Source organism: Streptomyces sp. NRRL F-6676 (genome assembly GCF_000725625.1).
Classification (GTDB): Bacteria; Actinomycetota; Actinomycetes; order Streptomycetales; family Streptomycetaceae; genus Streptomyces.
This window is the reverse complement of sequence record NZ_JOHS01000038.1, coordinates 1-56662: the sequence shown is the minus strand read 5'-3', so window position 1 is coordinate 56662 and position 56662 is coordinate 1. Positions and strand designations below refer to the sequence as shown.

Below are 56662 nucleotides of genomic sequence, written 5' to 3'. Positions count from 1 at the left end.
TTCGCTCGACCAGGAGCCGGAGCTGCTGGCGCGGCTCGACGTGGTCGTCGTGTCCGTCCACTCCAAGCTGCGGATGGAGGCGCGGGCGATGACCCGGCGGATGGTGGCGGCCGTCCGCAATCCGCACGCGGACGTGCTCGGGCACTGTACGGGGCGGCTGGTGACCGGGAAGAGGCGGCCGGAGTCCGCGTTCGACGCGGAGGAGGTGTTCGCGGCGTGTGCGGAGGCCGGGACGGCGGTGGAGATCAACAGCCGGCCGGAGCGGCTGGATCCGCCGCGGCGGTTGGTGCGGCGGGCGGTGGAGGCGGGGGCGCTGTTCGCGGTGGACACGGACGCGCATGCGCCGGGGCAGCTGGACTGGCAGGGGTACGGCTGCGCCCGGGCCGAGGAATGCGGCGTTCCGCCGGACCGCGTGATCACGACGTGGGGCGTGGACCGGTTGCTGCGGTGGACGGGCGCGGGTACGTAGCTTCCTTCGCCCCCGCCGCCCCTACCCATTCCCGTCCCCCGGGGGCTGCGCCCCCGGACCCCCGAAAAGATTGCGCAGTTCCCCGCGCCCCTATCAGGGGCGCGCGGAAACTTGCCGTACCCGCCCCCGGCGTGATCCGCCACCCCACGTGGTACCCGTCCTCCACGCCACACAGAAGGAGCACCGATGGAGCGCGCCGCCGTGTTCGACGTCGACGGAACCCTCGTCGACACCAACCACCTGCACGTCACCACCTGGTGGGAGGCCTTCCGCCAGGCCGGCCACCCCGTGTCCATGCACGCCATCCACCGCTCCGTCGGCCTGGGCTCCACCGACCTGATCACCCACCTCCTCGGCGACAACCTGGAGGACGACGAGGTGGAGGCACTCAGCGCCGCCCACAAGGCGCTGTACGGCACGTACTTCGACCGCCTCCCCGCCTTCGAGGACGCCGGCCGCCTCCTGAAGGCCCTGGACGCGGCCGGCTGGACCGTCGTACTGGCCACCTCCGCCGGCGGCGCGGAACTCTCCGCCCTGCGCAGGGCGATCGACGCCGACGACGCGATCCGCGCGACGGCGAGCGCCGACGACGTCGAGGCGGGCAAACCCGCCCCGGAACCCGTCCGGCACGCGCTCGACCTCGTCGGCATCCCGCCCGAGCGGGCCGTCTTCGTCGGCGACACGGTGTGGGACATGCGGGCCGGCACCCGTGCCGGGGTGACGTGCGTGGGCGTCCTGTGCGGCGGCATCCCGCGCGCGTCGCTGGAGGACGCGGGGGCGGACACGGTCTACCGGGACCCGGTGCACCTGCTCACCTCGCTGGAGGAGGGCAACGGCCCGCTCGGGCGGAAGCGGGCGGAGCCGACGGGGTGACGCCCGCCGCGCCCGCGCTTGACTTCGAGCGCTCTCCAATCCGTAGCGTGCTCGCATGACCACAGCACAGCACGGCATCGGATCCGGTTTCGGCGCGACGAGCACAGCGGACGACGTCCTGCGCGGCATCGACCTGACGGGAAAGCTGGCCCTCGTGACCGGCGGCTACTCCGGGCTCGGCCTGGAGACCACCCGGGCGCTGGCGAAGGCGGGCGCCCGGGTGGTCGTGCCGGCCCGGCGGCCGGCCGCCGCCGCCGAGGCGCTCACCGGGATCGACGGCGTCGAGGTCGACGCGCTCGACCTCGGCGACCTGGACAGCGTGCGCGGCTTCGCCGAGCGGTTCCTCGCCACCGGCCGCACCCTCGACCTCGTCATCGACAGCGCCGCCGTGATGGCCTGCCCCGAGACCCGGGTCGGCCCGGGCTGGGAGGCGCAGTTCGCCACCAACCACCTGGGCCACTTCGCCCTCGTCAACCGGCTGTGGCCGGCGCTGGAGCCGGGCGGGGCGCGGGTCGTCTCCGTCTCCTCGACCGGCCACCACGCCTCCCCGATCCGCTGGGAGGACCCGCACTGGCGCACCGGTTACGACAAGTGGCAGGCGTACGGCCAGGCGAAGACCGCGAACGCGCTGTTCGCCGTCCACCTCGACCGGCTCGGCCGGGACAGCGGCGTACGGGCGTACTCGCTGCACCCGGGCGGCATCCTCACCCCGTTGCAGCGGCATCTGCCGAAGGAGGAGATGGTCGAGCGCGGCTGGATCGACGCGGAGGGCAGGCCGCTGAACCCGGCCGGGTTCAAGACCCCGGAGCAGGGTGCGGCCACCCAGGTGTGGGCCGCGACCTCGCCGCTGCTCGCCGACCGGGGCGGGGTGTACCTGGAGGACTGCGACATCGCCGAGCCCGCCCCGGCGGACGGCGCCCGCAGGGGCGTGAAGGAGTGGGCGAGCGACCCGGAGCAGGCGGCCCGGCTGTGGGAGCTGTCGGCGGAGCTGACGGGCGTGGACGCGTTCGGGGGGCGTAGCACCGTCTGAACGGTCCGGACGGTACGGGTGCCGTCCGCCGGGTACCCGGGCGGCCGGTCCTGGCCGCACCGAGAGGAGCCGACGGTGAGCAGCGCAGTGGGCAGCAGGGTCGTCGTCACGGGCGCCACCGGCAATGTGGGCACGAGTGTGATGCGCCTCCTCGCCGAGGACCCGGACATCGCGTCGGTCACCGGCCTCGCGCGCCGGCTCCCCGCGGAGCGGCCGCCGGGGACGCGGTGGTCCGCGGTGGACCTCGCCTCCGAACAGACCGATCTCGTACGGGAGTTCCAGGGCGCGGACGCGGTCGTGCATCTGGCGTGGGCGTTCCAGCCGACGCACGACCCGGCGACCACCTGGCGGACCAACGTGCTGGGCAGCATCCGGGTCTTCGAGGCGGTGGCGGCGGCCGGGGTGCCGGCCCTGGTGCACGCCTCGTCCGTCGGCGCGTACTCGCCGGGGCCGAAGGACCGGGCGGTGGACGAGTCCTGGCCCACGCACGGCTGGCCGGACGCCGCGTACACCCGGGAGAAGGCGTATCTGGAGCGGACGCTGGACGCGTTCGAGTACCGGCACCCGGAGGTGCGGGTGGTGCGGATGCGGCCGGCGTTCCTGTTCAAGCGGGAGTCGGCGAGCGAGCAGCGGCGGATCTTCGGCGGGAAGTTCCTGCCGGGGCCGCTGGCGAGGCCGGAGGTGCTGCCGTTCCTGCCGGACGTGCCGGGGCTGCGGGTGCAGGCGCTGCACACGGACGACGCGGCGGCGGCGTACCGGCTGGCGGTGCGGGGGGACGTACGGGGGGCGTTCAATCTCGCGGCGGAGCCGGCGGTGGACGCGGAGGTGCTCGGGGAGATGCTGGGGGTGCGGCGGCAGGTGCGGTTGCCGCGGACGGCGGCGCGGACGGCGGTGGCCGCGGCGTGGGGGCTGCGGCTGCTGCCGGCGTCGCCGCATCTGTTCGACGCGGTGCTGAGGCTGCCGCTGATGGACTGCGCCCGGGCACACGAAGTCCTGGGCTGGCGCCCGACGAAGCCGGCGACGGAGGTCCTGGAGGAGTTCCTCCAGGGCTTCCGCGAGGGCGCCGGCGCGCCGACGGAACCCCTGCGGGGGCGCAAGGTGGGGTGACGCGCGCGGGGGGCGATTTTCCTTCGCCCCCGCCGCCCCTACCCGTCCCGTCCCTTGACCCGGGGGGATGGGGAAGCAGGGGCTGGGTGGGGAGGAGCGCGGGAGAACTCGGGTGGACGGGGTGCGTGGGCGGGTGCGGGCGGGTGGGGACTTCTCGCGCAGTTCCCCGCGCCCCTGACGGGGCGCGGCCCCTGCTTTTGGGGGCGCGGGGAACTGCGCGATCAGCCACATCGCACCCGCACTCCCCACACGACCCCACCCACCCGAGCTCTCCGGGGTCCAAGGGGCGGAGCCCCTTGAAGGGACGGGACGGGTAGGGGCGGCGGGGGCGAGGGAAATGGCCGTTCAGCCCTCCGCCCCGGCCGCCAGCCGCTCCCGCTGCGGCACCACCGTGTACTTCGGGTCCTCCGCGGACGCCGTCCCCGCCGCGAAGACGCCGAACCGGGTGCACGCGGAGCCGGCGAGCAGCGCCGCGCCCGCCGCCACCGCGGCGACCCGCGACCGGCGGCCGAGCACGGCCGCCGTGACCGCCCCGCCCACCGTCAACGCCTTCGCCGTCTTCAGCAGCACCCCCGCCCGCCCCTCCCGCCACGTCTCCGCGACCATGCCCAGCCGCCGCTCCGCGGCCTGCGAGACGCCCACGTCGGCAAGGGCCGCGACCCCCGCCGCCCACCGCGCCGGCGCGTTCTCCCGCACGGGCCCGACGACAAGGGCCATCCCCGCCGACGCGGCCGTCGCCGACGCCGCGAACAGGTACGGCAGCTCCCGGTACGCGCCGTGCCACGCCGGCACGGCCGTGTCGGCGGCGAGCACCCCGGTGTACGAGGCGACGGCGGGCCCGAGCAGCGCGGCGGCGCCGGTCGCGGCGGCGCCCACCCCCGGCAGTACCCCGGTCACCGCACTCGCCGCGGCCGCCCCCGCCGCCGGTCCGTACGCCGCCAGCAGCCAGGACCCCACGCTCATCGGGGACGTCGGCTTGGCGACGCGCAGCATGTTGTAGAAGCGGCTCGGCACGCCCAGGTCGTGCACGAGGGCCGCCGCCGACAGCGAGACGGCGGCGAGCGAGGAGACCTTCAGGGCCCTGGCCGTGGTCGTCCGCCCGGTGAGGTGGGCCCCCGCGGCGAGCACCGAGCCGCCCCCGGCGAGCCCGCCGAGGAAGAAGTACCCGGCGATGTCGCGCGCCTCCCAGGAGGGCGCCTTGATGACGGGGCGGCCGTAGTACGACTCGAACTCGGCCTTCGGCACCATGAGCTGCTCGCCCCTGCGGCGTCCGCCGCGCCGGTGCCTGCCGTGCCGTCCGCCGTCCTCCGCCCGCTTGGGCAGGGAGCTGTCCGCGCTGGTCATCGTCGTCCCTTCCCGAGCTTTCCGGTCACCGCGGACGCCGCGAAGGCCGCGCCGCACGCGCCCAGCAGGGACAGCGCCGCCGCCCCCGCGTGCTTCCACATCGCCGGCAGGTCCCGCGTGGTGACGACGGGGTCCGGCGGCAGCCCGTACACCTCGGGCTCGTCGAGGAGCAGGAAGAAGGCGCCGTCGCCGCCGACCCCGTCGTCCGGGTCCTCGCCGTAGAGCCGGGCCTCGGTGACGCCGGCCTCGTGCAGCTGGTCGACGCGGAGCGCGGCCCTCTGCCGCAGTTCGTCGAGCGGGCCGAACTGGATGGAGTCGGTGGGGCAGGCCTTGGCGCAGGCGGGTTCCTGGCCGGCGCCGAGGCGGTCGTAGCACAGGGTGCACTTGAACGCCCGCCCGTCGTCCGGGCGTTGCTCGATGACGCCGTACGGGCAGGCGGGCACGCAGTAGCCGCAGCCGTTGCAGACGTCCTCCTGGACGACGACGGTGCCGAACTCGGTGCGGAACAGCGCGCCGGTGGGGCAGACGTCGAGGCAGGCGGCGTGGGTGCAGTGCTTGCACACGTCGGAGGACATCAGCCAGCGGATGTCGCCGCCGCTGCCGCCCTCCACGGTCTCCTGCGCGGTGGCGCCCCCGGGGACGCCCGCGCCTTGCGGCTGGGTGTCCCCCGACTGCCCGTCGACCAGCGGCAGTTGGGTGCGTCCCTCGGGTGCGGGCCGGGTCTGTTCGACGAAGGCCACGTGGCGCCAGGTGGAGGCGCCGAGGGCGCCGGTGTTGTCGTACGACATGCCGGTGAGGGTCATGCCGTCCTCGGGGATGGCGTTCCACTCCTTGCACGCCACCTCGCACGCCTTGCAGCCGATGCACACGGAGGTGTCGGTGAAGAAGCCGACGCGTTCCTGCCCGGAGTCCGGGTCCATGCCGTCCGGCACCCCGCGTCCCCCGCTCGCGAGGGTGCTCGGGGTGCCCACCGGCTCGCTCACGTCCGTCATTTCCTGACCTCCGTCCCGGTCCGCTCGGTGATGCCCGCGCGCCGCCGGTACTCGGCGACCAGTTTCGGCAGGTCGGGGCCGCGCGGCCGGCGGCCCGGGCGGATGTCGGCGGTGAGCGCCTTGTCCTCCTGGATGTGGGCGTTGGGGTCGAGGGAGATGGCGACCAGTTCGTTGGCCGCGTCGCCGGTCGCCACGCCGTTGGGTCCCCAGTGGAAGGGCAGTCCGATCTGGTGGACGGTACGGCCCTGCACGCGCAGCGGGCGCATCCGCTCGGTGACCATCACCCTGGCCTCGACGGCGTTGCGGGCGGTGATGAGGGTGGCCCAGCCGCCGTGTTCGAGGCCGCGTTCGGCGGCGAGCTGCGGGGAGATCTCGCAGAAGAACTCCGGCTGGAGTTCGGAGAGATACTCCGACCAGCGGCTCATGCCGCCCGCCGTGAAGTGCTCGGTGAGCCGGTGGGTGGTGACGACGTACGGGAAGACGTCGGCGCCCGGATCGTCGCCGCTCGGGTGGTAGCGGTTGCCCTCGCGGGCGAGCACCTGGCGGACGGGCGAACGAGGGGTGGAGGGGTACAGGGCGTTGGGGAAGGGCGAGTCCTGCGGCTCGTAGTGGGTGGGCAGCGGCCCGTCCTCCAGTCCGGCCGGGGTGAACAGCCAGCCCTTGCCGTCGGCCTGCATGATGAACGGGTCGTCGCCGCGCAGGGCCGCCACGCCCTCGGCGTCGTCGTCGGGGACGCGGTCCGGGGCGAGGTCGGGGACGAAGTCGGGCACGTCGTGGCCGGTCCACCTGCCGGCCTCGGCGTCCCACCACACATAGCTCTTGCGCGCGCTCCAGGGCGTGCCGTCGGGGGCGGCGGAGGCGCGGTTGTAGAGGATGCGGCGGTTGGCGGGCCAGGCCCAGGCCCACTCGGCGGCCACCCAGTCCTGTTCGGTGTGGGGTTTCTTGCGGGCGGCCTGGTTGACGCCGTCCGCGTAGACGCCGCAGTAGATCCAGCAGCCGCAGCGGGTGGAGCCGTCGTCCTTGAGCTCGGTGTACGCGCTCAGCGGGCTTCCGTCCGGGCCGTGGCCGTTGATCTCGGCGAGGACCGCGTCGGCGACGGGTTCGTCGAGCGGGCCGGTGACCGGGTAGTCCCAGGCCAGGTCGAGGACGGGGCGGTCCATCGGGTCGGTGGAGCCGGCCAGCTTCTCGCGGATGCGGCGGCCCAGGTGGTACATGAACCACAGGTCGCTGCGCGCGTCGCCCTCGGGTTCGACGGCGGCGTAGTGCCACTGCACCCAGCGGTTGGTGTTGGTGAAGGAGCCGGACTTCTCGGTGTGCGAGGCGGCGGGGAAGAAGAACACCTCGGTGCCGATGTCCTCGGTGCGCAGTTCGCCGGTCTCGATCTCGGGGCCGTCCTTCCACCAGGTGGCGGACTCGATGAGGGAGAAGTCGCGGACGACGAGCCACTCCAGGTTGGCCATGCCGAGCCGTTGCAGCCGGGTGTTGGCGGAGCCGACGGCCGGGTTCTCGCCCATCAGGAAGTAGCCCTTGCAGGTGCCGTCGAGCTGGGCGGCGACCGTCTGGTACGTCGAGTGGTCGCCGGTCAGGCGGGGCAGGTGGTCGAAGCAGAAGTCGTTCTCGGGGGTGGCCGCGTCGCCGTAGTACGACTTGAGCAGGCTGACGAAGTACGACCGCATCTCCGCCCAGAAGCCCTTCTTGGTGCGGCTGGCCGTGATGAAGTCGTCGAGGGTCTCGTGGGCGTGCGCGTGCGGCATCGGCAGATAGCCGGGGAGCAGGTTGTACAGCGTGGGGATGTCGCTGGAGCCCTGGATGCTGGCGTGGCCGCGCAGTGCCTGGATGCCGCCGCCGGGGCGGCCGATGTTGCCGAGCAGCAGCTGGAGGACGCTCGCGGCGCGGATGTACTGGGAGCCGACGGTGTGCTGGGTCCAGCCGACGGCGTAGCAGAACGCGCTGGTGCGGTCGGGGCCGGAGTTGGCGGTGAGCGCCTCGCAGACCTCCAGGAAGGTCTCCTTGGGGACGCCGCAGATCTCCTCGACGAGTTCGGGGGTGTAGCGGGCGTAGTGCCGCTTGAGCACCTGGTAGACGCAGCGCGGGTGTCGCAGGGTGCGGTCGGCGGGGGCGTCGGGGCCGGTCCTGGCGCCGCCGGAGCCGTGGGTCTCGGAGCCGCCGAAGCCGCCCACCCGCTCGTCGTACTGCTCGTCGGGGTCGCCGGTGGGCTGCTGGACCTCGGTGCCCTCGTAACTCCAGCTGTGCGGGTCGTAGGTGTGGCCGTCCTCGTCGAGCCCGGAGAAGACGCCGTCGAGGTCCTCGGTGTCGCGGAAGTCCTCACTGACGAGGGTGGCCGCGTTGGTGTAGTTGAGGACGTACTCCCGGAAGTCCTTCTCCTCGGTGAGGACGTGGTTGATGATCCCGCCGAGGAAGGCGATGTCGGTGCCGGCGCGCAGCGGGACGTGCAGGTCGGCGAGCGCGCTGGTGCGGGTGTAGCGGGGGTCGACGTGGATGATCCGGGCGCCGCGCGCCTTGGCCTCCATCACCCACTGGAAGCCGACGGGGTGGGCCTCGGCGTAGTTGGAGCCCTGGATGACGATGCAGTCGGAGTGCTGGAGGTCCTGCATGAAGGTGGTGGCGCCGCCGCGCCCGAAGGAGGTGCCGAGGCCGGCGACGGTGGCGCTGTGGCAGACGCGGGCCTGGTTCTCCACCTGGACGACGCCGAGTCCGGTCAGCAGCTTCTTGATGAGGTAGTTCTCCTCGTTGTCCAGCGTCGCGCCGCCGAGGCTGGCGATGCCCATCGTGCGGGCGGTGCGCGCGCCGTCCTTCTCCCACTCCCAGGTCTCGCGGCGGGTGTTGACGACCCGTTCGGCGACCATGTCCATCGCGGTGTCCAGGTCGAGGGTCTCCCAGTCGGTGCCGTGCGGGCGGCGGTAGAGGACCTGGTGCTCGCGGGCGGGGCCGGTGGTGAGCTGGAGGGTGGCGGAGCCCTTGGGGCAGAGCCGGCCGCGGCTGACGGGCGAGTCGGGGTCGCCCTCGATCTGGACGACCTTCCCGTCCTTGACGTACACCTCCTGGCCGCAGCCGACGGCGCAGTACGGGCAGATCGACTTCACCACGCGTTCGGCGGTGTCGGTGCGGGGGCGGAGGTGCGCGGTGGGGGCGGACTTGGCGGCGCCGCCGCGACCCGAGCGGTCGCCGGCGGCGCCGGTGAGCTGACGGTAGACGGGCCAGTCGCGGAGCCGGTCCGGTATGCGCATGAAGGATCTCCCGCTTCTCCGCTCGGCGTCAGGCGGTGGGCTCGTCGGGGGTGGGCTCGTCCTCGGGGCCGGTGGTGTCGTCGGGGGCGGTGTCGTCGGTGCCGGTGTCGTCGGTGCCGTCCGTCTCCTCCGTCTCCTCCGCCTTGCGGCGGGCGGTCGCGGGGGCGGCCTCCCAGGGGTCCTCGCCCTCGCCGGCCTGCTGGTCGGGCAGGTCGCGCGGGACGGGATCGCCGTTCTCTCCGGGCCCTTCGAGGCGGTGCTCGGTCACGTCGTCGTCCTCCCTTTCCCTCCCGCGGGCGCGGCGGCCCGAAGGAGCGACGCGCAAGTACCCGGGCGGCCCCGGCCGAAACGCGCGGGGAACGGTGCGCCGCCCGGGCGGGCGCCCACCCTGTCGGGGAGCCGGGGCGTCGGACCGTCTTCCGGCACACGCGGCTTTGCGTCCTCTTTACAACTGACGTCGCCGCGGTCTCGTCTCTCCAGCCGGGCTCAGGACAACGCCGATCGCCGCGTCGACGAGTTCCCGTGCCGGGCCGCCGGGCCCACCGCCCTCCGGCCCGGCCCTCGCTCTCCCGCCCCCGACCCTCCCGGAGGACTCGCACCGATGCACCCGATCAGCACACCGGCCCGCCGTTCGGCCGGCCGTCGCACTTTGGCCCGCCGCCACGCGGTGACCGCGGTCCTCGGCCTGTGCGCCACCCTCGTGGCCGCTCCGGCCGCCGCGGCCGCGCCCGCCGCGGACCTCGCCCCTCCCGTCGTCACCGCGGACCAGGTCATGCCGCACCTCACCGCCCTCCAGGGGATCGCGGACCACGCGGGAGGCAACCGCGCCCACGGCACCCGGGGTTACCGCGACTCCGTCACCTATGTGAAGGCCGCGCTGGACAAGGCCGGATTCCGCACCACCCTGCACCGCTTCACCCACGACGGCGCCACCGGCTACAACCTGATCGCGGACTGGCCCGGCGGCGACCCCGGGCACATCGTCTTCGCCGGAGCACACCTCGACAGCACGGAGAACGGCCCCGGCATCAACGACAACGGCTCCGGCTCCGCGGCCCTGCTCACCACCGCCCTCGAAGTGTCCAGGTCGGGGCTGAAGCCCGACCGTCATCTGCGGTTCGCCTGGTGGGGCGCCGAAGAGGCCGGAATGGTGGGATCCAGCGCCTATGTGAAGGATCTGTCCGCCGCCGAACGCGACCGGATCGACGTCTACCTGAACGTGGACATGGCCGGCACCAAGGACAACCGGTCCTGGCTCGTCGTCGAGGACGACCCCGCGGCGGCCCAGGCGTTCAAGAGCTACTTCGCGGCCCGGAACCTGCCCACGACCGCCATCGGCATCGGCGGCAGCGACCATGTGTCGTTCGGCGACGCGGGTATCCCGGTGGGCGGTTTCGCCACGGGAATCGACGACTGCACGCACGAGGCGTGCGACCGCGTGGAGAACGTGGACCCGGGGGTCGAGACCACCAGCACCAACGCCCTTCTCACCACGGTCTGGCAGCTCGCCGCACACCGCTGAGGCCGGGACGGCCTTCCGGCACCTCCGCCGAACACTTCGCGCGCACTTCGCCCGCATCCCGAATGAAGGAGCAGACGCATGCCTGTCCACCGGCATCGCCGCCGCGCCACCGCCCTGGCCACGACCGTGGCCGCCGGAATCGTGTTCACCGCAGTCCCCGCCGCCGGCGCCTCCGGCACGGGCGGCGCCGGTGACCCCTACTTCCCCGACGACGGGAACTCCGGCTACGACGTCTCGCGGTACGACGTCCACGTCACCTACGACCCGGCCCGCCCCCATTACCTGGAGGGCGACACCACCGTGGAGGCCGTCGCGACCGAGGATCTGGACCGGCTGCACCTCGATCTGGAGGGCTTCACGGTCACCGATGTCACCGTGGACGGCACACCCGCCCGCGCCGTCTCCCGGGAGGGCGCGCACGAACTCGTCATCACCCCGGCCCGGCCGCTCACGAAGAACACACGGTTCTCCGTACGCGTCCGCTACGCGGGCGAACCGGTCGGCGAGGGCTGGCACGCCCTCGCCGACGGCGGCGTGGACGTGTCGGGGGAGCCGCACTCCGCCACCGCCTGGTACCCGGCCGACGACCACCCCTCGGACAAGGCCGCCTTCCGGCTCACGGCCACGGTCCCCACCGGCTGGACGGTGGTCGGCAACGGACGGCCGGGCGCCACCACCACCGGCCCGGGCACGACCACGTTCCGCTGGTACGAGGACCGGCCGATGGCCACGTACCTCAGCACATTCGCCGTCGACAAGTTCACGATGCGCACCTCGAAGCTCTCCGACGGCACTCCCGTCATCAACGCCTACAGCCCCGGGGCGCGCATCGACCCCGAGGCGGAGGCACAGCTGCCGGAGATCATCGACTTCCTGGCCTCGAAGTTCGGCCCGTACCCCTTCTCCTCGGCCGGGGCGATCGTCATCAGCGGCGACGACGGCGAGGGCCCGATCGCCCTGGAGACGCAGAGCCGGCCGACGTACCACGGGAGCTTCTTCGACGCCTCCATGGTCCATGAGAACGCCCATCAGTGGTTCGGGAACAGCGTCTCCTTCAGCGACTGGCGCGACGGCTGCCTGGCCGAGTGCTTCGCCCAGTACGCCGGCCAGCTGTGGGACGAGGGGAAGCACGGCGCCGACCTGGACAAGGGCTTCTACGCCGACATGGTGGAGGAGAACAAGGCGGACCCCGAGTTCTGGGCGACGAGACTGTACGACCCCGGCCAGGGCCGTGAACTGGACAACGCCCTGTACGACAAGGGGTCCATGATGCTGCACGCCTTGCGCCGCACGGTCGGCGACGACGCGTTCTTCGGCACCCTCGAGCGCTGGCAGCGCGACCACCGCTACGGCAACGCGTCCTGGCCGCAGTTCGAGGCGCTGGCCCGGAAGGTCTCCGGCAAGGACCTCACCGGCTTCTTCCAGGCGTGGGCGCACGGCACCACCGTCCCGCCGGAGGAATACCTCTACCCGGGGTCCCTCGCGTCCCTCGCCCCGGCGGGCTGACCACGCCCCTGGTGCCGCCCCCGACCGCTTCTGGGCGGGAGGGGGCGGCCGGCCGGAAGACCTACCTCCCCGACGCCCGGTCCCGCAGCGCCTCGCGCCACGCCGGGGCGCGGCGCGGGGCGGCGTCGGGACCGGCGCCCGCCCGGCGTCCCCCGGCCGCGAAGAAGTCGGCCAGCGGCAGGATCGCCGCGCCCACCGTCACCGCGTCCGGGCCCAGCCGGCCCAGTTCGATCGCGACCCGTTCCGCGGGGTAGCGCAGCGAGTACGCCACCGCGTGGCGGCGGACCGCGGGCAGGAAGCGGGCGCCGAGCTGGAGGCCCGCCCAGCCGCCGATCAGGATGCGTTCGGGGCGGAAGAGGTTGATCAGGTCGGAGAGGCCGGCGCCGAGGTACTCCGCCGTCTCCTCGAGGACCGCCGACGCCACCGGGTCGGCCTCGCCCTCCTCCGGGTAGGCCGCCGCGAGCAGCGCGGTCAGCGCGGTCTCCTCGTCGGCGCCCTCGGGCACCTGTCCCCCGGCCTCCCGCCACCGCGCGAGCAGCGCCTCCGCGCCCGCGTACGCCTCCAGGCAGCCCAGCGCCCCGCACCGGCACCGGCGCCCCCGCACCCGTACGGTCAGGTGCCCGTACTCCACCGCGCGGCCGCCGGTCACGTCGTCGGTGACGAGGCAGGCGCCGACGCCGGAGCCGAAGAGGACGACGACCGCGTTGCGGGCGCCGCGGCCGGCGCCGAACCACATCTCGGCCTGGCCGAGGGTGCGGGCGCCGTTGTCGGCGAAGTAGGGCACGGAGTCGGGCAGCAGGCAGGCGGAGCGCAGCCGGGCCTCCAGCGGGACGGCGTCCCAGCCGATGGTCTGGCCGTGCACGACGGCGCCCTGTTCGCCCTCGCGGGCGACGATGCCGGGGACGCCGATGCCGACGCCGAGCAGCCGCTCGGGGGCGAGCCCCGCGGTGGCCAGCACCTCGGCGATGCCGTCGCGGATGTGGCCGACGACGACGTCGACGTCGTAGCGCTGGTGCTCCAGGGGGCGTTCGGTGCGGGCGAGTTCGGTGAGGGCGAGGTCGAACAGCTCGACCCGGACCCGGGTCTCGCCGACGTCGACGCCGATCATGTGTCCGGCGGTCGGCGCCACCCGCAGCAGGGTGCGCGGCCGGCCGCCGTCGGAGTCGACCGAGCCGGCCTCCTCGACCAGTCCGTCGGCCACCAGTTCGGCCACCACGTTGCTGACCGAGCCGGAGCTGAGCCCGGTCACCGGTCCCAGTTCGAAGCGGCTCATCGGGCCGTCGAAATACAACCGTTGCAGTACCTCGGCGCGATTGCCGCGCCGCAGGTCACGCACCGTCCGCCCGTTCCGCCCCGCCATGTGGCTCCCTCCCGGCCTGCCCCTTGACGCAAGATACCTCTGCGCGACATCTTGACGCGACTTTCCATGAGGTCTTAACTCACGCTCTAAGTTAAGCCATGAGGGACGTTCGGGAAGTGAACGGGCCCGGGCCTGGACGGGCCCGCTCCTTCCGTTTCCCGAACCCGCCCTCGCGCTCGCCCTGAGGAAAGGGACGCCTGAGCCATGCGCAGAACCCGAGTCGCGGCCGCCGCCGCGGTCACCGTCTCCCTGCTGACCGCCGTGACCGCGTGCGGCGGCGGCTCGTCGACGAGCGGCGGGTCCAACGACTCGCCGAAGACGCTCACGTACTGGGCCTCCAACCAGGGCGCCAGCATCCAGGTGGACAAGAAGGTCCTCCAGCCCGAGCTGGACAAGTTCGAGAAGCAGACCGGCATCAAGGTCAAGCTGGAGGTCGTGCCCTGGTCGGACCTGCTCAACCGGATCCTGACCGCCGCCACCTCGGGCCAGGGCCCGGACGTGCTGAACATCGGCAACACCTGGAGCGCCTCGCTCCAGGCCACCGGGGCGCTGCTGCCGTGGGACGCGAAGAACTTCGAGAAGATCGGCGGCAAGGACCGCTTCGTCGACTCCGCGCTCGGCTCGACCGGCGCCGAGGGCAAGGACCCGGCCGCGGTCCCGCTGTACTCGATGTCGTACGCGCTCTACTACAACAAGCAGATCTTCGCCGACGCGGGCATCTCCGAGCCGCCCGCCACATGGGCCGAGCTGGTCGCCGACGGCAAGAAGATCAGGGCCAAGGGCAAGAACCCGCTGGGCGCCGAGGGCTCCAACCTCTCCGAGAACATCCACCACGTCTTCGTCTTCGCCAAGCAGCACGGCGCCGACTTCTTCACCGCGGACGGCAAGCCCGACTTCACCAATGACAAGGCCGTCGCGGCGGTCAAGCAGTACGTCGACCTGATGGCGAAGGACAAGGCGATCCCGGCGGGCAACGCCGAGTACGCGCAGAACCAGTCGGTGAGCGACTTCGCCAAGGGCAAGACGGCGATGCTGCTGTGGCAGTCGGCCGCCTCCAACCTCAAGTCACAGGGCATGGCCGACGACGCCTACGGCATCGCCCCGGTGCCCGTGCAGTCCGGCACCCCCGGCACCGGCACCCAGGTCAACTCGATGGTCGCCGGCATCAACATGGCCGTCTTCAAGAACACCGACAACCTCGACGGCGCCACGAAGTTCGTGAAGTTCATGACCAGCGACGCCGAGCAGAAGACGCTCAACAAGGCCTACAGCTCGATCCCGCCGGTGAAGGCGGCGCAGTCGGACCCGGCGTTCAACTCCGGCGCCACCGCCGTCCTCAAGACCACCCTCGGCACCAGCGCCGCCGCGCTGCCGCAGGTCGCCGACGAGTCGCAGTTCGAGACGACGGTCGGCACGGCCGTCAAGGAACTGTTCGCCGACGCCGCCGGCGGCCGGTCGGTGACCACCGCGTCGGTGAAGGCGAAGCTCGAGAAGGCCCAGCAGCAGATGCCCAAGAAGTGAGCCGCATGACCACCACCGCCCCGGCCCGGGAGCCGGCGGTGCGCAAGGACCCGCCCGGTGCGGCACGCGGCCCCCGCCGCCGCACCGGGCGGCTCCGCCGCGTCACCCTGCCCTATCTGCTCCTGCTGCCCGCCCTGATCCTCGAACTCCTGGTCCATCTGATACCGATGGTGATCGGTGTCGTGATGAGCTTCAAGGAGCTCACCCAGTTCTACATCCGCGACTGGGGCACCGCGCCCTGGTCCGGCTTCGACAACTACAAGGTGTCGGTGGACTTCGACGCGCCGGTCGGCGAGGCGCTGCTCCACTCCTTCCTCATCACGGTCGCGTTCACCCTGCTGTCGGTCGGCCTGTGCTGGCTGATCGGCACGGTCGCCGCGATCTGCATGCAGGACACCTTCCGCGGCCGCGGTCTGCTGCGCGCCCTGTTCCTGGTGCCGTACGCGCTGCCGGTCTACGCGGCCGTCATCACCTGGGTGTTCATGTTCCAGCACGACAACGGCCTGGTGAACCACGTCCTGCACGACCAGCTCCATCTCACCGACAAGCCCTCCTTCTGGCTCATCGGCGACAACAGCTTCGTCGCGCTGCTGACGGTGTCGGTGTGGAAGGGCTGGCCGTTCGCCTTCCTCATCGTGATGGCCGGGCTCCAGAACATCCCCAAGGAGCTGTACGAGGCCGCCGCGCTGGACGGCGCCGGGATGCTCCAGCAGATCCGCCGGATCACGCTGCCCTCGCTGCGCCCGGTCAACCAGGTGCTCGTGCTGGTGCTGTTCCTGTGGACGTTCAACGACTTCAACACGCCGTTCGTGCTGTTCGGCAAGGGCGCCCCGCAGGCCGCGGACCTCATCTCGGTCCACATCTACCAGGCGTCCTTCGTCACCTGGAACTTCGGCACCGGCTCGGCGATGTCGGTCCTGCTGCTGCTCTTCCTGCTGGTGGTGACGGGCGTCTATCTGGCGCTGACCTCGCGCGAGCGCGGCGGCGGTGCCCGCACCGCATCCCGCCGCCGTAAGGAGACGGCCGATGTCTGAGACCGTACACATGTCCGAGACCGTACGCACCGCGCGGGTGCCCCGCTCCCCCATGGCGCCGCCGCGCACCTTCCTGTGGCTCCGGCGGATCTTCCTCACCCTGCTCACCGGCTTCGTCCTGGTGCCGGTGTACGTGATGGTCTCCAGTTCGCTGAAGCCGCTCGCGGACGTCACCGGCACGTTCCACTGGCTGCCCAGCGAGCTGACGATCCGTCCGTACATCGACATCTGGTCGACGGTGCCGCTCGCGAAGTACTTCATGAACTCGCTGATCGTGGCGGGCGCGGCGACCGTCTGCTCGGTGGTCATCGCGGTGTTCGCCGCGTACGCGGTGAGCCGGTACAGCTTCCGCGGCAAGCGGGTCTTCACGGTGACCGTGCTGTCCACGCAGATGTTCCCCGGCATCCTCTTCCTGCTGCCGCTGTTCCTGCTCTACGTCAACATCGGCAACGCCACCGGCATCGCGCTGTTCGGCTCGCGCGGCGGGCTGATCCTGACGTATCTCACCTTCTCGCTGCCGTTCTCGATCTGGATGCTGATCGGCTACTTCGACTCGGTGCCGCGCGATCTGGACGAGGCGGCCCTGGTCGACGGCTGCGGCCCGCTCGGCGCGCTGTTCCGCGTCGTCGTGCCGGCGGCGATCCCCGGCATCGTCGCGGTCGCCGTCTACGCCTTCATGACCGCGTGGGGCGAGGTGCTGTTCGCCTCCGTGATGACCAACGACACCACCCGCACGCTCGCCGTCGGACTCCAGGGCTACTCCACGCAGTACGACGTGTACTGGAACCAGATCATGGCCGCCTCGCTCGTGGTGAGCGTGCCCGTGGTCGCCGGATTCCTGCTGCTCCAGCGGTACCTGGTGGCCGGCCTGACGGCGGGAGCCGTCAAGTGACCGCACCCGGCACCGCTTTGAACCGGATCCCCGAAAGGACCCCCGTGACCATCGACCTCGGCGCCTTCCCCCGCGACTTCCTGTGGGGCACGGCCACCGCGGCGTACCAGATCGAGGGGGCCGCCGCCGAGGACGGCCGCTCGCCCTCCATCTGGGACACCTACTCGCACACCCCCGGCAAGGTCGCAGGCGGGGACCACGGCGACGTGGCCTGCGACCACTACCACCGCTGGGAGGAGGACGTCGAGCTGATGCGCCGGCTGGGCACCAACGCCTACCGGCTGTCGGTGGCCTGGCCGCGCGTGGTGCCGGGCGGCACGGGCGCTGTCAACGCCAAGGGGCTCGACTTCTACGACCGGCTGATCGACGCGCTGCTCGCGGCCGGCATCACTCCCTCCGTCACCCTCTACCACTGGGACCTGCCGCAGGTGCTCCAGGACCGGGGCGGCTGGCCGGAGCGCGACACCGCGCTCGCGTTCGCCTCGTACGCCGGTGTCGTCGCCGAGCGGCTCGGGGACCGCGTCAAGATGTGGACCACCCTGAACGAGCCGCTGTGCTCGGCCTGGATCGGCCATCTGGAGGGCAAGATGGCGCCGGGGCTGACCGACCTCCCGGCCGCCGTGCGCGCCTCGTACCATCTGCTCCTCGGCCACGGGCTCGCCGTCCGCGCCGTGCGCGCGGCGGTCCCGGACGCGCGGATCGGGTTCGTCAACAACCTGTCCTACGTCGAGCCCGCCACCGACCGGCCCGAGGACGTGGCGGCCACCCGGCGCATGGACGGCCACTCCAACCGCTGGTGGCTTGACCCGGTGCACGGCCGCGGGTTCCCCGCGGACATGCGCGAGGTGTACGGCGTCGACCTGCCCGAGCGGGCGGGCGACCTCGCGGCGATGGCCGAGCCGCTGGACTGGCTGGGCCTGAACTACTACTTCCCGTCCGCCATCGAGGACGACCCCACGGGACCGGCACCGCGCGCCCGCGCGGTACGGCAGCCGGGGCTGCCGCGCACCGGCATGGACTGGGAGGTCGACGCGAACGGCATCGAACGGCTGCTGCTGCGCCTCACCGAGGACTACGGCGCCCGGAAGCTGTACGTCACGGAGAACGGCTCCTGCTACCCCGACGTCGTACGCCCCGACGGCACGGTCGACGACCCCGAGCGCATCGCCTACCTCGACCAGCACCTGGCGGCGTGCGCCTCCGCCGTCCGCAAGGGCGTGCCGCTGGCCGGGTACTTCGCCTGGTCGCTGCTCGACAACTTCGAGTGGGCGTACGGCTACGACAAGCGGTTCGGCCTCGTCCACGTCGACTACGCGACGCAGCGCCGCACCATCAAGGGCAGCGGGCACCACTACGCGGACCTGATCCGCGCGCACGGGCGGCTCGGGCAGAGCGCGGCGTAGCACGCGGGCCGGCACCGCTGGGCGTGGCGCGGCCGGGGTGCCGCGCTGCGCCACGCGGGTGGGGCGTTGCCGCCGGGACGCATGAGGCGCACGGGACGGGCTACTCGTGCGCCCTGGGGTTCGGCAGAGTGCCCCGAGGACTCTCCGACGCGAGGACGCGCGGAGAGTCCTTTGGCGTTCCCGGGACGCGGTGGGCGCGGGGGGATGCGGGGGGTGCGGTGATGCTTGGGGCGTACGGAGGGGAAAACCCCTGGCGCTCGCGGGGTCTCGCTTCCTACCGTAGGGGCAAACCTGGAAACCTAGGGACCCTAGGTATTCACACACACCCTTCAGGAGCATGCCATGCGACCCCTCACCGAGCGGGACATCCGCACCTCGTTCGTCAACTGTTCGAAAGGCGAGGCGCAGCGGCTCTCCGTGCCCCGGGACCTCGGTGAGCGCCCCTGGGACGCGCTCGACTTCCTCGGCTGGCGCGACCCGGGCGCGCCCGACCGCAGTTATCTGGTCACCGAGCGCGACGGCCGGCTCGTCGGCGTCACCCTGCGCTTCCCCTCCGCGCAGCGCGGCTTCCTGCACCGCAGCATGTGCTCGCTCTGCCTGACCACGCACCCGGGCAGCGGTGTCTCCCTGATGACCGCGCGCAAGGCGGGCGCGGCCGGCCGCGAGGGCAACTCGGTCGGCCTGTACATGTGCACCGACCTGGCCTGCTCGCTCTACGTACGCGGCAAGAAGGTCCCGGAGAGCGGCGGCCGCTTCCAGGAGAGCCTGACGGTGGAGGAGCAGATCGCCCGCACGGTGGACAACCTCTCGGGGTTCCTCGACAAGCTGGGCGTCTGAGCGCACGCGCCCGGGCACGCAGGTGAGCAGAGGGGCGAATGCGTTCGATGAGCCGATGACGGGGAAATGGTCCAGGGATGCAAGACGTACGTGAGGCCTGGGCCGCGGTCACCGGCCGGGTGGCGAAGTGGCACCGCGATCCGGTGATCGTGCAGTCGGTGCGTTCGACGGCGGCGGCGACGGTCGCGTATGTCGTCGCCCTCCGGCTGAGTCCCGAACACCTGCCGCTCACCGCACCCCTGACCGCCCTGCTGGTCGTCCAGGTCACCCTCTACTCGACGCTGACGACCGGCATCCGGCGGGTCAACGCGGTGGTGGCCGGGGTGGTCGTGGCCATCGGGTTCAGCGTCCTGGTGGGGCTGACCTGGTGGAGCCTGGCCCTGCTGATCCTGGCCGCGCTGGGGGTCGGGCAACTGGTGCGGGTCGAGGAGTTCGTGGTCGAGGTGGCGATCAGCGCCATGCTCGTCCTCGGCGTCACCCAGGTGGGCTCCACCGCCTGGCTCCGGGTGCTGGACACGCTGATCGGGGCGGTGGTCGGCATGGCCACCAACCTGCTGTTCGCGCCGCCCGTGTGGGTGGGCACCGCCGGGCAGTCGATCGAGGAACTGGCCCGCTCGATGCGTCAGCTGATGCTCCGCATGGGCGAGGAGGCGGCCGGCCGTACGCCGGTGGAGCGGGCCGCGGCCCGGCTGCACGAGGCGCGGCGCCTGGACCACGACATCGTCGGGGTGGACGCGTCGCTGCGGCAGGCCGAGGAGAGCCTGAAGCTCAACCCGCGGGTGCGCGAGGGGCTGCTGCACCGGGTGGTGCTGCGCACCGGCCTCGACACGCTGGAGATCTGCACGGTGGTGCTGCGGGTGCTGGCGCGTTCGTTCACCGACCTGGCCAAGGAACGCGATCCCGGACCGCTGTTCCGGCCCGGGATCGGGTCGGTCGTGGAGGAGCTGTTCTCCCAGGTCGCCGACGCCGTCGTCAGCTATGCGGTGCTGGTCACCACGCACGTCAGCCGCAGCGCGGAATCGGCGGAGGAGCGTCTCACCAACGAGCTGGCCACCGCGGGCGCGACCCGCGACCGGCTGGCCCGGCTGATGCTGGAGGAGGTGCAGCGCGACCCCAGCCAGTGGCAGTTGCAGGGGGCGGTGCTGACCGAGGTCAACCGGATCCTGGACGAGATGGACACCGAGCACCGCTCGCGCCGGCTGCTGGAGGAGCTGGACCGGTGCACGCGCGAGCAGCGGGAGCGCACCCGCTGGCTGACCCGGCTGCGGGACGGCCTCGGCGCCGCCCGCCCGGCCCGGCTGCGCGAGCGCATCCCGCTGCCCCGCCGCGGCCGGAACCGGCGGGCCCCCTGACGACGTTGACTGGGGAGAGAAGCGGACAGGGGGACGGCACATGACCGACACCGACAACGACAACGCCGAAGACTCCGGCACCGGCACCGTTCGGATCGACGGGAACACGCTGCGGCTGCCGGGCGGATTGCAGGTGCGTTTCATGCGCACGCTGCGGCTGCCCGAGAAGGGCACGCACGCGCTGCCGCCGGGGCTCGGGGAGTTCCCGGTCCGGCGCGTGGAGGACTACGCGGACACCGTCCCGCCCGAGTGGCGGGCGCGCGGCGGGGTGCTGCTGCCGGTGTATCTGCGCGAGGCGATGTGGCTGGCCTTCGGCGGCTCCACGGAGCCGGCCGCGCTCCAGGTCGGGATCGGCAAGGTGTGCGCGGTCTCGGGCCGGCCGTGGAGCGGCCGGCTGGACCGGGACCCGCAGAACTACGTGGTGCTGCCGCGCCAGCCGTGGCTCGACGGCATCAACTCGGGCAAGGGGACCGTACGCCAGTTCGTGGCGGTGCCGCTCGGGCTGGGGGCGACGGTGGAGGGCCAGGTGACGGGCGAGGAGGTGTGGGGCGGCATCCAGTTGCAGTCGTTCCCGCTGAACCCGTCGAAGCTGGAGCAGTGGCGGGCGGACCAGCGCCGACTGGCGCGAGCGTCGCGCGCGGCGGCGGGAGCCTTCGGCGGACCGCCGCCGGCGCCGATGGCGATGATGTCCGCCCCTGGCGCGGCGCCCGGGTCCTCGGGGGCGCCCAAGCGCCGGGCCGCGGCGATGGGGCTGGGCGTGGGCGGTGCGATGCGGCAGGAGATCTACCGCGACGACCGCCCGGCGGCCGACTGGGCGACGGAGCCGGGCGCGCGGGTCTTCGTCCACCTGGTGACACCCCCGGAATGGCGCCGCATCACGGGCGAGGCACCCCCGCCGTCCCCGGTGGACCGGGCGGCGTACACGGCGGCGGGACTCCCGTGGTTCGACTACTACGACGAGGACGGGACGGACGTGGCCCCGGCGGACGAACTGTCGGCGGTACACCCGGTCGGCGACTGGCTCGGCGACGACCACGACCCGTGGCAGCCCCCGACCCCGGGCCAGATCACACCCCTGGGCGACGCGAAGGGAAAGCCGGTGGCGGACGGGGACTGGTGACGCGGCGGGGCCGGCCGCCTCCAGGGTGCCCCACAGGGCGCCCGGCGGGGCCCGACCGTTCAGCGCGGCAGGGGGAACAACCTGCCGCTCCAGCGCTCGTCACCGACGTCCTGAGGCAGCCTCATACGGATGCCGAAGGCGTTCTCCGCCAGTGCCAGGACGCTGTGCAGCGGTGCGACCCGGCCGGGGACGAGTCCGAGCGGCGTCATGGCGCCCTCGAGTCTCGCCGGGTCCTGCCCGGTCGGTTCGATCGCGTGGAGAGTGTGGAAACCGACGACGACATCGCCGTCCACCGCGTACGTGAAGATGTGCATCGGCTTCTCGTTGTAGTGCAGCACGACGGCCTCGGTGCCCACGGAAACGGCGCTCACGATCCCTTCGTCGAGTCCGTGCGCGCCGCCCTGTTCCCATGCCCACGTCCACGAGCCGTCGACACCGCTGGTGACGACCGGCTCGTCACCGTCGTAGAACCCGTCGCCGAAGTCGTCCGACAGGGCCTCGGAGTACCGCGGCGCCAAGGTCTCCGGATCCACCCCCATACGGGTGAGCAGCTCCACGGGGGACAGGTCCCGCACGAAGGTCAGCGTGTAGATGGGGAAATCGCCCTCGCGGAACACGTCCAGTCCGCGTCCCGCCCCTGTGTTCGTCATGCCATGCAGGGTGCCATGCCCCACTGACACCCGGCGTGGATCAGGACAGGGGCGGGACAGCGTGCCGTTGCCTGCCGGTGCGCGGCAGTTGCGGGCGTTCGCGCGCTGCCGGGTTCGCGCCTCGCGCTGCCGCACGCATGTCCGGGATGCTGGGGCACCGTGACGGGGAGGGGGACGGGATGAGGCACATGCCTTTCTTCCGGTGGGTGCTGACGTTGGGGTTCGTGCTCTTCGCCTGTGCCGCCGGGGTGTACGCCGCCGGGACGGACGACTGGCCCGACACGCAGCAGATCGACCTGACGGTGATCGACGAGAAGCCCGACGGTTCGTGCCGGGTCCAGTGGCACGACCCGTTTCAGGAACGGACCCGGGAAGCCGCGTACCACTGCGATCCCGGCCGGGGCGATCTCCTCAAGGCGCCGCAGTACTCCGCACACGAGGGCTGGGAAACCGGGTTCCTCCTCACCGAGGGGCCGGAGCGGGGAAACCTGGAGGAGCTGGCCCCCGAGCCGACCCGCCCCGAGGACGTCCTCCTCCTGCTGGCCATACCGCTCATCGCCCTCGGACTGGTCGGCGGGAACCTTCGAGCCCTCCCCCGGGTCCTCGGCGTACAAGCACGCCTCGTCCGTCGTACGACCGAACTGTCCGGGGCCGCGCGGCGGGCGGCCGAGGACTACGAACGGGCCGTGTCGGCGGTGCGAGAAGCGCACCGGCACACCGCCCTGGGCCAGGGCGACGACGATGCCCCCACCTCCCCGCTGGTCACCGCGCTGTGGGTGTTGCGGGAGGCGGGCCCGGAGGCACGCGAGACGGCGCTTCTCGGCCAGGTGCTCACGGAACGGCTCAACGTTCTGCTGGACGACGCGGCTCCCGCCGCCGGGCTGCGGAGCATGCTGGGGGCCGGCCCGGTGGCCCGGCAGCATGCCGCCCTGGCGGTGGCCGAGCTTCGCCCGCTGCTCGCCGCCGCGGAGCGCGACGGCCTGCCCGAGCGTTTCGCACAGACGTCCGTCGACATGCTCCGGGGCCAGGACACCAACAGCGCCGCGCTCGCGGCTGCGGCCGACTTCGCACGGGATCCGGAGCCGTACGAACTCCTGCTGGCCCGGCTGGCGGGACCCGCGGTCCCCGCACGGACCCCGTCGCCCCGCCGGGCCCGTTGGTTGCGCCGCCGGTGACGGCCTTGCCGTCGGCACTCCGTACGACCGCGCCGCCCGGTGCGCCGCCCGGTGCACCGCCCATAGGGATTTCCCCGACCCCCATCCGCACGCCTCCTCCCGATGTGCTGGACTGATCACCACCCGCACGACCGTCCGCATGCCCCAGGGAGACCCCCTTGAGCCTCACCTACCGCCAACCCGGCGTCGTTCTCACCGATCACCGGTTCACCGTGCCGCTGGATTACGGCGACCCCGGCGGTGAGCAGATCGAGCTCTTCGCCCGCGAGGCCGTCGCCAGTGACAAGGCCGGTGACGACGGTCTGCCCTGGCTGCTCTATCTACAGGGCGGACCCGGTTTCGGGGCGAACCGTTTCAGCGGGAAGCAGGCGTGGCTCGGCCGGGCGCTGGAGGAGTACCGGGTCCTCCTGCTCGACCAGCGCGGCACCGGCGCCTCCACGCCCGCCAACCGCCAGACGCTCCCCTTGCGTGGCGGCCCCCGCGCCCAGGCCGACTACCTCGCGCACTTCCGCGCCGACGTCATCGTCCGCGACTGCGAGGCCATCCGGCCGCGGCTCACCGGCGGCGCCCCCTGGACCGTCCTCGGCCAGAGCTTCGGCGGCTTCTGCACCGTGCGGTACCTGTCCGCCGCGCCCGAGGGGCTGAGCGCCGCGCTCCTCACCGGCGGGCTGCCGTCCCTCACCGTCCACGCCGACGAGGTCTACCGCGCCGCGTACCCCCGTATCGAACGCAAGGTCGCCGCGCACTACGACCGCTACCCGCAGGACGTCGAGCGCGCCCGGCGCATCGCCGAGCATCTGCTCACCCACGAGCCGGTCGTGCTGCCGAACGGCTACCGGCTCACCGTCGAGGCGTTCCAGTCCTTGGGCATCCTCCTCGGCAGCGGCGACGGCAGCCACCGGCTGCACTACCTCCTGGAGGACGCCTTCGTCACCACCCCCGACGGGCCCGCGCTCTCCGACGCCTTCCAGGAGGAGGCGCAGGCGCAGCTGTCGTACGCCGCCCACCCGCTGTACGCGCTCGTCCACGAGACGATCTACGGCGGTGACGGCCGCCCGACCGACTGGTCCGCGGAGCGCGTCCGCGCCGAGTTCCCGCAGTTCGACGCGGCGAAGGCGCTGGCCGGTGACGGTCCGGTGCTGTTCACCGGCGAGTCCGTGCACCCCTGGATGTTCGACTCCGACCCCGCGCTGCGCCCGCTGCGCGAGACGGCGGACCTCCTCGCCGCCCGCACCGACTGGCCGCCGCTGTACGACCGCGAGCGGCTCGCCGCCAACGAGGTGCCGGTGGCCGCCGCCGTCTACCACGACGACATGTACGTCGACACCGCGCACGCGCTGGAGACGGCTCGCGCGATCCGGGGGCTGCGGACGTGGGTCACCGACGAGTACGAGCACGACGGGCTGCGGGCGAGCGGCCCCCGGGTCCTGGACCGGCTGCTGGCGCTGGTGAGAGACGAGGCGTGAGGGCGGGCGGGGGCGTCGGGCCGGGCGGAGACGTGTCGCCGGGCGAAGGCGTCGGGCAGATCGAGAGGGCAGATCGAGAGCGTCGGGCCGGGCGGAGACGTGATGCCGGGCGAAGGCGTCGGGCAGATCGAGGGCGTCGGGCCTGGCGTTCGAGCGGTGTTCGAGTGGGGTGCGGCCGCCGATTAGGGTAGGGGCATGCCCGCCTCCCCCGCCGACCCCGACCTGCGCGCGGACTGCTCCCGCTGTTTCGCCCTGTGCTGTGTCGCCCTGCCCTTCACCGCCTCCGCCGACTTCGCCCGGGACAAGGCCGCCGGCACCCCGTGCCCGAACCTCGGCGGCGACCACCGGTGCGGGATCCACGACCGGCTCCGGCCGGAGGGGTTCACCGGCTGCACGGTCTACGACTGCTTCGGCGCGGGGCAGAAGGTCTCGCAGGTGACCTTCGGCGGGCGCGACTGGCGTACCGGCGGCCGGGCGCACGCCCGCCAGATGTTCGACGTCTTCCCGGTCGTCCGGCAGCTGCACGAGTTGCTGCACTACCTGGGCGAGGCCCTCGCGCTCCCCGCCGCCCGCCCGGTCCACGCCGAGCTGCGCCGCGTCCGGGAGCAGGTGGAACGGCTCAGCCTCGGCACGCCGGAGGAGCTGGCCGCGCTGGACGTCGGCACGCACCGGCAGGAGGTGGGCGCGCTCCTGCAACGGAGCAGCGAGCTGGCCCGGGCCGGGCTGCGCGGCCGCCGCAAGGACCGGCGCAACGCCGATCTGCTCGGCGCCCGGCTGAGGGGCGCCGATCTGCGGGGCGTCAGCCTGCGCGGCGCCTGCCTGATCGCCGCCGACCTCACCGGCGCGGATCTGCGCGGCGCGGATCTCCTCGGCACCGATCTGCGCGACGCCGACCTCGCGGACGCCGATCTCACCGGCACCCTGTTCCTGACCCAGCCGCAGCTCACCGCCGCCCGCGGCGACGCGGGCACGAAGCTGCCGGCGTCACTCGGCCGTCCGGTGCACTGGACAGCGCGCGGCTGAGGAGACATCCCCGGGCGGCGGAGCCGACGGAACCGCGGTGCTCCGCCGCCTCTCCAGCCCGATCCGCAGCCCCTCCGGCATCAGCGTCAGCCGTTCCGCGACCCGCAGCCGATAGGCGGGGTCCGGCCGCAACTCGTAGCGGCGCAGCAGCAGTCCGAGGACGAGCGTGGCCTCGTGCAGCGCGAACTGCCGGCCGATGCAGGCGCGCGCCCCGGTGCCGAACGGCTTGAAGGTGTGCGCGGGCCGGGCCCGTACGGCGGCGGCCTCGAACCGGTCCGGGTCGAACCGTTCCGGATCCGGTCCCCACACCTCGGGATCCCGGTGGAGCATCGCGGTGAGGACGAGCGCCCACGCGCCGCGCCGCATCGGGTGCTCCTCCGCGAGCACGGTGTCCTCGCGTGCCTCGCGGGCGAAGGCGGGGGCGGTCGGCCAGAGCCGCAGCGACTCGTCGAGCACCCGGCGTACATAGCGCAGCCGGGCGACCTGGGCGTAGTCGGGCCGGGGGGTGTCGCCCCACACCGCGTCGACCTCGGCGCGGGCGCGGGCGGCGATCTCCGGGTGCAGGGAGAGGTAGTGCAGGGCGAAGGAGAGGGCGCCGGAGGTGGTCTCGTGTCCGGCGACGAGGAAGGTGATGACCTGGCGGCGCACGTTGTCCGGGGCGAGCCGTTCGCCGGTCTCCGGGTGCGTGGTCTCCAGCATCCGGTCGAGCAGGTCACCGTCGCCGTCGCCGCCGGTGCCGCGTCGGGCGGCGATCACGGCGTCGACCGTGCGGTTGAGCAGCGCGATGTCGTCCTCGTTGCGGCGGGCGGCGGCGCGCAGGAGCAGCGGGGCGAGCGGTCCGGGGACGGCGTTGCGGCGCTGGGCGTAGGTGAGGGTGCCCACCATGGCGGTGACGAAGGGGTGCGGGCGGGCGCGTTCGAACGAGCCGAAGTCGTGGCCGAAGCCGGTGCGGGCGATCGTCTCCAGCGTCAGCTTGGTCATGTCGGCGGGCACGTCGACGGCGCGGCCCGCCGCCTCCTCCAAGTCCCAGCGGTCGACCAGCCGTTCGGCGACGTCCAGCATCATCGGGTGGTAGCCGCCCATCGCCTCCCGGCTGAACCCGGGGGCGAGCACGTCGTGCGCGAGCTGCCAGTTCGGCTCGTGGTTGTAGGCGGTGAACAGCCCGTCCCCGGCGACGGGGCGCAGATTGGCCACGCCGAGGCCGACGTGCTTGGCGAAGCGTGACTCGTCGGCCATGTCGGCGGCGTACCGGGTGCCCCACACGAACACGAACTCCCGCCGGAAGACCTTGCGCCGGAACACGGGCCCGAGCATCCGCGCGTACCGCATCGAATCCTGCAACGGCCGCCGCGCGTCGGCCCCGAGCAGATCCCCGCCGACGGGCAACCGACGCGGCGGATGCGGTATGCGGTCCAGCTCGGGCCACCCCGACTCCGCGCTGCGGAACCCCTTGGGGAGCCCGTCCCGCGTTTCGGGCGCGCCTACCGTCGTCCGGGCCATGACGCCCTCCCCCTCGGCGCGGCAGACGGATGTGACACCCTGGCGCACGCCTCGTGTTGTACGTGGGTTCAATAACGTCGCCAGTCTGGTCCCGCACCGAACCGCCGTCAAGCATCGGTGGAGGCCCCGGGCGAGGACCGGGGGCGAGAACCGGGCGGTCAGGCCGGTGGCCGGTCGAGCCGGGCGGCCACGGCGTCCAGGACCCAGTCCAGGCCGGTCGTGAAGGAGGTCTCGGGGTCCACGTGCGTGGCGTCGTGGACGGCCTTGGACAGGGCGGGGAACCGGCCCGTGGCCAGCATGTTCGTGACGTGCGGGCCGCGGGCGCGCTGCCAGTCACGCTTGGTCAGGCCCGTGGCGCGTTCGGCGCGCAGGTTGGTGATCTCGCGTCGGATCGCGCCGATGTAGTAGGCGCTGACCGTCTCCACCGCGCGCATGACGGTGTCGATGTCGGCGCGGCCGTCGAGGGCGGCCAGGGTGGACTCGCTCAGGGCGAGTCCGTTCGGGCCGAGCGCCGGGCGGCCGCCGAGGAGGTCGGCCAGCCATTCGTGACGGAGCGCGGCCCGCCGGGTGCGGTGGGCGAGTCCCCGCAGCGCCTCGCGCCAGTCGCCGGCCGGCTCCTCGGGGACGATCTCCCCCTGAACCTCGTCCACCATGAGGTCGAACAGCTCCTCCTTGGTGGCGATGTACCGGTACAGCCGCATCGGGCCGGCGTCCAGGCGGGCGGCGACCTTGCGCAGCGACACCGCCTCCAGGCCGCCCTCGTCGGCCAGCGCGACGGCGGCGGCGACGATCCGCTCCCGGTCGAGCGGCACGGGATGGTTCGGCGGCTCCGGCCGGTCCCAGACAGTCATGGGGACACGGTACCGACCTTGCGATGCGCCGTAATGCGTCGATACGGTGTATCGACATGAGACAACGTATCGCTGTCGTAGGGGGCGGCCCCGGCGGGCTCACCTTCGCGCGCGTCCTGCACCACCACGGTCACCCCGTCACCGTCCTCGAACGCGATCCCGGTCCCGACGCCCGTCCCCCGGGCGGCACGCTGGACCTGCGGGAAGGGATGGGTCAGGCGGCGCTGGAGAAGGCGGGACTGCTGCCGGAGTTCCGGGCGCTGTCCCGTCCCGAAGGGCAGGCCATGCGCATCCTGGCCCCGGACGGCACCGTCCTGCGCGACTGGCGGCCCGGCCCGGAAGAGCTCGCCAACCCCGAGATCGACCGGGGACACCTGCGTGACCTGCTGCTCGGCCCCCTCGACGTCCGGTGGGACCGGGGCGTGACGCGGGTGGTGCCGGGGGGACGGGACGGCGTACTGGTCCATTTCGCGGGCGGGCGGCGGGAGACGTTCGACCTCGTCGTCGGCGCGGACGGCGCCTGGTCCCGGGTGCGCCCGGCGCTCTCACCGGCGACGCCGCACTACACCGGCGTCACCGCGGTCGAGACCTCCCTCGACGACGTCGACGCCCGGCACCCGGACCTCGCCCGGCTGGTCGGCGACGGTTCCCTCGCGGTGTACGGCGTGAACCGGGCCCTCGTCGCGCAGCGGAACAGCGGCGGTCATGTGAAGGTGTACGCCCAGTTCCGGGCGCCGCTGGACTGGCACGCGGAGCTGGACCTGGCGGACGCCGAGGCCGTGCGGGCGTTTCTGCTGGCCCTGTTCGAGGGCTGGGCCTCCCCCGTCCTCGACCTCCTCCGCCACGGCACGGCCTTCACCCACCGCCCCCTCCACGTCCTGCCCGTGTCCCACACCTGGCCCCACGTCCCCGGGGTGACGCTCCTTGGCGACGCCGCCCATCTGATGCCGCCGCTGGGGGCGGGCGCGAACCTCGCGATGCTGGAGGGCGCCGAACTCGCCGAGTCCCTCGCCGCCGGAACCGGCGATCCGGACGACGCCGTCCGCGCCTTCGAGGAACGGATGTGGGAACGGGCGGGTCGGTGGGCCAGGATGACCGCGGACGGTCTGGAACGGCTCGTCAGTGCGGACCCCGGTGCGGCGGTCGCTCTCTTCGACCGGGTTCAGGCCCGCTGAGCGCCGGGGGCGTGGGTGCCGGGGGCGGGACAGTACAGTGCGGGCATGACCGACGGGGGCGAGGCGCGGGTGCGGCGGCGGTTGAGTACGCAGGAGCGCCGGGAGCAGTTGCTGTCGGTCGGGGCGCGGCTCTTCTCCGACGATCCCTATGACGACGTGTGGATCGAGCAGGTCGCCGAGATCGCGGGCGTGTCGCGCGGGCTGCTGTACCACTACTTCCCCACCAAGCGGGACTTCTTCGCCGCCGTCGTCGCGCGCGAGAGCGAGCGGATGCTACGGATGACGGCCGCCGTTCCGGGGGTGTCCGTACGCGCGCAACTGCCCGCCGGGCTCGACACCTTCCTCGGTTACGTGGAGGAGCACGCGCACGGCTTCCGCGCCTTCCACCGCGCCGACGCGGCCGGTGACCAGGCGGTGCGCGACGTCTACCGGCGGTCGCTGGCCGCCCAGGAGCGGCAGATCCTCGCCGCGCTTGCGGCCGACCCGGAGTTCGGCTGGACCACCGAGGAACGGCCGGAGCTGCGGATGGCGGTGCGCGGCTGGCTGGCCTTCACGACGGCGGTGTGCCTGGAGTGGCTGCGGCACGGAGAGCTGAGCCGGGAGCAGGTGCGGGATCTGTGTGTACGGGCGCTGCTGGGGGCGGTGGGGGCGGCTTCCTCCTGACGGCCGGCGTGTGTCCGGCGGAGACGCCGGCGCGTGTCCGGCGGAGACGGCCGGCGTTCGTTCGGCGGTTGTGGTGGGCGGTTGTGGTTGGCGCACTCCCCGATCTTCGGTAAGTTAGGCGAGGCTTACCTAAAGGAGGCTTGGGCATGGGTGACCCTCACACCTGGACGGCGGCGCCCGCCGCGGCGGAACGCGCCCGCACGGTGCCGGCCACCGCGTGGAGCTGCGCGGTGACCTCGGAGGGCGGCAAGGAGGAGTTCGTCGGCGCGCACCGCGTCGACGCCGACGGCAGAATCCTGCTCACCGTGCCCGAGGGCAGCGGACTGCTCGCCGCGGCGATCTGCGCACCACGCGGCGAGCCGTCGGCGGTGCTGGAGTTCGCCGATGTCGCGCCCGTGCCGGTGCGGGCGCGGATCCGCGCCCGGTTGTGGCTGGCGGGGTGGTGCGCGGTGGAGGAGGAACACCTGGTGTTCCGGCCCACGCGAGTGGTGCTGCGGCAGGCGTCGGGGGCGGTGCTCGTCGACCTCGACGAGTACGCGGCGGCCGAACCGGATCCGCTGGCCGGGGCGGAGGCTCGGCTGCTGACCCATCTCGCGGACTGCCATCCGGAGGCGGTGGAGCGATTGAGCCGGCTGATGGGGCCGCAAAGTCTGCGGGGCGCGGTCCGGGTACGCCCCCTCGCGGTGGACCGCCACGGCTTGACCCTACGGGTCGAGCGCGCACGCGACCACGGCGACGTCCGTCTGCCATTCCACCGCCCGGCGGACGATGTGGCGCAACTGTCGGAGCGGATGCACGTCCTACTGGCCCAGGCGGCACGGACGTGCGGAGCGAGGGCATTCCCGCACGTGACGGAAAACGGCGCGTGACGCGCCGTTCCGTTCACCGGCGGACACGGGCGCGTCATGACCGGAGCACCCTCAACTGCGAGCGGTGATGGAGGAGTTGACGCACGGTTCGCAGAGGAGGTGCAACGCACCAGCCGGTCCCGGTTCCGTGCGACGACGGACATCGCCATGGCGACCTCCGCTGGAGACACGCTTCCCGTTCGCCAATCCCTGGGAAAGGCCGCGCCCCGGTGCGGACGGTTGCACACCTGCGGACCGCCGTTGACTCAAGAACTCAAGAGCCGCCTCGCGGTCGTTCCGCGGCGCGGGGTGGCCGGTCGCTCCTCCCGGCCACGCGGGATGCGGCGCGGCCGGGCACTCCCGCGGCCACCCCCCGGCCCCCCAGGCCCCCCAGGCCCCCCAGGCCCCCCAGGCCCCCGGCGACGGAACCGCTCAGCGCAGTGACAGGCTGGAGCGGCGGACCACCAGTTCGGGCTGGAGGACGACCCGGCGGTGTTCGTGCGGGCGGGACGCCGTCTCCGCCTCCGTCTCCTCCAGGAGCAGCTCCGCCGCCAGCGCCCCCATCGTCACCGCCGGCTGCCGCACCGACGTCAGCGGCACCGCTGCCGCCGCCGCGAACTCGATGTCGTCGTAGCCGACGATCGCGAGGTCGTCCGGCACCCTCACCCCCGCCGCGAACATCGCCTGTAGCACCCCCAGCGCCAGCAGGTCGTTCGCGCAGAACACCGCGGTGGGCCGGTCGGCCAGACCCAGCAGCCGCGCCCCCGCGTCCCGCCCCGCGGCCACGTCGAGCCGCTCGGTGGGCAGTTCGCGCAGGACGTCCTCGCCGAGCCCCGCCTCGGCCAGCGCGTTCAGCGCGCCCGTGCGCCGGTCGCGCACCTGGCTGAGTCCGGACGGCCCGCTGACGTACGCGATCGAGCGGTGCCCCGCGTCGACCAGGTGCCGCACCGCGAGCGCCCCGCCCGCGACGTCGTCGACGGAGACCGAGCACTCGGTGGTGCCCTCGGCGACCCGGTCGACGAGGACGAACGGGATCTGGTGGCGGCGGAACGCGTCGATGTTCCGCCCGCTCGCGTCGGTCGGCGTCAGCAGCACGCCCCGTACCCGCTGCTCGGCGAAGAGGGCGAGGTACTCGGCCTCCTCGCCGGTGCTCTGGGCGCTGTTGCAGACCATCACGCCGAGCCCGGCGTCCCGCGCGGCCCGTTCGGCGCCGCGGGTGACGTCGACGAAGAAGGGGTTGCCCATGTCGAGCACGAGCAGCCCCATGATCCGGCTGCGGCCGGCCCGCAGTTGGCGGGCGGACTCGCTGCGGACGTAGCCGAGCCGGTCGATCGCGGAGAGCACCCGGGCACGGGTCTCCGAGGCCACCGTGTCGGGCCGGTTGATGACGTTGGAGACCGTGCCCACGGAGACTCCGGCGGCGCGGGCGACGTCCTTGATACCCACCGAATGGGCCATGGGGCAGGTACCTCCAGAGTAAGTGCGCGGGCGGGGCGGTGAGACGGACGAACGTGGCCGCTCAGGCCAGGTGGAAGACCTCGGTCAGCGGTTTCATCGCCTCGTCGGGACGGCTCCCGTCGAGCGCCTCGAACAGCGGGCCCATCTCGGCCTGCCAGCGGCCGTTGACCTCGGTGGCCTCCATGCCGGCCTTGGCCGCCTCGAAGTCCTCGGTCTCCAGGTAGCCGACGAGCAGGCCGTCCTCGCGCAGGAAGAGGGAGTAGTTGTGCCAGCCGGTCGCCGACAGTGCCTCGCGCATTTCCGGCCACACCGAGGCATGCCGCTCACGGTACTCGGCGATGCGGTCCTCGCGGACCTTGAGGAGGAAACAGACGCGCTGCATCGAACTACCGCTCCCTTGAGGGGTGAAGCGGGCCGGCCGGGCGGCCGGTGACCTCGCGGCCACCGATCGTACGACCGGCCCACGCTCGCCGGGAGATCCCGGCGAGGTTGAACAATCAGTGAAGAATAAGCCAGCATGCGGCCGTTGATCAGGAGTTGGATCAGAAGTCGAACTGGTCGATGTTCTTCTTGTCGAACACGGTCGGCTTGCCGAGCGCGATCACACCGTCCTTGCCGATCGTGTACTCGCCCAGGTCGCCGGCCTTGAAGGTCTCGCCCTCCTTGCCGGTGATCTGCCCGGAGGACAGCGCGACGGCGGTGCGGGCGGCGAGCTCGCCGAGCTTCGCCGGGTCCCACAGCTCGAACGCCTCGACGGTGCCGTTCTTGACGTACTTGCGCATGTCGTTGGGCGTGCCGAGGCCGGTCAGCTTGACCTTGCCCTTGTACTTCGAGCCGGACAGGTACTGGGCGGCCGCCTTGATGCCGACGGTGGTCGGGGAGATGATCCCCTTCAGGTTCGGGTGCTCCTGGAGCAGGCCCTGGGTCTGCTGGAAGGACTGCTGGGCGTCGTCGTTGCCGTAGGCGGTCTTGACGAGCTTGATGTCCTTGTACTTGTCCTTCTTCAGCTCGTCCTTCATGAAGTCGATCCAGGTGTTCTGGTTCGTCGCGGTCTGCGCGGCGGACAGGATCGCGATCTCGCCCTTGTAGCCGATCTGCTCGGCCATGAGCTGCACCTCGGTGCGGCCCAGGTCCTCGGCGGAGGCCTGCGAGATGAAGGCGTTGCGGCAGTCGGTCTTGGTGTCCGAGTCGTAGGTGACGACCTTGATCTTGTTGGTCATCGCCTGCTTGAGCGCGGTGCACAGCGCGCCCGGGTCCTGCGCGGAGACGGCCATGGCGTCGACCTGCTGCTGGGTCAGCGTGTTGACGTAGGAGACCTGTCCGGAGGTGTCGGTGGCGCTGTTCGGACCGACCTCCTTGTAGGTGGAGCCGAGCTCCTTGACGGCCTTCTCGCCGCCCTTGTCGGCGACGGTGAAGTACGGGTTGTTGACCTGCTTGGGCAGGAAGGCGACCGTCAGGCCCTTCTTCGTCGCGGCGTTCGGGTCGGCCTTGCCGGCCGAGTTGTTCGAACCGCCGTCGTCCTTGACGTCGTTCTTGGTGGTGCCGCCGCACGCGGTCAGGGCGAGGGCGAGCGAGGTGGCGGCGGCCAGGGCGGCGCAGGTACGGCGGATGTTCGGCGAGCGCATGACGGTTGTCCTTTACGAGGGTGAACGGAGAGGAACCAAGGAAGACAGGACCGGTGTTACGGGGTCGGGGCGGCCGCCGGTTCGCGGTTCGCCGGATTCGCCGGTGGCGCGGCCCCGCGGCCCGCCCTGGCGAGGGAGATCTGCCGTGCCACCCGGGGGCCGAGCACGGAGACGACCAGCAGGACGCCGGTGACGACGATCTGGGACTGGGCGGAGACGTTGAGCAGGCTCATCGCGTTCTGGAGCGCGCCGAGCAGGAAGACACCGGCGATCGCGCCGCCGAGGGTGCCCTTGCCGCCGTCGAAGTCGATCCCGCCGAGCAGGACGGCGGCGACGACGGAGAGTTCGAGCCCGGTGGCGTTGTCGTAGCGGGCGCTGGCGTAGTGCAGGGCCCAGAAGATGCCGGTGAGGGAGGCCATGAAGCCGGTGGCGACGAAGAGGATCAGCTTGTGGCGCTTGACCCGGATGCCGGCGAAGCGGGCGGCCTCCTCGCTGGCGCCGATGGCGAACAGCGACCGTCCGAACGGGGTGGCGTGCAGGACGACGACGGCGATGGCCAGCAGGACCAGGAACGGGATGAACGCCTGCGGGAGGAAGGACTCGCCGATGCGGCCGGCCGCGAAGTTCAGGTACTGGGTGGGGAAGTCGGTCACCGCGTCGGAGCCGAGCACGATCTGCGCGATGCCCCGGTAGGCGGCCATGGTGCCGATGGTGACGGCGAGGGAGGGCAGTCCGAGCCGGGTGACCAGGAGCCCGTTGACCAGTCCGCAGACCACGCCGAGCAGCAGGCAGATCGGGATGATCGACTCGATCGTCATGCCCTGGTTCCACAGGGCGCCCATGACGGAGCCGGACAGTCCGGCGGTGGAGGCGACGGACAGGTCGATCTCGCCGGAGACGACGAGCAGGGTCATCGGCAGCGCGATGAGCGCGATCGGCAGGGTGTTGCCGATCAGGAAGGACAGGTTCAGCGCGTTGCCGAAGCCGTCGACGAAGCCGAAGGAGAGCAGCAGCAGGACGATGAGCAGAGCACCGACCGCCGAATCCCACCTCTTCAGGGCGGACCTGCGGATCGCGCGCGTCAGTGAGTCAGACATGGCGGGCGTTCCTCTTCTTCAGGCTGTTGGCCACGCGCAGGGCGACGATCCGGTCGACGGCGATGGCCAGGATGAGCAGCACACCGTTGATGGCGAGCACCCAGACGGAGCTGACGCCGAGGGCGGGCAGCACGCTGTTGATGGAGGTCAGCAGCAGGGCGCCGAGGGCCGCGCCGTAGACGCTGCCGGAGCCGCCGGTGAAGACGACACCGCCGACGACGACGGCGCTGACGACGGTGAGTTCGTAGCCGTTGCCGGTGCCGGAGTCGACGTTGCCGAAGCGGGCGAGGTACAGCGCGCCGGCCAGGCCCGCGAGGGCGCCGCAGAAGGTGTAGGCGACGAGGATCCGCTTGCGGACGGGGATGCCGGCCAGCCGGGCGGCCTCCGGGTTGGAGCCGAGCGCGTACAGCTCGCGGCCGCTGCCGAACTGCTTGAGGTAGTAGGCGGTGCCGACGAGCACCGCCAGGGCGATCAGCGCGAGCCACGGCACGGCGGACAGGCCGCCGGAGCCGAACTTGACGAAGCCGTTCGGCAGATCGGCGGCCGTGATCTGCCGGGAGCCGACCCAGATGGAGTCGATGCCGCGGATGATGTAGAGCGTGCCGAGGGTGACGACGAGCGCGGGCACCTGGCCGAGGCTGACGAGCAGTCCGTTGAGCAGACCGAAGCCGATGCCGAGCAGCACGGCGAGCACGATCGCGATGACGGGGTTGCCGCCGCCCTGGAGGTAGATGCCCGCGGCGAAGGCGCTGATGCCGAGGGTGGAGCCGACCGACAGGTCGACGTTGCGGGTGATGACGACCAGGGACTGGCCGGTGGCGACCAGCACCAGGATGGTCGCGTTGAGCAGCAGGTCCTTGATGCCCTGTTCGGACAGGAACTCGCTGTTGCCGGCCTGGGTGAGGGCGATCATCACCAGGAAGACGACGAGGATGGCGAGTTCGCGCATCTTGAAGACGCGGTCGACCAGCCGGGTGCCACTGGACTTGGGCGCCTCGTCGGTGGCGGCGGGGTGGGGAGTGGTCACCGTCATGCGGCGGCCCTCCCGGTGGCAGCGGCCATCACGGTTTCCTCGGTGGCGTCGGAGCGGGGGATCTCGGCGGTGAGCCGGCCCTCGTGCATGACGAGGACGCGGTCGGCCATGCCGAGGATCTCGGGCAGGTCGGAGGAGATCATCAGGACGGCGACGCCGTCGGCGGCCAGCTCGCTGAGCAGGCGGTGCACCTCGGCCTTGGTGCCGACGTCGATGCCGCGGGTGGGCTCGTCGACGATCAGCACCTTGGGGCCGGTGGCCAGCCACTTGGCGAGGACGACCTTCTGCTGGTTGCCGCCGGACAGGGTGTTGACGGTGTCGGCGATCCGCGCGTACTTGACCTGGAGCTTGACGGCCCAGTCCAGGGAGCGGCTGCGTTCGGCGCCGCGGTCCATGAGGCCGGCCCTGACCGTCGTACGCAGACCGGTGAGCCCGATGTTGCGTTCGATGGACATGTCCATCACCAGGCCCTGGGCGCGGCGGTCCTCGGGGACCAGGGCGAGCCCGGCGGCCATCGCGGTGGAGGGGGCGCCGTTGGTGAGCTTGCGCCCGTCGAGCTCGACCTCGCCGGCGTCCCAGCGGTCGATGCCGAACACCGCCCGGGCCACCTCGGTGCGCCCGGCGCCGACGAGTCCGGCCAGGCCGACGATCTCGCCGCGCCGCACCTCGAAGGAGACGTCGGTGAAGACGCCCTCGCGGGTCAGCCGGCGGACGCTGAGCGCCACCTCGCCGGCCTTGACGTCCTGCTTGGGGTAGAGCTCGTCGAGGTCGCGGCCGACCATGCGGCGGACCAGGTCGTCCTCGGTCATGCCCGCCAGCGGCTCGCTGGCGATCCAGGCGCCGTCGCGCAGTGTCGTCACCTGCTGGCAGATGTCGAAGATCTCCTCCAGCCGGTGCGAGATGAACAGCACCGCGGCGCCCTGTTCGCGCAGGGTGCGCACCACGCCGAAGAGGCGGGCGACCTCGCTGCCGGTGAGGGCGGCGGTGGGCTCGTCCATGATGAGGACGCGGGCGTCGAAGGAGAGCGCCTTGGCGATCTCGACGATCTGCTGGTCCGCGATGGACAGCCCGCTGGCCGGGCGGTCGGGGTCGAGGTCCACGCCGAGCCGTGTCATCAGCGCGGCCGTGGCCGCGTGGGTTGCCTTGTGGTCGATGCGGCCGAGCGCGCGCCGCGGCTGGCGGCCCATGAAGATGTTCTCGGCGATCGACAGATCGGGAAAGAGGGTCGGTTCCTGGTAGATCACGGCGATGCCGGCATCCCGTGCGTCGCCCGGACCGTGGAACACGGTCGGCTCGCCGTCGAGCAGGACCTGCCCGGAGTCGGGCCGGTGCACTCCCGCGAGTGTCTTGATGAGGGTCGACTTGCCCGCACCGTTCTCGCCGGCGAGGGCGTGCACCTCGCCGGGGAACAGTTCCAGGGACACGTCCCTCAGGGCGCGCACGGCGCCGAAGGACTTCGAAATGCCCTTCAGTGCGAGCACGGGGACCGGGCCCTTGTCGGCCGGCTGGGTCATGAGGGCTCCTCGACGACGCCCGGAGGAGAGCCTCACTGCGTCGTGAAAGGTTTCAACTGGATGGCCGGGACGTTAGAAGTTCCACACAGGTGGCGTCAATGGGTTCCGGACACAATTCTCGCCAGTGGTAGGTCACAACCCCATCACGGGTAACGGCTCTTTCCCAAAGGGTTGACAGCCCTGTCGGGTCGCCTTAGCTTCCCTCCTGAATCGTTTCACAACCCCCCGACTTTGCGGCGTGGACGCGCAGTCCCCGGCCGCGAAGATCCATCCGACGTCACGGGAGTCACGAAGTGACCGAGCTCGCCGCGGTGAAGGCCGCCCTCAAGACCCAGGCCATCGAGACGCCGTCGTGGGCGTACGGCAACTCGGGAACCCGGTTCAAGGTCTTCGCCCAGCAGGGCGTGCCCCGCGACCCGCGCGAGAAGCTGGACGACGCCGCCAAGGTCCACGAGTTCACGGGCGCGGCCCCCACGGTCGCCCTGCACATCCCCTGGGACAGGGTCGACGACTACGCCGCCCTGGCCGAGCACGCCCAGGAACGCGGCGTGAAGATTGGCGCGATCAATTCGAACACCTTCCAGGACGACGACTACAAACTCGGCAGCATCTGCGCCCCCGACGCCAAGGTGCGCCGCAAGGCGGTCGACCACCTCCTCGAGTGCGTCGACATCATGGACGCCACCGGCTCGCGCGATCTGAAGCTGTGGTTCGCCGACGGCACCAACTACCCCGGCCAGGACGACCTGCGCACCCGCCAGGACCGGCTGGCCGAGGGCCTCGCCGAGGTCTACGAGCGGCTCGGCGAGAACCAGCGGATGCTGCTCGAGTACAAGTTCTTCGAGCCGGCCTTCTACGCCACGGACGTCCCGGACTGGGGCACCGCCTACGCGCACTGCCTCAAGCTCGGCGAGAAGGCCCAGGTCGTCGTCGACACCGGCCACCACGCCCCCGGTACCAACATCGAGTTCATCGTGGCCACGCTGCTGCGCGAGGGCAAGCTCGGCGCCTTCGACTTCAACTCCCGCTTCTACGCCGACGACGACCTGATGGTCGGCGCGGCCGACCCCTTCCAGCTCTTCCGGATCATGTACGAGGTCATCCGGGGCGGCGGCTTCACCTCCGACATCGCGTTCATGCTCGACCAGTGCCACAACATCGAGGCGAAGATCCCGGCGATCATCCGCTCGGTGATGAACGTCCAGGAGGCGACGGCGAAGGCGCTGCTCGTCGACGGCGAGGCGCTGGGCGCGGCCCAGCGGGCCGGGGACGTGCTGGAGGCCAACGCGGTGCTGATGGACGCGTACAACACGGACGTGCGTCCGCTCCTTCGTGAGCTGCGGGAGGAGTCGGGGCTGGCCCCGGACCCCATCGCGGCGTATCGCGCCAGCGGGTGGCAGGAGCGGATTGTGGCTGAGCGGGTGGGGGGGCAGCAGGCGGGGTGGGGCGCGTAGGTTCCGGGATTCGTCTGCCGGGTTCTGTTTCGTCGCGAGCTGCGGGCCGGTCTGTGGCTGGTCGCGCCCCGCGGCGGAGCCGCACATCACCACAGCCCCGCGCCCCTTACAGGGGCGCAGCCCCGCTTGACGGGGCGCAGCCCCGCTCGCCAGGGGCGTCCCTTGCTCCCCCGTTCTCAGATGCGTGAAGGACTGAAGACTCACATGGCACCCCATCCCGCTGCCGAGGAGCTGCTCGCGCGGTCGCGTCGGCTCGGCGCTGATCCTCGTAACACCAACTACGCCGGCGGCAACACGTCCGCCAAGGGCACCGAGACCGACCCCGTCACCGGTGGTGACGTGGAGCTGATGTGGGTCAAGGGGTCCGGTGGCGACCTCGGGACCCTGACCGAAGGCGGACTCGCCGTACTGCGGCTCGACCGGCTGCGGGCGCTGAAGGGCGTCTACCCGGGCGTCGAGCGCGAGGACGAGATGGTCGCCGCGTTCGACTACTGCCTGCACGGCAAGGGCGGCGCCGCCCCCTCCATCGACACCGCCATGCACGGTCTGGTGGACGCCGTCCACGTCGACCATCTGCACCCCGACTCCGGCATCGCGCTGGCCTGCGCGGCCGACGGCGAGAAGCTGACCGCCGAGTGCTTCGGCGACACCGTGGTGTGGGTGCCGTGGCGGCGGCCCGGGTTCCAGCTCGGTCTGGACATCGCCGCCGTCAAGGAGGCCAACCCGCAGGCCATCGGCTGCGTCCTGGGCGGGCACGGCATCACCGCGTGGGGCGACACAGCCGAGGAGTGCGAGCGCAACTCGCTGCACATCATCCGCACCGCCGAGACATTCCTCGCCGAGCGCGGCAAGGCGGAGCCCTTCGGCCCGGTGATCGAGGGTTACGAGGCTCTCGGTGAGGCCGAGCGGCGGAAGCGGGCGGCGGCGCTGGCGCCGTACGTGCGGGCGCTCGCCTCGCAGGACCGGCCGCAGGTCGGGCACTTCAACGACGCGGACGTCGTGCTGGACTTCCTCGCCCGCGCCGAGCACCCGCGCCTCGCGGCGCTGGGCACCTCCTGCCCGGACCACTTCCTGCGCACCAAGGTCCGCCCGCTCGTCCTCGACCTGGCGCCGACCGTGCCGGTGGAGGAGGCCGTGGCGCGGCTGAAGGAGCTGCACGCGGAGTACCGCGAGGAGTACGCCGCCTATTACCGGCGGCACGCCGAGCCCGACTCCCCCGCGATGCGCGGCGCCGACCCGGCGATCGTGCTGATCCCGGGCGTGGGCATGTTCTCCTTCGGCAAGGACAAGCAGACCGCGCGGGTGGCCGGCGAGTTCTACGTCAACGCCGTCAACGTGATGCGCGGCGCGGAGGCCGTCTCGACGTACGCGCCGATCGAGGAGTCGGAGAAGTTCCGCATCGAGTACTGGGCCCTGGAGGAGGCCAAGCTCCGGCGGATGCCGAAGCCCAAGCCGCTGGCGACCCGGGTGGCGCTGGTGACCGGCGCGGGCAGCGGCATCGGCAAGGCGATCGCGCACCGGCTGGTGGCCGAGGGCGCCTGTGTCGTCGTCGCGGACCTGAACGCGGAGAACGCGGCCGCCGTAGCCGAGGAGCTGGGCGGGCCGGACAAGGCCGTCGCGGTCACCGTGAACGTGACGGACGAGGAGCAGATCGCCGACGCCTTCGAGGCGGCCGTGCTCGCCTTCGGCGGCGTCGACCTGGTCGTCAACAACGCCGGCATCTCCATCTCCAAGCCGCTGTTGGAGACCACCGCCAAGGACTGGGACCTCCAGCACGACATCATGGCCCGCGGTTCGTTCCTCGTCTCGCGCGAGGCGGCCCGGGTGATGATCGCGCAGGAGCTCGGCGGCGACATCGTCTACATCGCCTCGAAGAACGCCGTCTTCGCCGGTCCGAACAACATCGCCTACTCGGCGACCAAGGCCGACCAGGCGCACCAGGTGCGGCTGCTCGCGGCCGAGCTGGGTGAGCACGGCATCCGTGTCAACGGCGTCAACCCCGATGGCGTGGTGCGGGGTTCCGGGATCTTCGCCGGGGGCTGGGGCGCCCAGCGGGCGGCGACGTACGGCATCGAGGAGGAGAAGCTGGGCGAGTTCTACGCCCAGCGGACCATCCTCAAGCGCGAGGTGCTCCCGGAGCACGTCGCCAATGCCGTGTTCGCGCTGACCGGCGGGGAGCTGACGCACACCACCGGGCTGCACGTCCCGGTCGACGCCGGCGTCGCCGCCGCGTTCCTGCGATGAGTGTGACGTCGTACGCCGCGGTCGACCTGGGCGCCTCCAGCGGGCGTGTCATGGTCGGCCGCGTCGGCCCCGACTCGCTGGAGCTGACCGAGGCGCACCGCTTCCCCAACCGCCCGGTGCGGGTCCCCGAGGGGCTGCGCTGGGACGTGCTGGGGCTGTACCGGGGCGTCCTGGACGGTCTGAGGGCGGCAGGGCAGGTGGACTCCGTCGGCATCGACAGCTGGGCCGTGGACTACGGGCTGCTGGACGCGGACGGGGCGCTGCTCGGCAACCCGGTGCACTACCGGGACGCCCGTACCGAGGGCGTCGCCGAGAAGGTGTGGGAGACGGTTCCGGCCGCCGAGCTGTACGCGGCGACCGGGCTCCAGTACGCGCCGTTCAACACCCTGTACCAGCTGGTGGCCGCCCGCGGTTCCGCCCAACTGGCGCAGGCGAAGCGGCTGTTGCTCATCCCGGACCTGCTGGCGTACTGGCTCACCGGTGAGCAGGGCACGGAGCTGACCAACGCCTCCACCACCCAGCTCGTCGACCCGCGTACCGGTGACTGGTCGTACGACGTGGCCGCGCGGCTCGGCATCGACCTGGAGCTGTTCGCGCCGCTGCGGCGGCCGGGCGATCCGGCCGGGGTGCTGCGCCCGGGGGTGCTGGAGGAGACCGGGCTGACCGGTCCGGTGCCGGTGACCACCGTCGGCTCGCACGACACCGCCTCGGCGGTGGCGGCGGTCCCGGCGGACGGTGAGCGGTTCGCGTACATCTGCACCGGGACCTGGTCGCTGGCCGGTCTGGAGCTGGACGCGCCGGTGCTGACCGAGGCGAGCCGGGCGGCCAACTTCACCAATGAGCTGGGCCTGGACGGCACGGTCCGTCATCTGCGCAACATCATGGGCCTGTGGCTGCTCCAGGAGTGCGTACGCGCCTGGGGCGACCCGGACCTGGGCCCGCTGCTGCGGGCGGCGGGCGAGGTGCCGGCGCTGCGGTCGGTGGTGGACGCGGGGGACGCCGCGTTCCTCGCGCCCGGGCACATGCCCGAGCGGATCGCGGAGGCGTGCCGGGCCACCGGGCAGCCGGTGCCGGACTCCCCCGCCGAGATCACCCGGGTCATCCTCGACTCGCTCGCGCTGGCCCACCGCAGGGCGGTCGCTCAGGCGCAGTCGCTCGCCGACCATCCGGTCGACGTGGTGCACATCGTCGGCGGCGGCACCCGCAACACGCTGCTGTGCCAGCTCACCGCGGACGCCTGCGGGCTGCCGGTGGTGTCCGGGCCGGCCGAGGCGGCGGCGCTCGGCAACGTCCTGGTGCAGGCGCGCGCGCACGGGCTGGTCGGCGACCGGCACGAGATGCGCCGGCTGCTGACCCGCACCCAGCCGCTCACGCGGTACGAGCCGCGCGGCGACACCGCCGCCTGGCGGGCGGCGGAGGCCCGGCTCGCCGGGTTCCCCGGCCGTAGGGCCGAGTCCGCCGCCGTATGACGACGGGATGCGGCGCGCGGTACGGGGTAGGGTCCCGTACCGCCGTCGCGTCGTACGCCGTACCTTTCGAATGATCGACAGCAAGGAGCCACCATGCGTGTCGCCCTCTTCCTGACCTGCGTCAACGACACGCTCTATCCCGACACGGGACGTGCCGTGGTGAAGCTGCTGACGAGGCTCGGGGTCGAGGTGGACTTCCCCATGGCCCAGACCTGCTGCGGGCAGGCGCACTACAACACCGGTTACCGGCACGAGGCCGAGCCGCTGGCCCGCCACTACGCCGAGGTCTTCGCGGAGTACGAGGCGATCGTGACGCCGTCCGGTTCGTGCGGGGCGATGGTGCGGGAGCTGTACCCGCGGATGGGCGAGCGGGCGCGGGCCGAGGGCCGGGGCGACACCCTGGCCCGGACGCTGGCGCCGGTCGTGCCGAAGACGTACGAACTGACGGAGTTCCTGGTCGACGTGCTGGGCGTGACCGACGTCGGCGCCTACTACCCGCACACGGTGACCTACCACCCCACCTGCCACGGACTGCGTTCGCTGGGCCTCGGGGACCGGCCGCTGAGGCTGCTGCGGGCGGTGAGGGGGCTGGAGCTGGCGGAGCTGCCGGGTGCCGAGGAGTGCTGCGGCTTCGGCGGCACCTTCGCGGTGAAGAACGCCGACGTGTCCACGGCGATGGGCGTCGACAAGGTCCGCAACGCGCAGTCCACCGGCGCCGGGACGCTGTGCGCGGCGGACAACTCGTGTCTGATGCACATCGGCGGCACGATGAGCCGGCTGAAGGTGGGCATGCGGCCGGTGCACCTCGCGGAGATCCTGGCGAGCACGGAAGAGGAGCCCCTGGTATGAGCGGCACGTTCGTCGGGATGCCGGCATTTCCCCGGGCCGCGCACGAGGCGGTCCGGAACACGACGCTGCGCGGCAATCTGCGCCACGCCACGCACACCATCCGCGCCAAGCGCGCGCACGCGGTCGCGGAGGTGTCCGACTGGGCCGAGCTGCGCGAGGCCGGCAAGCGGATCAAGGACCACACGCTGCGCCACCTGGACCGGTATCTGGTGCGGGTCGAGGAGGCGGTGACGGCGGCGGGCGGTGTCGTCCACTGGGCCGCCGACGCCGACGAGGCCAACCGGATCGTCGCCGCACTGGTCAGGGCGACCGGCGAGTCGGAGGTCGTCAAGGTCAAGTCGATGGCCACGCAGGAGATCGGGCTCAACGAGGCACTGGAGGCCGAGGGCATCCACGCCTACGAGACTGATCTCGCCGAGCTGATCGTGCAGTTGGGCAAGGACCGCCCCTCGCACATCCTGGTCCCGGCGATCCACCGCAACCGGGGCGAGATCCGGGACATCTTCGCCCGTGAGATGAGCGAGTGGGGGCGCCCGGCGCCCGAGGGGCTCGGCGACTCCCCCGCCGAACTCGCCGAGGCGGCCCGGCTGCATCTGCGGGAGAAGTTCCTGCGCGCCAAGGTGGGCATCTCCGGCGCCAACTTCGTGGTCGCCGAGACCGGCACGCTGGTCGTGGTGGAGTCCGAGGGCAACGGCCGGATGTGCCTGACCCTGCCGGAGACGCTGATCTCCGTGGTCGGCATCGAGAAGATCGTGCCGACCTGGCGGGACCTGGAGGTGTTCCTCCAGACGCTGCCGCGCTCGTCGACGGCGGAGCGGATGAACCCGTACACCTCGACGTGGACGGGCACCACGGACGGCGACGGTCCGAAGAACTTCCACCTCGTCCTGCTGGACAACGGGCGCACCGACACCCTCGCCGACGAGGTCGGCCGGCAGGCGCTGCGCTGCATCCGCTGCTCGGCCTGTCTGAACGTCTGCCCGGTCTACGAGCGGGCCGGCGGGCACGCCTACGGCTCGGTCTACCCGGGCCCGATCGGCGCCATCCTCAGCCCCCAACTGCGGGGCACCGAAAGCGAGATCGACGCCTCGCTGCCGTACGCGTCCTCGCTGTGCGGGGCCTGTTACGAGGTGTGCCCGGTCGCCATCGACATCCCCGAGGTGCTGGTGCACCTGCGCGAGCGGGTGGCCCAGGGCGACACGGTGACCCGCGAGGGCACCAAGGTGGTGCTCAAGCCCGCCAAGGGGCACGCGGCCGAGCGTGCGGCGATGCGGGCCGCGCGCTGGGCGTTCTCCCACCCCGGTGCCCTGCGCACCGGCCAGCGGCTCGCCTCCCGCACCCGCCGCTTCCACCCCCGTACGCTGCCGGGTCCGGGCCGGGCGTGGAGCGGGAGCCGGGATCTGCCGCCGGTGCCGGCGGAGCCGTTCCGGGACTGGTGGCAGCGGACGGGCGGCGGAAAGGGCGGGGCCAAGTGAGCAGCAGGGACGTCATCCTGGGACGGGTGCGGCGGGCGCTGGCGGACGTGACGCCGGACGAGACGCCGTACGAACTGGCCCTCCCCCGCACTTATCTGCGCGAGCACGGCGGGCGGAGCGTCGCGCAGACGGTGGAACTGCTCGCCGAGAATTTGGCGGACTACCGTGCGCTCGTGCACCGGTGCGCCACCGTGCCGGAGCTGTCCGCGCTGATCGCCGGGCTGCTCGCGGGGCGGGGCGCGCGGTCGGTGCTGGTCCCGCCGGGCCTGGACGCGGCGTGGCTGGCCGACACGGGCGCGGACGTGACGCGGGTGCCGGACGGGGCGGAGAACACCGCCGCCGAGCTCGACCGGGTGGACAGCGTGGTCACCGGCTGCGCGGTGGCGATCGCCGAGACCGGCACGCTCGTCCTGGACGGGAGCCCGGACCAGGGCCGCCGGCGGATCACGCTCGTCCCGGACCACCACATCTGTGTGGTCCGGGTGCCGGACCAGGTGGTGGGCGCCGTGCCGCAGGCCATGGAGCGGCTGGACCCGGTCCGCCCGCTGACCTGGATCTCCGGTCCGTCGGCGACGAGCGACATCGAACTGGACCGGGTGGAGGGGGTGCACGGACCACGCACGCTGGAGGTCGTCCTGCTGGGCGGGGCGGACGGCGGCTGAGACGGCGGCCGCTCCGGCACGGGGGACCGGGGCGGCCGGCTCCGTGGGCCGGCGGGGCGGCGCGGCCGGTCAGGGCAGCGGGCCGCCGGCGGGCGGGTCGCCGGGGTCGGCGAGGCAGGCCTCGGCGGCCTTGCTGAAGGCCGCCACCAGACGGCTGCGGTCGCCGGCGCGGGTGGCCAGGACGACATGGCTGGGCGGGACGTCGCGCAGAAGTACGGCGGTCAGGTCGGGGCGCGGCACGCCGCCGTCGCGGGCGGCGGGGACGATGGCCACCGCCTGGCCGCTGGCGACGATCTCGAACTTGTCCTCGAACGACTCGGCCAGCGGCCCGTCGGGCACCGGGCTGCCGTCGGGCCGGGGCTCGATGCGCCAGTAGGCGTTCCACTCCGGGTCGGCCACGCGCAGCAGCGGCTCGCCCGCGATGTCGTCGAGGGTGAGGGACTCCTTGCCGGCCAGGGGGTGGTCGACCGGCATCATCAGCATCCGGGGCTCCTCGCGCAGCACCGTCACCCGGAGCCCCCCGGTCGGGAGGGGCAGCCGGGTGACGACCGCGTCGACGCGGTGCTCCAGCAGGGCCGCGGGGGCCTGCCCGTACTCCACGAACGCGGTCTGCACGTCGGCGTCCGGGTGCCGGCGCCGCAGCGTGCGGACGGCGGGCGTGACGATCAGGCCGCGGGTGTAGCCGACGACGATCCGGCTCGGTTCGGCGGCGGCGCGGGTGACGGCCACGGTCTGGTCCGCGGACCGCAGCAGGGCCCTGGCCCGGGGCAGGAACACCTCTCCGGCCGCGGTGAGCGTGTTGCCCTGGGGCGTGCGGTCGAGGAGGCGGGCGCCCAGTTGGTGTTCCAGCCGGTGGATCTGGCGGCTGAGCGAGGGCTGGGTCAGGTGGAGCCGCGCGGCGGCCCGGCCGAAGTGCAGGTGCTCGGCGACCGCCACGAAGTAGCGGATCAGTCGCAGGTCGAGATCGGGCGCGGGAGCCGGTTCCGTCATGCGGACAGCGTACGCGCCCCGTACGGGACGCGGCCATACGAAACCGCACTGGCCTGCTGTAATGCCTGAAACGCATGACGGAATGCACATCAGGCCTTGGACGCCGGCCGCCTTCCGGCCGGACGCTGGAGGCGTCCCCCCATCCGCTTCGTTCCCAGGAGCGCACTCTCATGCGTGTATTCGTCACCGGCGCGGCCGGGTTCATCGGTTCCGCCGTCGTCCGGGACCTGCTCGACGCGGGCCACCAGGTCACCGGCATGGTCCGGTCCGAGGAGACCGCCAGGTCGGTCGCGGCGACCGGGGCCGGCGTGCACCGCGGCACCCTCGACGACCTCGACGGTCTGCGCGGTGCGGCCGCCACCGCGGACGGCGTCGTCCATCTGGCCTACGTCCACGACTTCAGCGACATGGCGGCGGCCGCCGCCACCGACCGGGCCGCGATCGAGGCGCTCGGCGCCGGGCTGGCCGGCACCGGCCGCCCCCTCGTCATCGCCTCCGGGGTCCTGCTGGCCGCCCCCAGCGGCGAGGTGGCGACGGAGAACGACCCTGCGGGGCCGCAGCCCCGGGGCCGCTCGGAGGACACCCTGTTCGCGCTGGCCGAGCGCGGGGTGCGGGCCTCGGCCGTCCGGCTGGCGCCCACCGTGCACGGCCCGGGCGACCGGGGATTCGTCAAGATCCTGATCGACATCGCCCGGGAGAAGGGCGTGTCCGCGTACGTCGGTGACGGCGCCAACCGCTGGCCCGCCGTGCACCGGCTGGACGCCGCGCGGCTGTTCCGGCTGGCCGTCGAGGGCGCGCCGGCGGGCAGCAGGCTGCACGCGGTCGACGACGAGGGCGTACCGCTGCGCGAGATCGCCGGCGTCATCGGCCGGCACCTGGGGGTGCCGGTGCGGGGCGTGTCCGCCGAGGAGGCGCCCGGCCACTTCGGCTGGTTCGCCCCGATCGCCTCGGCGGACGCGCCGGCCTCCAGCGTCCGCACCCGCGAGGTGCTGGGCTGGGAGCCGGCCGGGGCCCGGCTCCTCACGGACCTGGACGAGGGGCACTACTTCGCCGACGGGGCGGGGGCCTCCTGACCAGGGCGAGGGGCACCCCCACACCCCGCCGTGTCACCGTCACGGCACCACGTAGATCTCCTTCAGCTCCGGGTCCGTGGCGTCCGGGATGTTCATGCCGCCGTCCAGACCCGTGCGCAGATGGCGCAGGACGTGGTCGGTGAGGCGCTCGCCGGGCACGACGGCCGGGATGCCCGGCGGGTACGGCGTGATCATCTCGGCGGAGATCCGTCCGGCGGCTTCCTCCCAGGCGACGGCCTCCTTGGGGCCGAAGTACGCGTCCCGGGGCAGGGCCACCTGCCGCAGCCGCATCTGCGAGCCGGTCGGCACCACCAACTCGGGCAGGTCGGCGGCCAGTTCGCCGGCGTGCTCGGCCAGGTCCCGCAGCGCGTCGAGGAGCGGCCCGGTGGTGGCCGGCGAGTCGGCGTGGGTGAGCTGGGCGCCGAGCCGCCGGTGGTCCGCGAGGTGCATGTCCATGTGGTGCCGCTCGCGCAGCCAGTCGGCGGCCCGGTAGCCGGAGGTGCCGAGGCCGTGGATGTCGATGACGATCGGCAACGGGTCGAACCCCGCGGCCAGTTCGGGCCCCACGAACGTGTCCTCGCCCAGGACGCGCATCCCGGGGATCTCGTCGATGGCGGAGCGGACGTCCTCGGCGAGCTTCAGCGCGTCGCCCATCAACTCCTTGCCACGCAGCACCATCTGACGCCGCCAGGCGTCCATCCCGGCGTAGATGAGGACCGACGGGCTGGTCGTGCCGAGCAGGTCGGAGCGGGACTGGAGGGTCGTCGGGTCGATCAGTGAGCCCTGGAGATGGAAGACGGAGCCCTGTTCGAGTCCGCTGCCCATCTTGTGGACGCTGGTGACGCAGACGTCGGCGCCCGCGTCCATCGCCCAGGACGGCAGGTCTGGGTGGAACGGCAGATGGGCGCCCCATGCCTCGTCCACGATCACGGGCACGCCCCGGGCGTGCGCCGCCTCGGCGATGCGGCTCAGTTCCGCGACGGTGCCGTACGGGGTGGGGCTGGTGACGAGGACCCCGCGGGCGTCGGGGTGGGCCTCGAGCGCCTTCTCGTAGGCGTGCGCCCGGGGCGGGTGCGCGAGGCGCTGCTCGGGGTCCCAGCTCGGATCGACCCAGACGGGTTCGATGCCGGCGAGGATGAGCCCCGACACGACCGACTTGTGCGCGTCACGGCCCACGACCAGCTTCTCGTGCGGCCCGGCCACGGCGAGCATGGCGGCCTTCACGGACAGGGAGCTGCCGCAGGTGGTGAAGAAGGTGTGGTCGGCGTGGACGGCGTCGGCCATCAGCTCCTCGGCGTGCGTGAGGATCTCGTGCCGGGTGCGGCGGTCATCGAGGCCACCGGAGGCGAGGACGTCGGAGTGGTAGACGGCGTCACCGAGGACCGCCCGCGCCTCCGGGTCCGCGCCGCGCGCCTGCTTGTGCCCGGGCGGGGGGAAGGCGGTCTCGCCCCGCTCGTGATAGGCGCGCAGGGCGTCGAGCACGGGCGCCTGGGTGTGATCCACGGGTGTCTCCTCCTTGTCGGGGATGCCGGGTGCGGAAATACCGGTCCTCCCGCCGGCCGGGTACGGCGGGCGGGTGAACGGCGGCCGGTCAGCCGCGGCGGCCGCCGTCCCGCCCGCTCTCGCCCTGGGGGTGGCCCTCGGCGGCCTCACGGTTGGCGTGCCTGCTGGTGGTGAGGGGGTCGCCGGAGCCGCCGGGAGCGCCCTCGCCGGTGTCGGTGTCCTCCTCCTCGCCGAGTTCCTCCAGTTCCTCGAGGAACTCGTCGGCGGCGGTGCCGGCCGGCTTCTTGCCCGAATCGTGGCGTGCGGTGTTCTCATGCATGCGGTCCGAGTACCCGGGCTCGCGGTTTCCAGCCGGGGCGGCGCGTCGGGACGGCGCGCCGGGGCGCGTCCTCTACGGCGCGCCGCGCAGTGCCCCGGCGGCGGCCTTCAGGTCGGTGAGGAAGCCGGCGTACGCGGCCTCCCGGTCGTCGGCGCGCAGGATCGCCGAGGGGTGCAGCGTGGCCAGGACGCGGGGGCCGTCCGGGTCCGAGGGGAGGTCGAGCAGGGCGCCGCGGTCCCGGCTCACCCGGAAGGAGCCGCCGAGCAGCGCCTTGCCCGCGGTCGCGCCGAGGGCGACGACCACCTCGGGGCGGACCCGGGCCAGTTCCGCCGTCAGCCACGGGCGGCACGCCTTCGCCTCCCGCAGCGTGGGCGCCTTGTGGATGCGCCGCTTGCCGCGTTCGGGCACGGTGAACTTGAAGTGCTTGACGGCGTTGGTGACATACGCCCGGTCCCGGTCGATCCCGGCCTCCTCCAGCGCCCGGTCGAGCAGCCGGCCGGCGGGTCCGACGAAGGGTTCGCCCGCGCGGTCCTCCTGGTCCCCGGGCTGCTCCCCGACGAGCAGCACCCGGGCGTCGGCGTCCCCCTGCCCGAACACGGTCTGCGTGGCGTCCTCGTACAGCGGGCACCCCCTGCACCCGGCCGCCGCCCGGCGCAGCGCGTCGAGCCCGGCGTCCTCCGGTACGAAGGGGGCCGCGTCGTAGGCGGCGGGCCCGGGCCCGGTGTCGTCGTCGGTACGCGTACGGCTCATGGGGGCACCTCCGAACCCGCTGCTGCGGTCACCGCCGCCCAGGGGTACCCCGTCCCGGCTCGCACACACCCGCCGGCGCCGCGACCATGGAGGCAACGCCCCGCACGGTGGGCCCCGAACAGGATCCCGGAGGGACGATGACCTCGAGAGCCCGGGCAGGGCAGGAGCCGCAGGACCCCACGGGGGCGGCGGCGGACGCGGAGCGGATCTTCGCCCTGGAGGAGGAGATCCGCCAGCTCAAGGAGGCCATCACCTCGCACGCGGTCGTGGACCAGGCGATCGGCATGGTCGTCGGCCTGGCCCGCGTGACACCGGACGAGGGCTGGCAGGTGCTGGTGGAGGTCTCCCAGCACACCAACATCAAACTCCGCTGCCTGGCGGAAACGCTCGTCCACTGGGGCGGCACGGGGGTGCTCCCACCGGAGGTGCGAGTGGTCCTGGAGGACGCGTTGGACCGTCACGGCCCCACGCGCGTACCGGCCCCCTCCGGGGAGGGCACGTCATAGCCCGGGGTGCTTGTCCGTCCTGCGACTGCCGGTGGGTTCATGGCCGATCGCGTCCACGCGGCGGAGCCGGGGACGCAACACAGTCCCGCGCCCCTTCGAGGGGCGCGGGGAACCGCGCGGTCTTTTGGGGGCCTGCCTACTCCGGCCGCAGCCACACCGTGGCGAGCGGCGGCAGGGTGAGGCGCAGAGCGCCGTCGGGCTCCGGCTTCACGAGTTCGCCACCGCTCACCCCGCTCCCCCCGTACCGCTCCGCGTCCGTGTTGAGCACCTCCCGCAGCACCCCCACGCCCTCCGGCACGCCCACCCGGTAGTCGTGCCGCACCACCGGCGAGAAGTTGCACACCACAACCAGCGGTGCCCCGGCCGCGTCGTACCGCACGAACGAGAGTACGTTGTCCTCCCCCGCGTTCGCATCGATCCACGCGAACCCCTCCGGCGAGGTGTCCCGTTCCCACAGCGCCGGCGTCTCCCGGTACCGCACGTTCAGGTCGCGCACCAGATCCCGCACCCCCCGGTGGTCGCCGGCCGCGCAGTACCCCTCGTCCATGAGCCACCACTCCGGGCCGGCCTCCGCCGACCACTCCGCCCCCTGCGCGAACTCCTGGCCCATGAAGAGGAGTTGCTTCCCGGGGTGGGCCCACATGAAGCCGAGATACGCACGGTGGTTGGCCCGCCGCTGCCACCAGTCGCCGGGCATCTTGCTCACCAGCGCCTGCTTGCCGTGCACGACCTCGTCGTGGGAGATGGGGAGCACGTAGTTCTCGCTGTACGCGTACACCATCGAGAACGTCATCTCGTTGTGGTGGTACTTGCGGTGCACCGGCTCGTGCTGGATGTACTCCAGCGAGTCGTGCATCCACCCCATGTTCCACTTCAGCCCGAACCCGAGCCCGCCGAAGCCGTCGGCGCCGACGATGTCGGTGGGGCGGGTGACACCGTCCCAGGCCGTGGACTCCTCCGCGATGGTGACGACGCCGGGGCAGCGCCGGTACACGGTCGCGTTCATCTCCTGGAGGAACGCCACGGCGGCCAGGTCCTCGCGTCCGCCGTCACGCGCAGGCCGTCGATGTGGAACTCCTCGCACCAGTACACGGCGTTGGCGACGAGGAAGTTGCGCACCTCGTTGCGCCCGTAGTCGAACTCCAGCGTGCCCCAGTCGGGGTGCGAGGCCCGCTGCGGGTCGGCGTGTTCGTAGAGGTTGGCGCCGTCGAACCGGGCCAGCGCCCAGTCGTCGCGCGGGAAGTGCGCGGGCACCCAGTCCATGAGGACGCCGATGCCGGCCCGGTGGAGCGCGTCGATGAGGTACTTGAAGTCGTCGGGGGTGCCGAGCCGGGAGGTGGGTGCGTAGAAGCCGGTGACCTGGTAGCCCCAGGAGCCGCCGAAGGGGTGCTCCGCCACCGGCATCAACTCGACGTGCGTGAAGCCGAGATCGGCCACGTACGCGGGAAGCTCCTCGGCGAGCTGACGGTACGTCAGGTCGGGGCGCCAGGAGGCGAGGTGGACCTCGTAGACGGAGAACGGGGCCTCGTGGACCGGGCGTTCGCCGCGCCGGGCCATCCACTCGCCGTCGCTCCACTCGTGGTGCGAGGCGGTGACGATCGAGGCGGTGGCGGGGGGCACCTCCGCGCGCCGGGCCATCGGGTCGGCGCGCAGGGTGTGGCCGCCGTCGGGCCGGGTGAGGTCGAACTTGTAGAGCGTGCCCTCCCCCAGGCCCGGCACGAACAGCTCCCACACCCCGCTGTGGCCGAGCGAGCGCATGGGCAGCGCGGTGCCGTCCCAGTGGCAGAACTCCCCGCACACCCGGACCCCGCGCGCGTGCGGCGCCCACACCGTGAAGCGGGTGCCCTCGACGCCCTCGTGGACCATCGGCTCGGCGCCCAGCGCGTCCCACAGCCGCTCGTGCCGGCCCTCGTGGATCAGGTGCAGGTCGAACTCGCCGAGCGCGGGCAGGAAGCGGTACGGGTCGTCCGTCTCGTGCACCGCCTCCCCGTAGGCGATCCGCAGCCGGTAGCCGGGGATCCCCGGGCGGGGCAGGAGCGCGGAGAAGAAGCCGTCGCCGTCGTCGTGCAGCGCGGTCTCCCCCTCCCCCGTCAGCACCGTGACCGCCGTGGCGTACGGGCGCAGTACGCGCACGGCGACGCCGCCGGGCGCCGGGTGGGCGCCCAGGACGGCGTGCGGATCGTGGTGCGTGCCGGCCAGCAGCCGCTCCCTGTCCTCCGCTCCCGGCGGAGCGGCCTGGGTGGGTGGGGCCGGGCGGGTTCGTGTGCGTGCGGTCATGGTGTGGGCCTCCTCGATCCGGCCGGTGGACATTCGGCGAGACGGGTGATCGCCGCCATCGGCACGGGCAGCCAGTCGGGGCGGTGCCGGGCCTCGTAGAGGACCTCGTAGACCGCCCGGTCCGTCTCGTGGGCGCGCAGCAGTTCGGGTTCCTGCCGGGGGTCCCAGCCGGCCGCGGCGGCGTATCCCGCGCAGTACGCCTCCCGGCAGCGCTGGGACCATTCGGGGCGCCAGGGCCTGCCCGTGCGCGCGGCGTAGTCGAAGGAGCGCAGCATGCCCGCGACATCCCTTATCGGCGACTGGGCGCGACGCCGTTCGGGCAGTGGGCGGGCCGGTTCGCCCTCGAAGTCGATGAGGTGCCAGTCGTTCCCCGTGCGCAGCACCTGCCCCAGGTGGAGATCACCGTGGATGCGCTGCGCGGGGCGGGCCGCGTCCAGTCCGGCGAGCGCCTCGACCGCCGAGCTCAGCGCGGGGGCGTACGGCTGGAGCTGCGGCACCGCACGGGCCACGGCGTCGATGCGGTCGCGCATGGCGGCGGCCAGGTGCCGGTGCTGGCGCCGGTCGGTGTACTCCAGCGGGAACGCGGCGGCGAGCGCGAGGTGCACCTCGGCGGTGGCCCGCCCCAGTTCGTACGCCTCGTCGGTGAAGTCGGCCCCGGAGGCGAGGGTCCCCAGGGCCTGCGTCCAGCCGTCCTCGGCGCCGCGCAGATACGGCTGGAGGACGGCGAGGGTGGCGTCCCACGGCAGCGAGGTCCGGACCCAGGCGACGGGCGCCGGTACCCGGGTGCAGCCCTGCCGGGCGAGGGCGCCCGGCACCTCCAGGTCGGGGTTGACACCGGGCTGGACGCGGCGGAACACCTTGAGGATGTACGTGTCGCCGTACACCACCGAGGAGTTGGACTGCTCGGCGTCCAGGAGCCGGGGCGCGAGCCCGGAGGGCAGCAGCACCTTGGCGTCGCGCTCGAAGGCGAGGGTGCCCGCGGTGCCCGGGGTGCGCAGCCGTTCCAGGAGCAGGGCGGCCGAGCGGGGGTCCTGCAAGGCGTCGTAGACCATCAGTCCGGCCAGCGGCCCCTCGGCGGGGCGGCCGATGGCGGCGGGCGCCAGGTGCGGCGGCAGCGTCTCACGGGCGCCCAGGAGCAGCTGGTAGCAGTCGTGCAGGGGGTGTTCCCCGGACGGCGGCTCGGCGTGTCCCGCGTGCACCAGCAGATGCAGACAGCCGGGGTGCAGCTCGGTCACGCTGAGCAGGGCGAGCTTCGTGACGGGGCGGCCCTTGCCCGCGAACCAGCGCTGCCGGGGCAGCCAGCCGTGCAGCAGGTCGGCGAGTGAGGTCAGCAGCGACCCCGCGCCCAGGCCACTCGGGCGGAGCGTTGCGGTGTTCGGCATGGCGTCGCGTCCTTTCCGGGCCACGCGGCGGAATCCACGGGGGGAGGGTGCTTCGGGTCACGCACTCGCGATCAGGCTCACCCTGGTGGCCGGGGCCGCGTCTCGACGTTGGTGACCTGGTAGCCGTAGACGGGGTCCATGATCGTGGGCAGGAAGAGGCGGCCGGGGTCGCAGGAGGAGAAGCCCGCGTTGCGGTCGGGGGTCCACTGCATGGGGGTGCGCACCGCGTCGCGGTCGCCGAGCCAGATGTTGTCGCCCATGCCGATCTCGTCGCCGTAGTACAGGATCGGCGAACCGGGGAGCGACAGCAGCAGCGCGGTGAACAGCTCGATCTGGTTGCGGTCGTTGTCCAGCAACGTGGCCAGCCGCCGGCGGATGCCGATGTTGGCGCGCATCCTCGGGTCCTTGGCGTACTCGGCCCACATGTAGTCGCGTTCCTCGTCGGTGACCATCTCCAGGGTCAGCTGTCGCGTTCCTCGTCGGTGACCATCTCCAGGGTCAGCTCGTCGTGGTTGCGCAGGAAGATCCCCCACTGGCAGTTGGCGGGGATCTCCGGGGTCTTCGCCAGGATCTCCGACACCGGGTAGCGCGACTCCCGCCGCCGCCATGTGGCATTCGTCGCCGCCGGTGCTGTAGTCGCCGAAGTAGTCGACCACGTCCTCCGGCCACTGGTTCGCCTCCGCCAGCACCACGGTGTCCGGGTAGTGCGTGTCGATCTCCTTGCGCACCCGCTTCAGGAACTCGTGGGAGGCGGGCAGGTTCTCGCAGTTGGTGCCCTCCTCGGCGTACAGATAGGGGACGGCGTCCAGCCGGAAGCCGTCGATGCCGAGGTCGAGCCAGAAGCGGAGGGCCGCGAGGATCTCCTCCTGCACGGCCGGGTTCTCGTAGTTGAGATCCGGCTGGTGGGAGAAGAACCGGTGGAAGTAGTACTGCTTCCGCTCGGGATCGTAGGTCCAGTTGGAGGCCTCGGTGTCGACGTAGTAGTCGCCGTAGGGGCCGTCGGGGTCCTTGCGGGACTCCTGGAACCACGGGTGCTGATCGCTGGTGTGGTTCATGACGAAGTCGATGATCACGCGGATACCGCGCTGGTGGGCCGCGTCCACGAACTCCACGAAGTCCGCCAGGTCCCCGAACTCGGGCAGCACCGCCGTGTAGTCGGAGACGTCGTAACCGCCGTCCCGCAGCGGGGACTTGAAGAACGGCGGCAGCCATAGACAGTCCACCCCGAGCCACTGGAGGTAGTCGAGTTTCGCGGTCAGTCCCTTGAGGTCGCCGATGCCGTCGCCGTTGCTGTCCTGGAAGGAGCGGACCAGGACCTCGTAGAAGACGGCGCGTTTGAACCAGTCCGGGTTGACCCTCCGATCTGCGGTGAGGACGGTCGCAGGACGGTCAGCACGTGTGCCGGCCTGTCGCCCGGCTCCAGTCGCACATAGTTGGCCCTGCCCCAGGAATAGGTGTCACCGGTGAGCTCGTCGCGCACCGGCACCACCTCGTGCCAGTCGAGACCGAGGTGCGGCATGTCCAACGACACCGTCGCCTCCTGCGTGCGATGCGGGTCGAGGTTCACGACGGTCACCACGGTGTCCGTGCCGGTGCGCTTGCTGTACGCGAGCACGGAGTCGTTGTCGGTGTGGTGGAAGCGGAGGTTGCGGAGCCGGCGCAGGGCGGGGTGCCGGCGCCGGACCGCGTTGAGCGTGGTGAACAGGGGGGCCAGCGTGCGGCCTTCCCGTTCGGCGGCGGCCCAGTCGCGGGGCCGCAGTTGGTACTTCTCGCTGTCGAGGTACTCCTCGCTGCCCGGGCGCAGCGGGGTGTTCTCGCACAGTTCGTAGCCACTGTAGATGCCCCAGGTGGGGGAGAGGGTGGCGGCGAGGATCGCGCGGACGGCGAAGGCGGGGCGGCCGCCGTGCTGGAGGTAGGCGTGGAGGATGTCGGGGGTGTTGGCGAAGAAGTTCGGCCGCATGGAGGCGGCCGCCTCACCGGAGAGCTCGGTGAGGTACTCCGTCAGCTCCTCCTTGGTGGTG

Annotated in this window: 47 protein-coding genes and 3 pseudogenes (1 of these 50 cut by a window edge); 28 read left to right on the top strand and 22 right to left on the bottom strand. The window is 72.5% G+C overall.

What is annotated here, in order from left to right; all coding sequences use genetic code 11:
- From IO29_RS22120 to IO29_RS22105, 4 genes are all read left to right on the top strand, one after another.
- Window positions 1-469, top strand: the end of a protein-coding gene (locus tag IO29_RS22120; RefSeq protein ID WP_030381443.1) for a PHP domain-containing protein. The gene continues 545 nt to the left of window position 1, outside the view; the window shows 469 of its 1014 coding nt (coding positions 546-1014); its start codon lies off the left edge, out of view; its stop codon occupies window positions 467-469.
- Window positions 470-655: 186 nt separating this feature from the next.
- On the top strand, window positions 656-1342 hold the full coding sequence (locus tag IO29_RS22115) for an HAD family hydrolase (RefSeq protein ID WP_030381442.1): 687 nt from the start codon (window positions 656-658) through the stop codon (window positions 1340-1342).
- Between the two features lie 55 nt (window positions 1343-1397).
- On the top strand, window positions 1398-2372 hold the full coding sequence (locus IO29_RS22110) for an SDR family NAD(P)-dependent oxidoreductase (RefSeq protein ID WP_030381441.1): 975 nt from the start codon (window positions 1398-1400) through the stop codon (window positions 2370-2372).
- A gap of 75 nt (window positions 2373-2447) precedes the next feature.
- Window positions 2448-3479, top strand: coding sequence for an SDR family oxidoreductase (locus tag IO29_RS22105; protein ID WP_030381440.1), 1032 nt, complete (start codon window positions 2448-2450; stop codon window positions 3477-3479).
- Between the two features lie 345 nt (window positions 3480-3824).
- On the opposite strand, the gene nrfD is transcribed toward IO29_RS22105, so the two are convergent.
- From nrfD to IO29_RS22085, 4 genes are all read right to left on the bottom strand, one after another.
- On the bottom strand, window positions 3825-4823 hold the full coding sequence (nrfD, locus tag IO29_RS22100; protein ID WP_199806914.1) for an NrfD/PsrC family molybdoenzyme membrane anchor subunit: 999 nt from the start codon (window positions 4821-4823) through the stop codon (window positions 3825-3827).
- Window positions 4820-5743: a 4Fe-4S dicluster domain-containing protein gene (locus IO29_RS22095; protein WP_051707441.1), complete on the bottom strand. Its 924-nt coding sequence runs from the start codon at window positions 5741-5743 to the stop codon at window positions 4820-4822. The genes nrfD and IO29_RS22095 overlap by 4 nt, the downstream gene beginning before the upstream one ends.
- Window positions 5744-5811: 68 nt before the next feature.
- Window positions 5812-9063: a formate dehydrogenase gene (gene fdh / locus IO29_RS22090; protein ID WP_030382984.1), complete on the bottom strand. Its 3252-nt coding sequence runs from the start codon at window positions 9061-9063 to the stop codon at window positions 5812-5814.
- A gap of 28 nt (window positions 9064-9091) precedes the next feature.
- Window positions 9092-9331 (bottom strand): hypothetical protein, encoded by a 240-nt coding sequence (locus IO29_RS22085; RefSeq protein ID WP_030382983.1) that lies wholly within the window; start codon window positions 9329-9331, stop codon window positions 9092-9094.
- Window positions 9332-9664: 333 nt separating this feature from the next.
- On the opposite strand from IO29_RS22085, the gene IO29_RS22080 reads away from it, so the two are divergent.
- Together IO29_RS22080 and IO29_RS22075 are read left to right on the top strand one after the other, a co-directional pair.
- Window positions 9665-10585 (top strand): M20/M25/M40 family metallo-hydrolase, encoded by a 921-nt coding sequence (locus IO29_RS22080; RefSeq protein WP_051707430.1) that lies wholly within the window; start codon window positions 9665-9667, stop codon window positions 10583-10585.
- 78 nt (window positions 10586-10663) lie between these two features.
- Window positions 10664-12091, top strand: coding sequence for a M1 family metallopeptidase (locus IO29_RS22075; RefSeq protein WP_051707429.1), 1428 nt, complete (start codon window positions 10664-10666; stop codon window positions 12089-12091).
- Window positions 12092-12152: 61 nt separating this feature from the next.
- Here IO29_RS22075 and IO29_RS22070 read toward each other — a convergent pair whose 3' ends face one another.
- Window positions 12153-13451: an ROK family transcriptional regulator gene (locus tag IO29_RS22070; RefSeq protein WP_030382980.1), complete on the bottom strand. Its 1299-nt coding sequence runs from the start codon at window positions 13449-13451 to the stop codon at window positions 12153-12155.
- 204 nt (window positions 13452-13655) lie between these two features.
- Between IO29_RS22070 and IO29_RS22065 the strand changes: the two genes are divergently transcribed.
- From IO29_RS22065 to IO29_RS22035, 7 genes are all read left to right on the top strand, one after another.
- On the top strand, window positions 13656-14972 hold the full coding sequence (locus IO29_RS22065; protein WP_030382979.1) for an ABC transporter substrate-binding protein: 1317 nt from the start codon (window positions 13656-13658) through the stop codon (window positions 14970-14972).
- Between the two features lie 5 nt (window positions 14973-14977).
- Window positions 14978-16006, top strand: coding sequence for a carbohydrate ABC transporter permease (locus tag IO29_RS22060; protein WP_030382978.1), 1029 nt, complete (start codon window positions 14978-14980; stop codon window positions 16004-16006).
- A gap of 52 nt (window positions 16007-16058) precedes the next feature.
- Window positions 16059-16898: a carbohydrate ABC transporter permease gene (locus IO29_RS22055; protein WP_030382977.1), complete on the top strand. Its 840-nt coding sequence runs from the start codon at window positions 16059-16061 to the stop codon at window positions 16896-16898.
- Window positions 16899-16942: 44 nt separating this feature from the next.
- Window positions 16943-18301 (top strand): GH1 family beta-glucosidase, encoded by a 1359-nt coding sequence (locus tag IO29_RS22050; protein ID WP_030382976.1) that lies wholly within the window; start codon window positions 16943-16945, stop codon window positions 18299-18301.
- A 342-nt stretch (window positions 18302-18643) separates the two neighbouring features.
- On the top strand, window positions 18644-19138 hold the full coding sequence (locus IO29_RS22045) for an FBP domain-containing protein (RefSeq protein WP_030382975.1): 495 nt from the start codon (window positions 18644-18646) through the stop codon (window positions 19136-19138).
- Window positions 19139-19215: 77 nt separating this feature from the next.
- Window positions 19216-20490, top strand: a complete 1275-nt coding sequence (locus IO29_RS22040; protein ID WP_030382974.1) for an FUSC family protein — start codon at window positions 19216-19218, stop codon at window positions 20488-20490.
- 40 nt (window positions 20491-20530) lie between these two features.
- A complete protein-coding gene (locus IO29_RS22035) occupies window positions 20531-21610 on the top strand; it encodes a hypothetical protein (RefSeq protein ID WP_051707428.1) in 1080 nt (359 codons plus the stop codon).
- Window positions 21611-21669: 59 nt separating this feature from the next.
- Here the strand turns inward: IO29_RS22035 and IO29_RS22030 are convergent, their stop codons facing one another.
- Entirely contained in the window at window positions 21670-22260 is a 591-nt protein-coding gene (locus IO29_RS22030; RefSeq protein WP_030382972.1) for a DUF6461 domain-containing protein, read from the bottom strand.
- Window positions 22261-22439: 179 nt separating this feature from the next.
- Here IO29_RS22030 and IO29_RS22025 point away from each other — a divergent pair, with 179 nt between their 5' ends.
- The 3 genes from IO29_RS22025 to IO29_RS22015 all read left to right on the top strand — a co-directional run bounded on the left by IO29_RS22025 (window position 22440) and on the right by IO29_RS22015 (window position 25924).
- On the top strand, window positions 22440-23435 hold the full coding sequence (locus IO29_RS22025; RefSeq protein ID WP_199806913.1) for a hypothetical protein: 996 nt from the start codon (window positions 22440-22442) through the stop codon (window positions 23433-23435).
- 158 nt (window positions 23436-23593) lie between these two features.
- Window positions 23594-24901, top strand: coding sequence for an alpha/beta fold hydrolase (locus tag IO29_RS22020; protein WP_033224955.1), 1308 nt, complete (start codon window positions 23594-23596; stop codon window positions 24899-24901).
- 195 nt (window positions 24902-25096) lie between these two features.
- Complete coding sequence (locus IO29_RS22015) at window positions 25097-25924, top strand: pentapeptide repeat-containing protein (protein ID WP_030382969.1); 828 nt, start codon at window positions 25097-25099, stop codon at window positions 25922-25924.
- Here the strand turns inward: IO29_RS22015 and IO29_RS22010 are convergent.
- A complete protein-coding gene (locus IO29_RS22010) occupies window positions 25886-27424 on the bottom strand; it encodes a cytochrome P450 (RefSeq protein WP_030382968.1) in 1539 nt (512 codons plus the stop codon). The genes IO29_RS22015 and IO29_RS22010 overlap by 39 nt on opposite strands.
- A gap of 158 nt (window positions 27425-27582) precedes the next feature.
- Window positions 27583-28275 (bottom strand): TetR/AcrR family transcriptional regulator, encoded by a 693-nt coding sequence (locus IO29_RS22005; protein WP_030382967.1) that lies wholly within the window; start codon window positions 28273-28275, stop codon window positions 27583-27585.
- 56 nt (window positions 28276-28331) lie between these two features.
- Here IO29_RS22005 and IO29_RS22000 point away from each other — a divergent pair, with 56 nt between their 5' ends.
- The 4 genes from IO29_RS22000 (at window position 28332) to IO29_RS37935 (ending at window position 31405) form a co-directional block, all read left to right on the top strand.
- The gene (locus IO29_RS22000) at window positions 28332-29450 is read left to right on the top strand and encodes an FAD-dependent oxidoreductase (RefSeq protein ID WP_030382966.1); all 1119 of its coding nucleotides are present in this window, start codon (window positions 28332-28334) and stop codon (window positions 29448-29450) included.
- Between the two features lie 45 nt (window positions 29451-29495).
- The gene (locus IO29_RS21995; protein WP_030382965.1) at window positions 29496-30113 is read left to right on the top strand and encodes a TetR/AcrR family transcriptional regulator; all 618 of its coding nucleotides are present in this window, start codon (window positions 29496-29498) and stop codon (window positions 30111-30113) included.
- 146 nt (window positions 30114-30259) lie between these two features.
- Window positions 30260-30982, top strand: a complete 723-nt coding sequence (locus tag IO29_RS21990) for a DUF2470 domain-containing protein (protein ID WP_030382964.1) — start codon at window positions 30260-30262, stop codon at window positions 30980-30982.
- A 36-nt stretch (window positions 30983-31018) separates the two neighbouring features.
- Window positions 31019-31405: a stealth conserved region 3 domain-containing protein gene (locus IO29_RS37935; RefSeq protein ID WP_106969742.1), complete on the top strand. Its 387-nt coding sequence runs from the start codon at window positions 31019-31021 to the stop codon at window positions 31403-31405.
- Here the strand turns inward: IO29_RS37935 and IO29_RS21985 are convergent.
- The 6 genes from IO29_RS21985 to IO29_RS21960 all read right to left on the bottom strand — a co-directional run bounded on the left by IO29_RS21985 (window position 31394) and on the right by IO29_RS21960 (window position 37688).
- Complete coding sequence (locus tag IO29_RS21985; RefSeq protein WP_030383018.1) at window positions 31394-32419, bottom strand: LacI family DNA-binding transcriptional regulator; 1026 nt, start codon at window positions 32417-32419, stop codon at window positions 31394-31396. The two genes, IO29_RS37935 and IO29_RS21985, sit on opposite strands and share 12 nt — an antisense overlap.
- Window positions 32420-32480: 61 nt before the next feature.
- Window positions 32481-32801: an L-rhamnose mutarotase gene (locus IO29_RS21980; protein WP_030383019.1), complete on the bottom strand. Its 321-nt coding sequence runs from the start codon at window positions 32799-32801 to the stop codon at window positions 32481-32483.
- 160 nt (window positions 32802-32961) lie between these two features.
- On the bottom strand, window positions 32962-34044 hold the full coding sequence (gene rhaS / locus IO29_RS21975; RefSeq protein WP_030383020.1) for a rhamnose ABC transporter substrate-binding protein: 1083 nt from the start codon (window positions 34042-34044) through the stop codon (window positions 32962-32964).
- A 56-nt stretch (window positions 34045-34100) separates the two neighbouring features.
- Window positions 34101-35141, bottom strand: coding sequence for an ABC transporter permease (locus IO29_RS21970; protein WP_030383021.1), 1041 nt, complete (start codon window positions 35139-35141; stop codon window positions 34101-34103).
- A complete protein-coding gene (locus tag IO29_RS21965) occupies window positions 35134-36174 on the bottom strand; it encodes an ABC transporter permease (RefSeq protein WP_030383022.1) in 1041 nt (346 codons plus the stop codon). The genes IO29_RS21970 and IO29_RS21965 overlap by 8 nt, the downstream gene beginning before the upstream one ends.
- Window positions 36171-37688: a sugar ABC transporter ATP-binding protein gene (locus IO29_RS21960; protein WP_030383023.1), complete on the bottom strand. Its 1518-nt coding sequence runs from the start codon at window positions 37686-37688 to the stop codon at window positions 36171-36173. Before IO29_RS21960 ends, IO29_RS21965 begins: the two co-directional genes overlap by 4 nt.
- 293 nt (window positions 37689-37981) lie before the next feature.
- Here IO29_RS21960 and rhaI point away from each other — a divergent pair, with 293 nt between their 5' ends.
- From rhaI to IO29_RS21930, 6 genes are all read left to right on the top strand, one after another.
- Complete coding sequence (gene rhaI / locus IO29_RS21955) at window positions 37982-39142, top strand: L-rhamnose isomerase (RefSeq protein WP_030383024.1); 1161 nt, start codon at window positions 37982-37984, stop codon at window positions 39140-39142.
- Window positions 39143-39346: 204 nt separating this feature from the next.
- Complete coding sequence (locus IO29_RS21950; RefSeq protein WP_030383025.1) at window positions 39347-41386, top strand: bifunctional rhamnulose-1-phosphate aldolase/short-chain dehydrogenase; 2040 nt, start codon at window positions 39347-39349, stop codon at window positions 41384-41386.
- Between the two features lie 2 nt (window positions 41387-41388).
- Window positions 41389-42855, top strand: a complete 1467-nt coding sequence (locus IO29_RS21945) for a rhamnulokinase (protein ID WP_030993985.1) — start codon at window positions 41389-41391, stop codon at window positions 42853-42855.
- Window positions 42856-42948: 93 nt separating this feature from the next.
- A complete protein-coding gene (locus tag IO29_RS21940; RefSeq protein WP_030383027.1) occupies window positions 42949-43704 on the top strand; it encodes a (Fe-S)-binding protein in 756 nt (251 codons plus the stop codon).
- A complete protein-coding gene (locus IO29_RS21935) occupies window positions 43701-45179 on the top strand; it encodes a LutB/LldF family L-lactate oxidation iron-sulfur protein (protein WP_030383028.1) in 1479 nt (492 codons plus the stop codon). The genes IO29_RS21940 and IO29_RS21935 overlap by 4 nt, the downstream gene beginning before the upstream one ends.
- Window positions 45176-45841, top strand: a complete 666-nt coding sequence (locus IO29_RS21930; protein WP_030383029.1) for a LutC/YkgG family protein — start codon at window positions 45176-45178, stop codon at window positions 45839-45841. The genes IO29_RS21935 and IO29_RS21930 overlap by 4 nt, the downstream gene beginning before the upstream one ends.
- A gap of 69 nt (window positions 45842-45910) precedes the next feature.
- Here the strand turns inward: IO29_RS21930 and IO29_RS21925 are convergent, their stop codons facing one another.
- A complete protein-coding gene (locus tag IO29_RS21925; RefSeq protein WP_030383030.1) occupies window positions 45911-46831 on the bottom strand; it encodes a LysR family transcriptional regulator in 921 nt (306 codons plus the stop codon).
- Window positions 46832-47001: 170 nt separating this feature from the next.
- Here IO29_RS21925 and IO29_RS21920 point away from each other — a divergent pair, with 170 nt between their 5' ends.
- Entirely contained in the window at window positions 47002-47904 is a 903-nt protein-coding gene (locus IO29_RS21920; protein WP_030383031.1) for an SDR family oxidoreductase, read from the top strand.
- Window positions 47905-47943: 39 nt separating this feature from the next.
- On the opposite strand, the gene IO29_RS21915 is transcribed toward IO29_RS21920, so the two are convergent.
- The 3 genes from IO29_RS21915 to IO29_RS21905 all read right to left on the bottom strand — a co-directional run bounded on the left by IO29_RS21915 (window position 47944) and on the right by IO29_RS21905 (window position 50476).
- Window positions 47944-49407 (bottom strand): aminotransferase class I/II-fold pyridoxal phosphate-dependent enzyme, encoded by a 1464-nt coding sequence (locus IO29_RS21915; protein ID WP_030383032.1) that lies wholly within the window; start codon window positions 49405-49407, stop codon window positions 47944-47946.
- Between the two features lie 88 nt (window positions 49408-49495).
- Window positions 49496-49726: a hypothetical protein gene (locus IO29_RS39610; RefSeq protein WP_030383033.1), complete on the bottom strand. Its 231-nt coding sequence runs from the start codon at window positions 49724-49726 to the stop codon at window positions 49496-49498.
- A 72-nt stretch (window positions 49727-49798) separates the two neighbouring features.
- Complete coding sequence (locus IO29_RS21905) at window positions 49799-50476, bottom strand: UdgX family uracil-DNA binding protein (RefSeq protein ID WP_030993983.1); 678 nt, start codon at window positions 50474-50476, stop codon at window positions 49799-49801.
- Between the two features lie 137 nt (window positions 50477-50613).
- Here IO29_RS21905 and IO29_RS21900 point away from each other — a divergent pair, with 137 nt between their 5' ends.
- Window positions 50614-50982, top strand: coding sequence for an ANTAR domain-containing protein (locus IO29_RS21900; protein ID WP_030383035.1), 369 nt, complete (start codon window positions 50614-50616; stop codon window positions 50980-50982).
- 136 nt (window positions 50983-51118) lie between these two features.
- Here the strand turns inward: IO29_RS21900 and glgB are convergent.
- The 4 genes and pseudogenes from glgB to IO29_RS21880 all read right to left on the bottom strand — a co-directional run.
- Window positions 51119-53259 (bottom strand): annotated as a pseudogene (gene glgB, locus IO29_RS21895) (1,4-alpha-glucan branching enzyme).
- Window positions 53256-54641: a maltokinase N-terminal cap-like domain-containing protein gene (locus IO29_RS21890; protein WP_030383037.1), complete on the bottom strand. Its 1386-nt coding sequence runs from the start codon at window positions 54639-54641 to the stop codon at window positions 53256-53258. Before IO29_RS21890 ends, glgB begins: the two are co-directional and overlap by 4 nt.
- An 83-nt stretch (window positions 54642-54724) precedes the next feature.
- A pseudogene (locus tag IO29_RS21885) lies at window positions 54725-55993 on the bottom strand (alpha-amylase family glycosyl hydrolase); the annotation flags it as partial.
- Window positions 55897-56662: pseudogene (locus IO29_RS21880) on the bottom strand (alpha-glucosidase C-terminal domain-containing protein); the annotation flags it as partial. The pseudogenes IO29_RS21885 and IO29_RS21880, both read right to left, overlap by 97 nt.

Bases quoted from the DNA above. Each gene is read 5' to 3' on its own strand.
- IO29_RS22115 (WP_030381442.1), top strand. From the start codon at position 656: ATGGAGCGCGCCGCCGTGTTCGACGTCGACGGAACCCTCGTCGACACC.
- IO29_RS22110 (WP_030381441.1), top strand. From the start codon at position 1,398: ATGACCACAGCACAGCACGGCATCGGATCCGGTTTCGGCGCGACGAGC.
- nrfD (WP_199806914.1), bottom strand. From the start codon at position 4,823: ATGACCAGCGCGGACAGCTCCCTGCCCAAGCGGGCGGAGGACGGCGGA.
- IO29_RS22095 (WP_051707441.1), bottom strand. From the start codon at position 5,743: ATGGACCCGGACTCCGGGCAGGAACGCGTCGGCTTCTTCACCGACACC.
- fdh (WP_030382984.1), bottom strand. From the start codon at position 9,063: ATGCGCATACCGGACCGGCTCCGCGACTGGCCCGTCTACCGTCAGCTC.
- IO29_RS22080 (WP_051707430.1), top strand. From the start codon at position 9,665: ATGCACCCGATCAGCACACCGGCCCGCCGTTCGGCCGGCCGTCGCACT.
- IO29_RS22075 (WP_051707429.1), top strand. From the start codon at position 10,664: ATGCCTGTCCACCGGCATCGCCGCCGCGCCACCGCCCTGGCCACGACC.
- IO29_RS22070 (WP_030382980.1), bottom strand. From the start codon at position 13,451: ATGGCGGGGCGGAACGGGCGGACGGTGCGTGACCTGCGGCGCGGCAAT.
- IO29_RS22065 (WP_030382979.1), top strand. From the start codon at position 13,656: ATGCGCAGAACCCGAGTCGCGGCCGCCGCCGCGGTCACCGTCTCCCTG.
- IO29_RS22060 (WP_030382978.1), top strand. From the start codon at position 14,978: ATGACCACCACCGCCCCGGCCCGGGAGCCGGCGGTGCGCAAGGACCCG.
- IO29_RS22055 (WP_030382977.1), top strand. From the start codon at position 16,059: ATGGCGCCGCCGCGCACCTTCCTGTGGCTCCGGCGGATCTTCCTCACC.
- IO29_RS22045 (WP_030382975.1), top strand. From the start codon at position 18,644: ATGCGACCCCTCACCGAGCGGGACATCCGCACCTCGTTCGTCAACTGT.
- IO29_RS22040 (WP_030382974.1), top strand. From the start codon at position 19,216: ATGCAAGACGTACGTGAGGCCTGGGCCGCGGTCACCGGCCGGGTGGCG.
- IO29_RS22035 (WP_051707428.1), top strand. From the start codon at position 20,531: ATGACCGACACCGACAACGACAACGCCGAAGACTCCGGCACCGGCACC.
- IO29_RS22030 (WP_030382972.1), bottom strand. From the start codon at position 22,260: ATGACGAACACAGGGGCGGGACGCGGACTGGACGTGTTCCGCGAGGGC.
- IO29_RS22025 (WP_199806913.1), top strand. From the start codon at position 22,440: ATGAGGCACATGCCTTTCTTCCGGTGGGTGCTGACGTTGGGGTTCGTG.
- IO29_RS22015 (WP_030382969.1), top strand. From the start codon at position 25,097: ATGCCCGCCTCCCCCGCCGACCCCGACCTGCGCGCGGACTGCTCCCGC.
- IO29_RS22010 (WP_030382968.1), bottom strand. From the start codon at position 27,424: ATGGCCCGGACGACGGTAGGCGCGCCCGAAACGCGGGACGGGCTCCCC.
- IO29_RS22005 (WP_030382967.1), bottom strand. From the start codon at position 28,275: ATGACTGTCTGGGACCGGCCGGAGCCGCCGAACCATCCCGTGCCGCTC.
- IO29_RS22000 (WP_030382966.1), top strand. From the start codon at position 28,332: ATGAGACAACGTATCGCTGTCGTAGGGGGCGGCCCCGGCGGGCTCACC.
- IO29_RS21995 (WP_030382965.1), top strand. From the start codon at position 29,496: ATGACCGACGGGGGCGAGGCGCGGGTGCGGCGGCGGTTGAGTACGCAG.
- IO29_RS21990 (WP_030382964.1), top strand. From the start codon at position 30,260: ATGGGTGACCCTCACACCTGGACGGCGGCGCCCGCCGCGGCGGAACGC.
- IO29_RS37935 (WP_106969742.1), top strand. From the start codon at position 31,019: ATGACCGGAGCACCCTCAACTGCGAGCGGTGATGGAGGAGTTGACGCA.
- IO29_RS21985 (WP_030383018.1), bottom strand. From the start codon at position 32,419: ATGGCCCATTCGGTGGGTATCAAGGACGTCGCCCGCGCCGCCGGAGTC.
- IO29_RS21980 (WP_030383019.1), bottom strand. From the start codon at position 32,801: ATGCAGCGCGTCTGTTTCCTCCTCAAGGTCCGCGAGGACCGCATCGCC.
- rhaS (WP_030383020.1), bottom strand. From the start codon at position 34,044: ATGCGCTCGCCGAACATCCGCCGTACCTGCGCCGCCCTGGCCGCCGCC.
- IO29_RS21970 (WP_030383021.1), bottom strand. From the start codon at position 35,141: ATGTCTGACTCACTGACGCGCGCGATCCGCAGGTCCGCCCTGAAGAGG.
- IO29_RS21965 (WP_030383022.1), bottom strand. From the start codon at position 36,174: ATGACGGTGACCACTCCCCACCCCGCCGCCACCGACGAGGCGCCCAAG.
- IO29_RS21960 (WP_030383023.1), bottom strand. From the start codon at position 37,688: ATGACCCAGCCGGCCGACAAGGGCCCGGTCCCCGTGCTCGCACTGAAG.
- IO29_RS21950 (WP_030383025.1), top strand. From the start codon at position 39,347: ATGGCACCCCATCCCGCTGCCGAGGAGCTGCTCGCGCGGTCGCGTCGG.
- IO29_RS21940 (WP_030383027.1), top strand. From the start codon at position 42,949: ATGCGTGTCGCCCTCTTCCTGACCTGCGTCAACGACACGCTCTATCCC.
- IO29_RS21935 (WP_030383028.1), top strand. From the start codon at position 43,701: ATGAGCGGCACGTTCGTCGGGATGCCGGCATTTCCCCGGGCCGCGCAC.
- IO29_RS21925 (WP_030383030.1), bottom strand. From the start codon at position 46,831: ATGACGGAACCGGCTCCCGCGCCCGATCTCGACCTGCGACTGATCCGC.
- IO29_RS21920 (WP_030383031.1), top strand. From the start codon at position 47,002: ATGCGTGTATTCGTCACCGGCGCGGCCGGGTTCATCGGTTCCGCCGTC.
- IO29_RS39610 (WP_030383033.1), bottom strand. From the start codon at position 49,726: ATGCATGAGAACACCGCACGCCACGATTCGGGCAAGAAGCCGGCCGGC.
- IO29_RS21905 (WP_030993983.1), bottom strand. From the start codon at position 50,476: ATGAGCCGTACGCGTACCGACGACGACACCGGGCCCGGGCCCGCCGCC.
- IO29_RS21900 (WP_030383035.1), top strand. From the start codon at position 50,614: ATGACCTCGAGAGCCCGGGCAGGGCAGGAGCCGCAGGACCCCACGGGG.
- IO29_RS21890 (WP_030383037.1), bottom strand. From the start codon at position 54,641: ATGCCGAACACCGCAACGCTCCGCCCGAGTGGCCTGGGCGCGGGGTCG.